Consider the following 57,671-nt stretch of genomic DNA (forward strand, 5'->3'; position numbering starts at 1 on the left):
ACCGATATGCTTACCGTTTTCCATTTTCAGATCAACAGACACTTAGCAGAACACTGAAATCATCGTCTATCTCTACACGATTTTGTCTTGATTCAGCTCTAGTTACTAAAATACTGGCAATAACGAAAAGAACTGGAGCCGTTCGCTTACTGCAAATAGGCTGGCTGAAGAATTCAATTGTTCGTGTTATGGGGCGGCTGCATTTGGGGGATGATGGGTTCGCTATTAAGGTTGAAGCACATGGAAGAAATTCAGAAGGTAAATTACTTCATGCGGATTTTTTATTACAAGGAAAGAATCAATCTATCATTACGGCAAAAGTAACAGCGGCAGTAGCAAAACATCTATATGATTCACCACCCCCAGGTGGAGTTTACCATATTGAGCAGATGACTGATATAGCGTATATACAGAAGGAATTAGGATCAGCCATTTCTCTCAAGACTGCGGTAAACTAGTATAATATTAATCATATAGAAAGGGGCGTCTTAGAATGAATAGAAAAGATTGGGAGCTGTTGAACGGTCATAAAGCGGGCGTGTTTTGGTTCACAGGATTATCAGGTTCAGGAAAAAGTACACTAGCACAACAAGCTGAAAAAGAATTGTTTAAGCAAGGCATCCGATGTGCTGTGATCGACGGCGACCAGCTAAGGAAAGGTTTGAATATTGATTTAGGCTTTTCAGAAGAGGATCGTAAAGAAAACATGCGTCGCGCAGCCGAAGTAGCATCTATGTTTTTGGAACTAGGCTTTATAGTGCTTGTCCCGATGATTTCACCTTCTTCAGCTGCTAGAGAAGCGATTAGATATCGTTTTCAGTCTGGCGAGTTTGCAGAGGTTTATGTGCAATGTTCATTAGAAACCTGCGAACAACGTGATCCTAAAGGGCTGTATAAGAAAGCTAGAAAAGGTGAAATTCGTGAGTTTACAGGTATTGATGCTATTTATGAAGCCCCTGAACATGCCGAATTGACAGTTAACACAGAGATTTACGATATGGAGAGCAGTGTGAATCTGCTAGTTGATTTTGTTACACATAATTACGCTAAAAAGATATAGAGGGAAGTTAACAGAAGCCTGGTCAAGTCGGGCTTCTTTTTTTGCATTCTCAAATGGAATTATATCGCAGAAAAGGGATCAAGGTGCTACAATATGAATGAATAAAATAATATTCATTCATATTGATGGATCTTATTCAAAATATGCATATATGGAGGGGTTCAAATGAAAAAAGTTACTGCATTTATTGGGAATCAACAAAAGCATGCGACCTTTGAAGCGGTTTGTGAATTTGGCAATAATTTAAAAGCATATGGTGATATTGAATTTGAGTATGTCTTTTTAAAAAATTATCGGCTTGAATATTGCCGGGGCTGCAAGATATGTTTCAATAAAGGTGAGGAATATTGTCCACTAAAGGATGATCGCGATGTATTGATGGAGAAAATGATCCATTCTGACGGAATTATTTTCGCCACGCCTAATTATGCATTTCATGTATCGGCACCGATGAAGAACCTCTTGGACCGGCTTGCTTTTGTATTTCATAGACCTCGATTCTTCGGGAAAACCTTCACGGCTATTGTCAATCAGGGGATCTTTGGAGGCAGCAAAATTGTGAAATACCTTAGTAATATGGGCGAGAATTTCGGATTTCAAGTTACAAAAGGCTGTGTCTTGACTACTTTGGAGCCAAGAACAGAAGTTGCGCAGAAAAAAATGACGAGAGAAATAAAGAAAGCCTCCAAAAGATTCTATAAGGACCTTATGTCGCCCAAGACTCCAGTTCCTTCTTTTCTCAGATTAATGCTGTTTCGAATGTCACGTACAAGTATAAAAACAATGCTTGATGATCATTCCAAGGATTATCGTTATTACAAAGAACAAGGCTGGTTTGAGTCGGGTTATTATTATCCTGTTTCATTGGGTCCTATAAAAAGGACAGCGGGTCTGATCTTTGACTTTATTGGGAAACGTATGGCGAAGAATTCGTAACCATAAAGACACTTCTCCGTATAAGATATGAACATGACCGACAATTAACCAAAAGAGAAGTTGAGGTAATCCACCTATGAATGTGAATGTAACCGATCATGCCGATTCAGCCTATTCGCTAGCTGAGCAGAGGGCGGCTCAGTATTTTGTTTCACTGCACATGCAGTTCAAAGAAAAAACTTATGTATCTACTCTCACTGAAGATATTCAATTATGGAAAAAACATCATATTCATCGCCGCTCATGGTTGTCATTTTTCTCTAGAGGGAAAAGGAAACCTGATTCGCAGGATTATCATAGGTATATAGGCTGGCTGAATCTTAACGGTAAATTGGATGATTATTTAGATCGCAGCGTGTCCTATTTATATATGAGGGATCTGGGCAAAGCCTTGGATTCTACTGATACACAAAACAGGATTCAGCGAATGGTTGCTGACATTAGATCTCAATTGATCCCAGACGATTCAACAACGATAAGAGATCAATCGGAATTTATGAGTTTGGCAGGAGTATATCGCTGGGCGCAGAAAGAAGGCGTCGAGACCGCCACCATCTGGGTGATCGACAAGCTAAAGAACGTATCAACCCATATTCCGCAGGAAATGAATGCCGAACAAGCGCAGCGTAAGTTAATTAAGATCATTATCGGGGTCATTCTGCATGTAATGGAGGAAATGGGGGAGAGTACCCCACCTTTGGAACGTTCTAAGAAGCTTAGTGAAGCCATTAGACTTGGTTATTCTTATGGGCTGACTTACCCTTTTATTGATGATCTTCTCGATTCCAGTGTCTTAACGGTTCAAGAAAAAGAGCAATTTTCCCTCATGATACGCGACGCTATCCTTACTAGATCTGTGCCTGAGCTTGGAGAATGGTCCGGAGAGAACATGGAATTCATTCGATACGTACATTCGGAGCTTAGTGAAGCTTTCGAATATATTAAAAGCTATCAACGTCCAGAAATGCAGAACATATTTTTCGAGCAATCCTTTGTGTTTTTTCAATCTCAGGAGCTGGACCGTGTTAAGGAACTTTCCAACGCTAATTACACCAATGAAGAGCTTTATATCCCCATTATCTTAAAATCCTCTTCTTCCCGTTTAATTGTCCGATCCGTTATTAGTGCACCTACAGATGATGGATTTGATCAACGCACTTTTTATTATGGTCTTTACAATCAACTGGCTGATGATTTTGCAGATATGTTTGACGATATGAAAGAGGGAGCGGTAACGCCGTATACCTATTTTCTGAAATACCGTGATCAACGTTCAGATTTGATAAACCCTTTTGAATTATACTGGACCGTCATCTCTCATCTAATCCATTCCGTATATCACTCCGATGCCAAAACCCGTGAAGTGATTCTAGATCGAGCAATTAACGGTTTGAAGCGTTGTAAAGAACGTCTGGGCACTGAAAAGTATAAAGAGATTATGGAGATCTTTGCTTCGGGTCAACCCGAATTTAATCGTCTCGTGCAGCAAATGGTGTTGAAAGCTGATGATGTGGATTTTTTTGACAAACTACTAAGAGATCAAATGCTTACGAATTTAAAAAACAACAAGCAGGAAAAGGTGGATTTTCACAATACGATTCAAAAGGTTCGTGGTGAAATCAACAATCAATTGCCAATTAATAAACCTGTTGGGACACCAGCTATGAAAGAAATGTTAATTGATGCAGCCAATTATAGTTTAGAGGGTGATGGCAAGCGAATACGACCTATTCTGACTTGGGTTATGGGGGTGAACGAATACGGATTAGACAGCGCGGCAATTGTGCCGCTTTTGAGGTCTTTGGAATATATGCATACTGCATCCTTAATTTTCGATGATCTGCCCTCTCAGGATAATGCCCCCACTCGAAGAGGCCGTTCAACTCTACATGAGGTGTATAATAGCGCAACGGCGGAATTGACAGGACTCTTTCTAATTCAGAAGTCGATTGAGGAACAGGCATCCCTTTCTACATTCGATGCTAAATCCGTAATTGCTTTAATGCAATATTCAGCTCAAAAGGCGGAAGATACCTGCATGGGGCAAGCGATGGATTTGAATTCTAAAGGGAAAGCATTGACGCTAGAGCAATTAAATATGATTTGTTTCTATAAGACGGGCATTGCGTTCGAAGCTTCACTAGTTATGCCAGCGATTCTCGCACAGATTAAGGAGACAGAAATTGAAGCTTTGAAGAAATTTGCTTATCATGCGGGGATTGCTTTTCAGATTAAAGATGATTTACTCGACTTGGAAGGGGATTTACAATTACTGGGTAAGCCCACAGGGCAGGATGTTGAGAATAACAATGCAACGTTTGTCTCCATTCTGGGTTCAGAAGGCGCTAGAAAAGAGATGTGGGAGCACTATTGTCTTGCCATGGAGGCGCTAAAAGAGATTCCCCGCAATATCAATTTTTTAAAACATCTATTGAATTATATGGTTAATCGTGATCGATAAATATGAAAATGGAGTGTTGGCATCTTTGCCAGCACTTTTTTATGAAAAAAATCAATCGTTTTTACGTTCAACTCCGTCTTACTTATAAGAACATCAGAACGATGACTTTATCCTAATACCGACACTGACAAAAAAAGAGGGGGTGTGGTGAGTGGTGGATAGGACGATGGACGAGGTCAGAATGGTTGATTTTGCCCGAATGGATGAGGAAGTTTTCTTTAAACGCCTGTATGTGGAGCATCGGAAAATGTACACCGTCGCTTATAGTTATCTACGGACAGAAGCGGACGCGTTAGAAGTTGTACAAGAGGCTTCATGTCGAGCCTGGATGAAACGTAAGAAGCTTAAAGATGAACAGTCATTTACACCTTGGTTGATTCGAATTACGATCAATTGCTGTATGGATGAACTACGACGAAAAAAACGAGTGATTCCTACGGAGAAGCTGGCAGAGGTTGCAACTCAGGAAATGAAAAGTAACGACCGGATTGATCTGGAACGTGCTCTGAACCGATTAAAGCCCAAATATCGGCATGTGGTACTTCTTAAATATTACAATGACATGACTACAATCGAAATCGCAAAAGTGCTAAAAAAACCTGAAGGTACAATCAAAACCTGGTTACGCGAGGGACTTAAACAGCTTCGTAATGTGCTGAAGTGATATGGGAGGTGAACGGAGTGACAGATAAAGAAGATCGTATTTTGCAGAAAAATGTTGATGAAATGAATCAGAATACTGAAACTTTACAGGAAATGAAAATTTATAACGCGATGCGAAAGGGAATTATGGAAGGAAAAAAACGTGAGAAACGCCGCGTTTATACCGCAGGTTTGGGAGTGATCGCAGCTGCAGCCGCAGCCCTTTTATTTACATACTCTTCAATCGGGTTACCGGCCAAGGAAGTGGCTGAACCTTCAGTTCAAACCGCCAGCCCTAAAAATACAGATGATTTTGCAGCTTATCGTTCATTTTCAAGGTTAGAACCAGCGCTTGCTAGTGCTCTGGAAGAGAATCTCGTGATGCCGGTGGGTCAGAGCGCGGAAAACAAGGGGTACCGAGTGGATGTAACTGGTGCAGTAACAGATGGAAGGAAGGTGTATATTCTATACAGTGTTCAGAACAATACAGACAAAGAAGTTATACATGCGAATTTTGCGCTTCAATATGAAGGCATACAGGAGTCGAATCTACATAAAGGTGCTGCACTAAGTATGCTTGCCAGCGATAACCGAATTCAACCAGGCCAGTCTAAGGATTTTATATACACTACTAGTCTTTCACCAACGGTTAAATATCCAAAGGAAGTAAACTATAATGTCATTCTCACTGAAACTTCAGATAAGGCGCTACAATCCAGTAGTAATAAGTACCGGACTAATCTGGATGTTGCTTTCGAACTTAATCCTGATATGCTCAAAGCACAGGAAAGAATTCTAAAAACGGATAAAACGCTGACAGTTGACGGGCAAAAGATTAAAGTGAATCTAGTGCAATATACACCGCTTAGTACCTATGTAGATTTGGAGTATGATCTGAACAATGATAAACAAATTTTCCAATTGATTAATCCAGTTCTGATTAGTACAAATGGGGGAGCTACCGAAAAATTATTTTACCCCGACATCATCAACTCTGACAATTCTGAAGTCTATTCGGACAACACCAAGTTTACACTGGTGTTCAGGAACAGCCAGAGCAGTCTAAACCGTCAGCCAGACACCGTTTCATTAAAAACCTTTGGTATCTCGGCAGTGGAAAAGAATAAAATGAAAATTGTTGTCGATCTCAATAAGCAGCAAATCATTGAAGCACCGGGAAGTGGCCTTGAGCTTGTTGTTCCAACGCAAGAGAATTATGCAGATGAAGGAGAGATCTTGTTGCGGCATACAATTACTGATGCCGAATATTTAAAATACTACACTAGACTTGCTGAGACTTTTACTGATGCGGAAGGAAATGTGCATAAAAGAGCAATCAAAACAACTTCGGCAGGAAACTTCGGTGGCTACATGACTTCAAAGGAGGGTACAGCCGTGGATGAAATGCGTTATACTTTTGGAAAGGGAGCGAAAGATTATCCTCAACCCCTAACGATTACGCTAGAGAAATATATTAATCCGATTATGGATACGCAAGCCGTAGAGTTATTTTCTAAGTAATAGATTAAGCTTAACGATTAATAATCTTGTATTTGTTGTAATCCTATAGGAGGTAGTTATGCGTAAATATAACACTGTAATCTTTGATGTGGATGGAACCTTAATTGATACAGAAATCGCTGTTCTGAGTTCTCTGCAAAAGATGTTAAAGGTGGATCATAACAGAGAGTATGAATTGTCAGAGCTCTATTTTGTGTTAGGTATTCCCGGTTCAGCTTCATTACCACAACTTGGGATCGAAGATATTCATGAGGGCAATGAGAGATGGAATGTTTTCATGAAAGATTTCTATGATACTATTAACATCTTTGACGGAATTGTAGATGTAATGAGTTCATTACAGTCAAAAGGGATCGTTCAAGGAATTGTGACTTCCAAGACAAGAGATGAGCTAAATGACGATTTCGTTCCATTTGGCTTAACTAAATATTTATCATATACCGTTATCGCAGAAGATACAGCAAAGCATAAGCCACATCCAGACCCCTTGCTAGAATTTATTAGAGTATCAAAAGCAAACCCTGAATCATCTATTTACATAGGGGACACGATCTATGATTATGAATGTGCAAGAGATGCTGGTGTCGATTTTGGATTAGCTTTATGGGGATGCAAGCAGCATGAGCATATTCCCGCGAAATATAAATTTGAAACTCCGCAGGATATTTTAAAGCTGCAATTGTAAAGTGAATAGGGTGAATATATAGCAGAGCGGCATTTTGCCCTCTGTTTTTTTAATGGAAAAACCTTCATTGTATGTTCTTAACATTGACTCTTCTCTATCTTATCGTTAATATTACCTCTGTGCTTCATTGCCCAAAAGCCTAAAAGCTTAAAAGCTTAAAAGTAAGGAAGCACCGCAATCTCCGAATTTTATCCCAATCACAATGTTAAGGAGCACTATCGTTATGGACCGTCAGCTTAGTTTTTCAAAAAGTATGATTATCATCGCTTTTATTTTCGCACTTCTTTTTGTATCTATTTTCCTATTAAAAGCAGAACCTCATATCCCTCTTCTCGCAACCACAGTTGGCACAGCAGTCTTATTGGGTTTATTTGGCGTGTCATGGAAAGATATTGAGGCAGCTATCATTAAAGGCATCCAAACAGCTATAATGCCCATTCTTATCCTCATGTTGATCGGAATATTGATCGCTGTATGGATGATGAGTGGTACGGTGCCTACACTTTTATTTTATGGTATGGATTATATTAATCCGAACTACTTTGCAGTAAGCGCGTTATATGTCACAATTGTCGTCTCTATGTTTACTGGAAGCTCATTCACCACCGTTAGCACGATCGGCGTAGCTTTGATGGGTATTGCTTTGACGACAGGGATTTCTCCCACACTTGCTGCTGGAGCGATCATTTGCGGAGCTTGTTTTGGTGATAAAATGTCACCCTTATCCGATACGACGAATTTTGCACCTGCAGTGGTAGGTATATCCTTGTTCACACATATTCGTAATATGATGTACACAACGATTCCAGCGCTTATTATAACTACTGTCTTTTTCTTGTTCGCACCAAAAGCCGATGCGATTGATTTATCGTCGATTCAAGGGATTAAGTTTGCTCTACAAGATGGATTTCATATCCACTGGTTAACGTTGATCTCACCACTTGCCGTTATTATTTGCTCAATCAAACGAATCCCAATCCTTCCTACACTGATAGTTGGTATTGTTACTGGTCTTCTAGTGACCGCTATTATTCAGCAGCAGGCAGAAATCGGTGTCTGGTTCAGTGTGATGCAGAATGGATACGAAAGTACTATTGCCAATGAAACCGTTGCTTCTATCGTTAACCGAGGTGGAATGCAATCAATGATGAGTTCCGTTTCACTTATCTTGATTGCTTTATCATTAGGCGGGCTAATACAACATTGTGGTGTCATAGAGGCTTTTTTTCGCAAAATCATTCAACCCCTCAAACGTAAAAGCAGTATCGTGCTTATGAGCGGCGCATCATCCATTGCGGTTAATGGGATGACTGGTGAACAGTATCTTTCTATTTTGTTGCCTGGTCAAATGTTCAAAGATGAATATAATCGCCGAGGCATTCCAGCAAAGACACTATCCCGTACGTTAGAGGATTGTGGAACCCTTGTTAATCCTTTAATTCCTTGGGGAGTTAGCGGTGCTTTTTTCGCTGCTACACTAGGTGTGCCGGTAATTGAATATATACCTTATGCCACCCTTCTGTGGTTAAGCCCATTCATCACGTTTGCGTATGCTTTGATCCCGCAGCTGCAAAAGAATACGCTAGGCTAACCTTCTCTGAAAGAATGTATTTATTGAACGGATATAAAGAATAATAAGAGTGATTTCTGATTTATATCTGGGGAATTCAGCGGGGGTATTGCTAGTGAGTCGCAATAAGTTGCAGGATAGAATCAGGTTAGCAAATGTCGAGACTAAACATGCAGAGCAATTTAATAATTTATTACGTTATGTATTTCAAGTGACGAATCGTGATTTACAAATCTTTGGTTGGGAAAATCGTGAAATCACCCAAGCGAAGCTGCCAGTTCTAAAGTATGCTGATGTGGTCGGTTGGTTTGATGGTGATAAATTGATTTCACAGTTAGCAGTATACCCATTTCAAGTAAATATTTTTGGGCGAATTTATGAGATGGGTGGCCTGACGGGTGTTGGAACCTATCCCGAATATGCTAATTTAGGTTTAATGAATAAGCTGATGTTGCATGCATTAACTAAAATGCGGGGCCGCAAGCAATCAATTTCTTATCTATTTCCGTATTCTATTCCGTATTATAGGCGGAAAGGCTGGGAGATCATTACCGATAAAATCTCATTTGAAGTTCCGGATACCCAGTTGCCGAAAACTAAAAAAGTTCCTGGGAACGTGGAGCGGGTAACTATTGAACATCCAGATATCAAGGAGATATATGATCAGTTCTCCATGCAGCATCATGGAGCTATGCTTCGAAATAAGTTGGCTTGGGAAGAATATTTACGCTGGGATCTGGATGAAATGACAGTGGGCATCTACTATAACAATGAAGATTTGCCCACAGGGTATTTGTTGTATTGGGTTGCTGAGGAGATCTTTTACATCAAAGAAATGGTATATATTAACGAAGAAGCTCGCGTGGGATTATGGAACTTTATAAGTGCACATTTTTCGATGATTACTCTTGTCAAAGGGGATATTTATAAAGGGGAGCCGCTTTTCTTCGTTTTAGATGATGGTGACATCAAGGAAACCATTGCTCCTTATTTTATGGCCCGGATAGTGGATGTGCAATTATTTATCGAACAGTATCCGTTTAAAAAACAGGATAAAGATGGTTGCCTTATCTTCACCTTGAGTGATCCGATGCTGGAATGGAACCGGGGTACATTTACACTTAATGTGGATAAAGATGGAACAGGTGTTTTGCACGCAGGAGGGACTAACCCTTCCTTGTTGATTGACATTCCTACTTTAACCACGATGTTAATGGGCTATAAGCGACCTACCTATTTGGCTAGGATCGGTCGGATCCAGGCAGATGAAGCTACAGTTCAATTCCTGGAAGGGTTAATCAGGCCAGAACATCCTTATTTCTCTGATTATTTTTAAAAAGCATACTCTAATGAGTGTGCTTTTTTGTACTTTTATAGTAGAATTGATTCTCGGCAACACTAAATGATATGGGGTGTAAGAATGGCGATTAATTTCACCAAACCAATGATCCAAAGGTTAGAACAAGAAATCATAGAGGTAGAGAGCAAGCTCAAAAACGTGAAGAACAAAAAAGAAAAATCCAAATTCAAAATTAATCAATTAGAACAGGATATGAAATTTAGCAAGTCTCACACAGATTTGAGCAGTAAAATGACGCGAATCAAAAAGCTTAACGATGAGATTAAGAACATGAATCGACTGCAAGCTGATCTTTCCAAAGAATTAACAGCAAAGAAAAACTCGTTAAAAAAACTCCAGGTAAATGCATCTATAGTGACCAGTGATCCTACTAAAGGATAATCGATCATTTAGACGCTAGAAAAGAATAACGTAAATAACGCTATAGCGTTCAGTTAACAGGTTAATTATAGGGAGCTACTACTATAATCAACCTGTTTTTTTGCTGTCTACTTATTCTTACAGCAGTGATTAGAATAAAAAATAAAAGAAAGGATTTAAAGTAAAATAATGGGAAGTTAAGCCGATATATTGGTGTGTGCTCCAAATACTTAAGTTTTTAAAGATGAAGTAGTACATAAAGACCTGAGGGGTCGAAAAAAGTAGTGCATTGGATGGTCTAAGTGTAAGAACTGGAGGTCATAAATGGCATTGGACAAAATGGTATTTAAAGAAGATGAAGTCGAACGCCTGCAGACAAAAATCAGACTGGTAAGCCAAGATACCAACCGGCTGTACTTGCAGCTGAGAGGTCAGACCAATAACTGGGGTGGTATTCCGCTAGGTTCAGATTTGATACGAGCTCAGACGCTTATCAATGAACTCACGGTAGAAGCTGAAAAGCTTGAAGATATTATTCGTCTTGCAGTAAAAGGTATTCAAAGTGCACAGGATGAGAACAAGAGGCAGGCTGATCAACTTTTTCAGCAATTTAGTACTCTTGGAGGGGTGTTCGGAAAACTTGGGGGAGGCAATGCAAGTGGGCAGTTTCCGATCCCAACGTATGCCCAAAAGATGGTCACGAATCTGATCACCTCGGTTGCCGCTTTAATGGGGCGGGATGAGTTGAATAGCGATCCTTTGGTGCAGAAACTCCAAACAACGGTTAAGAATTCCAGATTGGGAACGATCGACTCCATTACAGCCCATAGCAAGCTGAAGGATATCTACCAGGCACGGGATCAAATTGCAAAAGCGCAGACCGCATATAAAGTCTATCAAGCGTTTGGAAACAAGACTCAAATGGACGCAATGCATAACCTGGCGGAAGACGCACGCCAAAAGCTGAAATATCTAGGCATAGACGAAGTCCATTACCAAGCAGGTAAGGACCTAAGCGGTTATTTCAAGAAGCCAATGGTTATGGCGTGTGATTATGATCCGTCGATTACTACCAGCAGCGTAGCATTAGTTCAGAATGAATCGTATCTGCTGATGATCCGAATGGCGATGGAATCAGGAGAACAGGGAGCCTGGGCTAAGCGCCAACTCGTAGGGGAACGACTAAATATTCCACCGATGGAGCTGCCAGATGGGACACCGATTACCGCATATAACAATAAGAATGAGATAACACTCAACTATTTTAAAGCGCATGTATTAAAACCTAACGAAACCAATTCAATACTGGCGTATTATTCATGGTTGGAATCAACCTACGGAATGACCGAGTGGCGAAAAAAGTGGTACAAGCGGATGCGGTTACGCGGGCATTTGTAGGATCTCTTATCGAGGAAACCGTTATGGGTGTTGTGGATACAGTGACGTTTACATTCCATTTTGTCATAGACCCGGAGAAGACGACACAGGAAATGGCAGATACAGCATCTTATCTCATGCAACATCCAGAAGTATTGGCAGAAGCAGCGAAGAAGATGTATCATAACTTTAATGAGGGAACGCCGGAGGAAAAGGCTTCCATGCTGGGTGCAGCTGCTTCTGTATTGGTACCGGGGCTATCTGTGACTAAGGGTACAAAGGTAGGAAAAGTGGCCGATGGGGTACAAGATTTTACCACTAAAGCGATGGAAGGCGTGAAAGACCTTAATAAAGTCCTTCAGAATTCCGGTCACTTGGCTGAACTCCTGAAATTCAAGTCATTTTTAAGCACGCCAGAAGGTGTGCCTTTCAGTGTAGGAAAGATCCCCATGGATTCAAATTCACTGCCCAAAACATTTGTGCAGGAGCATTAAATAAATGAGATGAATGGGTTTGGGGATGTGAAAGGTGGTAAGATTGAGGGGACGGGTGAAGATGTACGAAAAACTGGTGCATACAACTCATCATATAACGGTCAGTCTGGTCAAGGTTTAGGTAAATTAGAAGGAAAAGAATTGAATGTGTCAGAAAAAGGTTTAAACATTGTCAAAGAGCATCTTTCACAAAATTTTGGGGATTTTCCTGAGAATTTAGCTATGATTAAAAGACTTGAAGATGCTTTAGCTAATAAGAAGAAAATATCAGGTGCAGATTCAAGTTTTTATATGCATGAGGTTTCAGAATCAACAATGATGAAAAAAGGAATTGATTATGATACTGCTCATGAGATGGCACTTCAAAAATATGATGTCTCTCGGTTTAGTGTGTATCATGCTGATATTATCAAATCAATGCCAGAAATATTTAATAAAAACTGGAGAAAGTTTTGGGGGTTAGATGAATGATTGCATTGGATAATTTAGGACAGTATCGTCGAGGGAGAATATGGATAAACGATTTGCCCGATAATAAATACAAGGTAATTGATAAATTAACGACTTCGGTTGAATTAAAACAAAGTATTCATATTAAACCTTCTAGTTTAGCCCTAGAACTTTTACTTTCTCGACGTGACATGAGTAACTATGCGTTCTTAGGTGTTAAATTTATCCCTAATAAAGAAAAAAGAGTAAATATTAGTGTTGATGTTAGTTTGGATGAAGATGAATTATTAAATGACCATATTGCAATGAAATCGGATAATGTTTTCGTTGGAATTCCAACTGAGTATGCTGAAGCCGTTTTAAGTACTGCAAAAAAAGTCATTGAAGAAGAGATATCTCAATTCTCTAGTGGCGATTTAGAATTTTATATTGGTGCTCACGGAGAGGTGGGCTCAAGCAAATTGTCATTCTCAAAAGTAACTGAGATAATTATAAAACTAATGATAGTCGAGCCTGACATTAAAAGTGTTAATCAAATAGAAGATTTGATTAGTAGTTATCTGCAGTCTTGACGTGGAGTTGGGGGACTTTAAAATGGTTTGTGTAAATTTATTATATTGTATATTTACTTGGAGGCTATCCAGTGACGAATGAACCCATCATTCAACCAATAACACATATAACCCATGTAATACCCGTATAAAGATTTCTCCATTTCGGTTGTACGCACATAAGATGCTTTAATTTTATAACCTAAATAACGCTATTCCGTTACATCGAACAGGTCGATTATGGTCAGATACCACCATGATTGACCTGTTTTTTGTTATGTTCGCTTTCTTGCGCTTTATTCAAATTTACTCGCAACTGTAGATTACCCTGTGGTGATAGTGAGAGAGAGGAAGACGGAATCGCACCTTTCAAGATAGATAGCACGACAACTATAGTAAAGGTGAAATGCAAAGAATAGGACTTTGTCCGTAACTTAACGAACACATGTAACGATGATTACGATGCAGGAAAGAAGTATGGTGACGACCAGTCAACATTAACAGGTAAGGTAACTAATTTGTTCTTCGATCACGTTTTGTGCGATGGATGCTTTTTAACGACAAAAGGCTCAAACTACCATAGACAGTCTCGAGGGATAACGATTTCCTGCTCTACTCACTGACTAACGTTTTCCGACTCCTTCCGTTGAGACTATTTGGTGTGAGCTTCGCCCTGAATTCATGCTTGCCATAGCCTAAATGACTTCTAACATCTCCTGAATCGTTTCTTTAAATAGATCCTTTAAGGCATTCTGCTCATTATTTGCAGAAACCAAATTACTCTCCTTGATAAACTCCCGCACTTGTTGTTTTGTCAAAGTCACATGTGTTTCCCCAACCCTTCTATTATTTTCATTTTAAGTTCTACGAAGAATTTCTAACAATATTAATTGAATAATATAAAGCATCAGATACAAGAATTAATCATATGCGTTCTGTAAAACAGGTTGATTATAGGGAGCTACTACTATAATCAACCTGTTTTTTTGTTGTCTACTTATTCTTACAGCAGTGATTAGAATTAAAAATTAAAAGAAAGGATTTAAAGTAAAATAATGGGAAGTTACGCCGATATATAGGTTAGGTGTGCGCTCCAAATACTTAAGTTTTTAAATATGAAGTAGTACATAAAGACCTGAGGGGTCGAAAAAAGTAGTGCATTGGATGGTCTAAGTGTAAGAACTGGAGGTCATAAATGGCATTGGACAAAATGGTATTTAAAGAAGATGAAGTCGAACGCCTGCAGACAAAAATCAGACTGGTAAGCCAAGATACCAATAAGCTGTACTTGCAGCTGAGAGGTCAGACCAATAACTGGGGTGGTATTCCGCTAGGTTCAGATTTGATACGAGCTCAGACGCTTATCAATGAACTGACGGTAGAAGCTGAAAAGCTTGAAGATATTATTCGTCTTGCACTAAAAGGTGTTCAAGGCGCACAGGATGAGAACAAGAGGCAGGCTAATCAACTTTTTCAGCAGTTTAGCACTCTTGGAGGGATGTTCGGAAAACTTGGGGGAGGCAGTGCAAGTGGGCAGTTTCCGATCCCAACGTATGCCCAGAAGATGGTCACGAAACTGATCACCTCGGTTGCTGCTTTAATGGGACGGGATGAGTTGAATAGCGATCCTTTGGTGCAGAAACTCCAAACAACGGTTAAGAATTCCGGGCCGGGAACGGTCGACTCTATTGCAGCCCATAGCAAGCTGAAGGATATCTACCAGGCACGGGATCAAATTGCAAAAGCGCAGACCGCATATAAAGTCTATCAAGCGTTTGGAAACAAGACTCAAATGGACGCAATGCATAACCTGGCGGAAGACGCACGCCAAAAGCTGAAATATCTAGGCATAGACGAAGTCCATTACCAAGCAGGTAAGGACCTAAGTGGGTATTTCAAGAAACCAGCGGTTAAGGCGTGTGATTATGATCCGTCAATTACTACCAGCAGCGTAGCATTAGTTCAGAATGAATCGTATCTGCTGATGCTCCGAATGGCGATGGAATCAGGAGAACAGGGAGCCTGGGCTAAGCGCCAACTCGTAGGGGAACGACTAAATATTCCACCGATGGAGCTGCCAGATGGGACACCGATTACCGCATATAACAATAAGAATGAGATAACACTCAACTATTTTAAAGCGCATGTATTAAAACCTAACGAAACCAATTCAATACTGGCGTATTATTCATGGTTGGAATCAACCTACGGAATGACCGAGTGGCGAAAAAAGTGGTACAAGCGGATGCGGTTACGCGCGCATTTATGGGATCACTTATCGAGGAAACCGTTATGGGTGTTGTGGATACAGTAACGTTTACATTCCATTTTGTCATTGACCCGGAGAAGACGACACAGGAAATGGCAGATACAGCATCTTATATCATGCAACATCCAGAAGTATTGGCAGAAGCAGCGAAGAAGATGTATCATAACTTTAATGAGGGAACGCCGGAGGAAAAGGCTTCCATGCTGGGTGCAGCTGCTTCTGTATTGGTACCGGGGCTATCTGTGACTAAGGGTACAAAGGTAGGAAAAGTGGCCGATGGGGTACAAGATTTTGCTACTAAAGCGATGGAAGGCGTGAAGGACCTTAATAAAGTCCTCCAGAATTCCGGTCACTTGGCTGAACTCCCGAAATTCAAGTCATTTTTAAGCACGCCAGAAGGTGTGCCTTTCAGTGTAGGAAAGATCCCCATGGATTCAAATTCACTGCCCAAAACATTTGTGCAGGAGCATTATATAAATGAGATGAATGGGTTTGGGGATGTGAAAGGTGGCAAGATTGAGGGGACGGGTGAAGTTCCTAAGATTAAAAGTGCTAAAGAGGTTGAGATTGTAAACCAAAGAGGAGAATCACTTGGTGAATTTGATGAAATTGATCTGGTGAAAAAGATTTTTTACGAGGACAAGTCTGCTCAAGGTCTTGACAGAGTTAATCCTAAAACGGGCTTACCTGCACAAACTCCACAGCAATTTGCTGACAAGCAAATACTGACAAAAACTCGAAATCGAATTAATGAACTTCAAAATGCAACTTCTACACGGGCAACAAAGAATGGATCGACAGAAATACCAGATCTCGATAGTATTAAGAATATTCGAGAATTTGTTTTCAGATTAGATGGAAATACACCTGAATTGAAACAGGCAGTTGAAAACAGTTTGAATCAGCTTAGAAAAGAATTTCCTGATTATAAATTCAGTGCTGTTTTTGGAGGTGAATAACAGATGGCAATTAGTGTAATGATCCTTGATCCACAAAACGATTTTGAAAAACACTTCTTTCTTCCAGTTGCTACGGAATCCTTTTTCAAAGAATGTTGGATACCTGCCATCCAATCCTTAGGATTAAGATGGGTAGATCTTTTTTCAACAGGAGTTGATGTAGAAGAGGAAGATTTGCCAAGTATTCTTGCTGAACTTGATCAATTAAAAGAGTGGGCGGATCAGAATCTAGAAGAAGAACAGAAAACCAAATTATTTGAAAGAGTAGAAGGAATCAAGGAAAAGTTACCCAATGCATTTCAACGTAAAGACGCAGTTGTATTTATAGGATAGTTTTGATGTCACAATCCTATGTTCTCTTTAATACTTAGTAAATATTGTGGGGGCTACCCAGTGCCGAATGAACTCATCATTCACGCAAGAACACATCTCACCCAAGTAATACCCGTATAATGATTTCTCGATTTCGGTTGTACGCACATCAAATGCTTTAATTTTATAACCTAAACAACGCTATTCCGTTACATTGGACAGGTCGATTATGGTCAGATACTACCATGATTGGCTTGTTTTTTTGTTGTCTTCGTTTTCTTTCGGTTTTTTCAAATTTACTCGCAACTGTAGAATACGCCGCCCCGATAGAGAGAAAAAAAGGCAAAGCATCATTTGGAACAGTTAGCCCGACTATTAATATTGTCAGAACTTATCTGCAAATTGTTCGCAACAATCTGGCTACTTGCCGCGTGGTAAGATTAGGGATCAAGGTTTGAAAGAAAGAGAGACAGGAATAGATTTGGAACAACAAGGTAAACTAGGGAAAATAGTACGTGACCCACAAGGAAATGGTGGAGCGGAATTTATTGATACAACAAATAACATTAAATGGAACGTTAAAAGTTTCCTATCTTACCCAAATGGTCATACATCACCTAAAAAAGGTGCATTTACAGTAAATAATGCGATGAAAGCGATTAATAAAGAACTGGATAAAAACTACAATATAATTGTGGATAAAAGAGACATGATTCTTGAACATGTCGAGCAGTTAAAAGAAGCAATAGAGAAATCTGGAATATCAGATAGGATTATTTGGTATCCATAGCTGGAGGTTAGGTATGACAACTGAAAACAAAGATATTATGATTCGATTAGAATCACATCGTATTTGGATTGAAACTATTGGAGAACAAGGTGAGAAACTAGGTATAGACGAAATTGATTTGCGTAATGTGGAATTATCACATTATCCATTAGACCAAGCAAATATTACTGCTTGTAATTTTGATGGTATGAACTTAAATCGTAAAGATTTCTCTTTATCTTTACTTAGTTCATCAACTTTTATATCTACAAGTTTAGAGGGGGCAGACTTTTGTAAATCTAATGTCTCATATGCGGACTTTACAAATGCTAAGGTTAAAGGAGCTAGATTTGCTGATTGTGAATGTATTGAGACAGTGTTTATTAAAGCTGATTTATCAGATGCTAATTTAGTTGCTGGACTTTTTGATGAAACGGATTTTCGGAATGCAATATTATTTAATGCGGATGTACGGTTAGCTACGTTTGAAGGAGCATTGCTAAAAGGAGCTATATTAACTGGAGTTCGGGGGCTTAAAGAGGCTTTTATTAAAAGCATCAATATTGGGTCTCCTGAACAACCGAATATTCTAGTAGGTGAAGAAGCTAAAAAATGGTTAAACGATAACATTTTGAGTTATGAGTAAATTTCAAAACAATGTTAGATAAGTTAATTTTTACGGAATAATACAACCAACAAAGCAAAAACTTAACCATTCAAACACTTGATAAACTTTTAAAGCTCGTTCCCGCTTGTACCATAAGTAGAAATGAGTTTTTGTCAATTATAGGAACCAAAAAAGCTGGGATAATAAAAAAGTTTAGAATGTTTATCACATCTTGAAAACAGAATAAAAGATTAGAGTTAGTTTACTTGATCATTCTTATTACGAAGAAAAATTGCAAAAATAGAGTGTTTCATCCGAAGTTAAACCAATTTATACCCTAACTAATGGGAAGCCTCAAGTCGAATAGGTCGATTAAGGTTAAACCGCGTAGCTGGCGGTTTTTATTTTCTTACCAGCTCATCTGTTTCTCCCCTTAACAAGGAAATCTCATGCTTATAGGGTGCGTTTACATATTTCTTTTCACCGATGGAGGGAGTCTCTAGGAGTTTGGGAATGGTTGATAGTTGAGGATGGTGGACCACATATCGAAGCGCCTGAAGGCCGATATATCCGTGTCCTATATTTTCGTGCCTGTCTTTATGTGAGCCCATAATATTCTTTGAATCATTGACGTGAATTACCTTTAGTCGCTCTATTCCGATCAATCGATCAAATTTATCCAATATGCCATCAAAATCTTCTTTTACGTTATAACCGGCATCATGGATATGGCAAGTATCCAAACAAATTGATAGGCGCTCATTATGGGTCACTCCATCAATAATAGCTGCAAGTTCTTCAAAAGAGACTCCACATTCACTACCTTTTCCAGCCATAGTTTCTAATGAAACCTGAACATTTCGTTTATCTGTTAGCACTTCGTTTAAGCCTTCCACGATCCGAGAGATTCCAGCTTGAGAGCCAGCACCAACATGGGAGCCAGGATGTAGGACGATTTGGGTTGAACCCAAAGCTTCTGTTCTTATGATTTCTGATTGAAGAAACTCTATACTATGCTCAAAGACCTGTGTCGAAAGTGTATTTCCTAAGTTAACAATAAATGGAGCGTGTACAATAATATTAGAAATACCGTTATCTCTCATATGAGCATGTCCTGCTTCAATATTCAAAGCTTCAATGGGTTTGCGGCGTGTATTTTGTGGGGCTCCGGTATAAAAAAGGAAGGTGGTCGCTCCATAAGAGGCTGCCTCTTCACTAGCTCGAAGGAGCATTTTTGTTCCGGTCATAGACACATGAGAGCCTAGGAGTAAAGACATCGGGGTTGACACTTCCTTTCCTCTGAAAAGAGAGCCATATTTAGTCACTATATATCCTATATGTCTATTATTATTTGTGAATTACCCGGATTATATGTATTGGTATTACAAGAAAGTAGGATGTTTTTTAGGGAAGATCAAGGTTGTCTCATCTGATTTATTATTTATGAGAGACAACCTTAGCGACCCGGAATTTAGCGCTAATTAGCGGCGGAAATAGTCTCACCTTGAATTGGTTTTAAATTTTTCTCCCATTTAACTCTGATTGCCCGGGAAGTGAATAGATCAGCTCCATCTGAGATTTGGAAGTGTAGATGGGCCTCGCTCGTATTACCAGAATTACCTATTAAGCCAATAACTTCACCTTTTTCGACTTTATCCCCCGGTTTTACAGTAACTGACCCTTGTTTGAGATGCGCCAAATGACTATATTCCCCGCCATGATCAATGACAACGATATTTCCGGTAGCTTGATTCGGATTCATGACCCCAACTGGCTCATTGTCTTTAATGTCATTCACGACCGATACAACGGTGCCGTCCGCTGGAGCGAGAATGTTTTTGCCAAAGGCATAATAGCTTTCATTTTTTAGTGGATCTCCTGTATAGGAATAGTTATCTTTGGTTTGTATAAAATCGTAAGCGTACCGCTGGATTTCTAACTCATAATGATAATTCACAAGCACATTTTCACCACCCCAAAATACATACCAATCTCCCTCAAACGGCAGTGCGTATTCATGTTTGCTTAGTACATTGTCGGTTTCAGGAGAAGGAGTAAGCTCTTGAACTTGAATTAATGTAATCGTCCCATCCGGATCAAACATCCCGACAAGCCCCTTATTGCCAGCATCACTAACCCATGTGCGTCGATCAAATCCATTAAGCTGCATGGTCGATGCCTTTTCCAATGTATGGATACCCTTAGTGAATTCTTTTCCTGTCTCTGTTAATTCTGCTTCACTTATTTCATCTTTTAAAGGCTGATTAAAGCGGGCATACAACTCCTTGTACTTCCCGTCCAGTAGAATCTTTGATAGTTCATCTGGAGCAAATCCGCTCAGAATGGCAGCTGTGGCCGGGCTTGTTGTCTGCTCCGCCTTTTCAGTAGTCGGCACATCTGCATTCTCTCCTCCACAGGCAGCCATTAATAAAGACAATGACCCTACAGCCAATGCAGTTCTTGTATTCAAAATAACTTTATGAATGATTTTTTTAGGTTTTTTGTTCATATATATCGCCTCCCAGTATTACGATTGTAGCAGTCTATCCTTAGCTCTTCTGAAATTCTATATTAACACTTACATAATTTACTAGCTATTTAATGAATACGAATTAAGCTTCCGTTAAGATTAGTAAGATTGCTAGCCAAAAAAATCATGCTATGATGTTAAAAACGTCTATTGTGAAAGGGAAAATTTATATGAATGAGGCTTCAATTTTATTGGTTGATGATGAGGTATCGCTTTTAGACATTATGGAGACAGTGCTGCGTAAGGAAGGCTACGCCAATATAGATACAGTGCAAACAGGTGAGGAAGCAGTAAGTGCCTGTGAATCCAAAAAATATGATTTAATTGTGCTGGATGTAATGCTGCCCGGACGAAGTGGTATCGAAATCTGCCCTTTTATCCGTCAGACGACGGATGCCCCTATTCTTTTTCTGACTGCTCGAACGTCTGATTTCGATAAATTAACGGGATTTGCTATAGGCGGAGATGATTATATTACCAAGCCCTTTAACCCGCTTGAAGTGGTGGCTCGTATAAGAGCACAACTGCGGAGATATTTTGCTTCTGCTAACCAACAGGCTACTGGCAAGAGTGTAGAAATAGTCCCCAATAAATCTGCAAATGTATATGATTACGGAAGGTTTAAGCTAGATGAGACAGCGGGAGAACTCCTGGTAGAGGGTCAGTCTGTTGCTTGTCCGGCACTTGTATTTCAACTGCTGGTCTTCTTATGCAAACATCCTAATCAGATTTTCAGCAAAAGTGAGTTATATGAGAAAGTATGGGGCGATGAAGCACTGAGCGATGATAATACGGTCATGGTTCATATTCATCGAATTAGAGAACGTATCGAAGCAGACCCGTCCGATCCAAAATTTATTGTTAACGTTAGGGGTCTTGGTTATAAGCTGGTGAAGGTAGACCGCCAGGAGTTGTCCATGCCATGAATATCAAACGTCGGTTAACGTTAAGGTTCGTTCTACAGCTAGCAATTACGGGAATGGTTGTTCTCGCTATTGCAGCAGTAACGTTTACTTGGATGCTGTTGCGTTTTCTCGATATCAGTATTACGCGTGATTTTGCTAATGTTGGCTTAGAGCAACTGGTTGAATCCTCCAAAATCGATGAGAAGGGCATTCAATTTTCCCCGAGCTTGCTGGAGCAAGTGAAGAAGAATAAGGGCTGGCTGCAAAATATCGATGAAAATGGAAAAGTTGAAAGTGCCTACAACACTCCAAAAGATGTCCCAATTCAATATGGACCGGGTGAAGTAGTCGCCTATTGGACAGGGACTCAGCCTTTTCCGTATACTCTGGCTGTATGGATTCAAGAGAAAAATGGGAGACAATTCACACTTCTTTATGGCGCGCCAAATATACTAGATCCTCTGTTAAAAAAAATGAGCGATGGTACATTTGATGCAGTAGATGGAGATCTGGTTCTGCCTGATTCGATTGAAAGAGAAATTAAATCATCACAGGCTTTTGTTCAACTCATCGATTCATCGGGTACGGAGCTGCTCTCCTATAATAGGCCAAAGATGATTCCCACCAAGTACTCAGTGCCAGAGCTAGCACTACGCACTCTCTACAGTGAACGTTACGGCTATCATGTCCGATCTTCTTTTGATAAACAAACGGGCCAAACATGGATCGTTGGACAACCGAACGTAAAGGGTGCAGATACAGGACAAAAGGTATGGGTACCTGAAGAGGTTAAAATTGTCATTAAAGGCTCATTAGCAATGCTCGCGGCTTTATTGCTTGCATTTATATTGCTATCTTTATGGCAAGCTCATAGGTTTGGAGCGCCAATGCTGCATATGCTTGTATGGCTCGATTCTATTGGAAATGCCATATATACAGAGCCTTTGGACCGTAAAGGAAATCGTCGTAGTCGAACACACGTAGGTAAATGGAGGCGGAGATACCGGGTTTTTTCTGATGTAATGGTCTCCATAGAGAAATTATCTGCTAATTTGCAGAGAGATCAGGCGTTGCGGCAACAAACAGAGAATTTGAGGGAAGAATGGATCGCAGGTGTTACACATGATTTAAAAACTCCTTTATCTTCTATAACTGGTTATGCTCATTTACTGGCGGAGCCTTCGTATGATTGGTCGAAAGAGGAAGTTCGCAAGTTTACAAGGACGATGCTGGATAAATCAGCCCATATGGACATGCTGATCAGTGATCTTGCCATGACCTATCGGCTAAAAACAGGGATCAAGCCACCAGAGCTGATGGAAGTGGAATTGAACTCTTGGTTACATCAAACCCTTGATCAAGCTGCTGCAAATCCCGAATACGGGAAGCAGCGAATTATATTTGTGCCGGCACCAAACGAAGTAAGGGCCCGATTGTATACTCCATGGCTAGAGCGGGTTGTGAACAATTTGACTGCGAATGCTTTACTTCATAACCCCTCGGATACGATTTTAACGGTTTCGCTTACTATGAATGATTTGGACAGTGGATTTACTATTCAATTCTCCGATGATGGCGATGGAATGGATGAAGTCACACTTAACCGATTATTTGAACGTTATTATCGAGGAACGGACACGGTATCTAGCTCCAACGGATCCGGCCTTGGCATGGCGATCTCCAAGGGATTAATCGAATGTATGGAGGGCAGAATTGCTGTTGAGAGTAGCCCTGGACAAGGGACCATTATTAAGTTGAGTTGGAGCTAATCATAGAACCAGCGTTTTTCCTAACGGAAATGACGGTGGTTTTTTTGTTCTGAATATAATTTTTTAATTCTCCTGTTTATTATCCAGCCAGAGTTGGGATCATAAATAAGTTGACATCCAAACTGATTGTAACTACAATAGTTACAGGTAGTGGTTAAAATAAATTTATCATCCTAATTTGAGGAGGAAGTAAAAATGAAAATAGCAATAACAGGAGCAACAGGTCAATTCGGATCATTGGTGATAGAAGCTTTACTTAAAACTGTACCTGCAGGTGATCTTGTAGTTAGTGTGCGGAACCCAGAAAAAGCAAGTGATCTTCAGGCACGTGGAGTGGAAGTCCGTCATGGTGATTTTGATCAACCTGAGACGCTGGAATCAGCATTTGCCAGTGTGGATCGATTATTAATTGTATCTGCAGATGGTGATAATGAAACCCGGATTCGTCAACATAAAGCAGCTGTTGCTGCTGCGGAAAAAGCAGGCGTCGGCTTCATTGCCTACACAAGTGTAGGACAAGCAGACAAGAGTGAACTATTTCTTGCTGAAGTTCACCGCATCACCGAAGAAGCTATTCGCGCAACAGGCATTCCTTACAGCTTCCTCCGTAATAACTGGTATTTGGAGAATGAGATCGGCTCCATTCAAGGTGCTCTAGCAGGTGCCCCATGGGTGACTTCAGCAGGGAATGGTAAAGTTGGCTGGGCTACACGCGGAGATTATGCAGAAGCTGCAGCAAATGTTCTGACAGGTGACGGACATGAGAACACAGTGTATGAATTGTCTGGCAACCCTTTAACACAAGAGGAATTGACTGAGATCATAGGCAGTGTAATCGGTAAAGAAATCAAAGTAATCCAGGTTGACGACGAGGCTTATGCCAAGACCATGTCGGAGGTGGGTGTCCCAGAAGCTGCGCTTCCAATAGTTGTAGCTATACAACGTGGGATTCGTGAAGGTTGGCTTAATATTGAAAGTAGCGATTTAGAGAAACTGCTGAAACGTTCAGCTACTCCTCTTGCGGATGTCATTCGTGTTATGGTCGGTAATTTACAAGCATAATAATATAAAAGATAAAAGGCTTCCTCGAGGTTGAAAAACCAGTGAGGAGGCCTTTTTTTCTGTGTTGATAGAGGATGAATCAAATACATAACTTTTCACTATTTTGCCTTGTTCATAATTGTGTTAGTTTAGTCTAACTAGTTATACTAAAAGAAATGGAAGATACTTTGAGTGAGTACATAATCTGGCGAATAAGCGAAGGAGATGATTACAAATGAAAAGAAATATCTTGGTGGTATCGGGAGCGGCGGTTGTTGCATTAGGTGCGTATTTGTTATTGGGAGGTATCGATAAGGATACGCCTTCAGCACAAGATACAACCGACATTAAGCAATTAGTGCAAGAATATAGTTCAAGCAGTCTGGAAAACCTGTCCGCGTCTATCACTTCTGAGCAACTTATTGTAACCGATAGTAACAATAAAGAGAAAACTTACGACTTGCCTAAAGATGAGTTTTTTGTTTCTATAGCTCCATATGTGGAGAATACGCATCCTTGCGCAACACATAGCTTGACTGGCTGCCAAGGTGAATTAACGGATGATGAGTTTAAAGTATATATCGAAGACAGCGAAGGCAATGTGATTGTGGATCAAGAAATGAAATCGCTATCTAACGGATTTATTGATCTTTGGTTGCCCCGGGACAAACAATATAACGTAACCATTGAGCAGGACGGAAAAACAGCAAAATCTGAGCTTTCCACTTTTAAGAGTGATAATACATGTGTTACAACTATGCAATTGGCAGAAAGTATCTAAAAAGTTGCAGGGAGAAGACTTGGAAAGCGAATGCTCAGAAGGATGTTTCTTAAGCGATGTCGAATTCGTTATTCATAATCCAATTTGATCTTTCTTCTGATGTATTCTGTATTGGACTTTCGCCAAATGTCCATCGTATCGGACTCCATTGCAGCTATTTTAGATTTTCGCTGCATTTTTCAAGCTTATCGGACTGCATAGCTCTTATTGGCTTGTAATGGCACAGAATTGGAGTGTATTTAGGGAAATAACTGCATCTGGGTCCGATAACCTGGTGAAATGCTATAAATCTACGAAATAAGTGCACCTCGGTCCGATCTAGCGGAGAGTTAGAAAGTGTTTGGGAAAAGAAATCAAAAGTATCACACGAATGATCAAAAGAAATTGCTTTACAGAAGAGAGGAGAGAGATGAATGGTTAAAGAGCTGATCATTGGGGATGTTTTGCAAGAGCTGGCTGGTACACGTCGGATACTGGAGAAGCTGCCTCAAGAGAATATGACATGGAAACCACACTCTAAGTCAATGAGCCTGGGTGGGCTGGCCACACACCTCGTTAACCTTCTGAGCTGGCAATCTGCAATTCTACTTTACTCGGAGTTTGATTTGGCATCTGTGGCATATCGACGAGAAGCACTGGAGAGTCCCGACGCGGTTCTACAAGAGTTCGACCTGAAAGCTCGTGAGATTGAGGAATTAATTACTGCAAGCAATGTGGAGATGCTCGGCGCGGAGTGGACCTTGCGGAACGGGGAGCAGATCATCCGTCGTCAGACACGGGCAGCTGCGCTTCGTACCATCGGATTGAATCATATGGTTCACCACCGGGCGCAGCTTGGAGTTTATCTGCGGCTGCTTGACGTGCCGGTACCTGGTCTTTACGGACCCTCGGCTGATGATTTAGAATTAGCAAACGGTGAAGGTTGATAAGTGAGGAAGCCCTGCACTGCCAAGTAAGTTCAACATATAGCTCTTACCTGATATATTGGAGTATTAAGTTACCTCCAAACATACGGTAATGGGCTTATTTACTTTTTTCTAGTATTACACTAAATAAAACTCACGGAGGATCGGAAAGTTTGGGTTGACACTTTAGCTAATTTGGAGATATTATAGATTCATTAAGTCTATGATGTGGCAAATATTTTTTGGTTTAATAACAGACAAAAAGAGTCTTTAATATCTGCATATAGGAGATGATTCATATGATTTACGATTGCATTATTGTTGGTGGTGGACCCGCAGGCTTGAACGCAGCCCTTGTTCTTGGTAGGGCAAGAAGAAAAGTAGCTTTAATTGATAATAATCAGCCAAGGAATGCTGTTACCCATGCATCACATGGTTTTATTACAAGAGACGGGGTTACACCAGCCGAGTTTCGTCGCATTGCGTATGAAGAGGTACTACGTTATCCATCTGTTAAGCATATCCAGACTGAGATTATTTCGATTAACAAAATTGATTCTGGATTTGCGGTACATGATTCGTTTGGTCGTCACATTGAAGCTCGCAGATTGATTTTGGCGACCGGGTTAAAAGAGGTCCTTCCTGAGATAGAGGGCTTACGACCATTATACGGAAAAAGTCTGTTTAATTGCCCGTATTGTGACGGCTGGGAACTACGAGATCAACCCCTTGTCGTTGTTTGCGAAAATCCACATGTTTTTCATATGGCTAAAATGCTGCTCAATTGGAGTAAAGATTTGGTTATCTGCACGAACGGCAAGACATTCCTTTCAGATGAACAGAAAAAAAGTCTTGAGGCTAAGGGAGTTGTAGTCAATGAACAAACAGTTTCCTCTTTTATGGGTCATGACGGGCAACTTCAGGCGGTTCGTTTTGCAGATGGTACTGAGATCTTAAGAACGGGAGGGTTTATTTCTCCGAATTTGATCCAAACGGCATCAATGGTAGATCATTTGACTGTAGAGCGGAATGATTCTGGTGGGTTTAGCACGGATGGGTCGGGGAGAACCTCGATTCCAGGATTATATTCGGCTGGAGATGTTTCTTATTTTATGCCTTCTCAGTTAGTGTTTGCCGCGGCTGACGGGAGTCGGACAGCTATGAGTGTAAATATGGATCTTACAGAAGAAGAATTTGAACTTTTTTAACGAATTATGGGTAGGAAGTTGAAAATAATAAGTATGCATGATAACATAATTACAAATTAATGATCGGAGTTGAAAAGTATAGTGTAGTAATTATTCTTGCGTCCCATGATGAATAAAACAACAACAATGGTTTATTTCGTTTGTTTTATTCTTTGTATGCAAGAAAGTTACTACTTCTTTTCACTCGAAAATATATCCATATCTAACTCCATTTGGGGCTGGATTTGCTGTATTTATTTGAGTCACAAGAAAGTAACTTTCTTGTGGCTTTTATTTTGTTAAAATACAGGAGGATTATTTTATGTCATTAATAAATGTCACAAATCTAACCTTTGCCTATGAAGGCAGCTACGATAACATATTTGAGAACGTAAACTTTCAAATCGATACCGATTGGAAATTAGGTTTTACAGGGAGAAATGGTCGAGGAAAGACTACATTTCTTAGCTTATTGCTTGGAAAGCATGAATACAGCGGTAATATTTCTGCTCATGTCAGCTTTGAATATTTCCCCTTTCAGGTGAATAACAAGGAGCTTAACACCATAGATGTGATCAGCGAGATTTTTCCGGATTATATTCATTGGAAGTTAATGCGTGAGCTTTCTTTGCTAAAGGTTTCTGAGGATGTGTTATATCGTCCCTTTGATTCATTGTCTAACGGAGAGCAAACGAAAGTGCTGTTAGCCACATTATTCATTAAGGAAAATAGCTTCCTGTTGATTGATGAACCTACAAATCATTTGGATATGACGGCAAGAAAGCTTGTCAGTGATTACCTCAATACGAAAAGTGGATATATTCTGGTCTCTCACGACAGATCCTTTCTTGATAATTGTGTGGACCACATCTTGTCAATTAACAAAACCAATATAGAGATTCAAAAGGGCAATTTTTCTAGCTGGTGGGAGAATAAAGTCAGACAAGATAACTTTGAGATAGCGGAAGACGAAAAACTTAGAAGAGATATCAAACGCTTGTCAGCCTCATCTAAACGAACAGGTAACTGGTCACATGAGGTGGAAAAAACTAAAAATGGAACTAGAAATTCTGGATCTAAGTTAGATAAAGGTTATGTTGGACACAAGGCCGCTAAAATGATGAAACGCTCTAAAGCCATCGAGCAGAGACAGCAATCTGCCATCAACGAAAAGTCTAAGCTTCTTAAAAACATCGAAAATTCTGAGAACTTAGAGATTACGCAGCTTGCTTATCATAAACGTCATCTTGCGGAGCTGGACAATGTTTCGGTTTTTTACGGAGAGAAAAGGGTATGTTCAGAAGTAAGCATTACCATTGAGCAGGGGGAGAGAATTGCACTCTCGGGTAAAAATGGTTCCGGAAAATCAAGTGTCATCAAATTGATCTGCGGTGAGGATATAGATTATACCGGCACCTTCACTAAGGATAGCCAGCTTATCATTTCCTACGTATCACAAGACACTTCAGATCTACGGGGCGATTTAACAGATTATGCTAGAGAGAATGGGATAGATGAAAGTCTTTTTAAATCTATTCTGCGAAAGCTTGATTTCTCCAGAATTCAATTTGATAAGGATATATCCACTTACAGTGGCGGCCAAAAGAAAAAAGTCCTGATCGCCAAAAGTCTTAGTGAAAAAGCTCATTTGTATATTTGGGATGAACCGCTTAATTTTATTGATGTTATTTCACGTATGCAAATTGAGGAGCTATTGCTTGAATATACACCAACACTCGTTTTTGTGGAGCATGATCGCGAATTTTGCCATAATGTTGCCACGAAGATCATTGAACTTAGCTGATATTTTTAACATCGATTGAAAATTTCCAACTCTAACAGACCAATATTATTATATTAATAAAGATAATTATTATATATATTACAGTTATCCAATGTACTATAATGGTATAGTTAAACTTTATGATATGTAATTGATGCCTAAAGAAACAACCTATAGAATTGAACAACAGGAGGAAACAAGTTGAGTACACAGAGTGTGGGAATTCCATTAGAAGGTTTTGCAGAATTTAGCCGGACGGTAGCAGCAGAAGGTGCGGTACTGTTGAAGAATGATCATCAGGTGCTTCCGCTTGGTGAAAGTGATAATGTTGCTGTTTTTGGCAGAACTCAAGTGAATTATTATCGCAGTGGTACTGGTTCGGGCGGTAGTGTTCATGTTACTTATACGACCAACCTGCTGGGCGGTCTTCGCAGTAAAAAGAACCTTACGGTCAACGAAGATTTGGCAGCATTATATGAGAAGTGGATTGAGCAAAATCCATTTGATAATGGTGGCGGCGTTTGGGCTGCAGAGCCATGGAACCAGAAGGAAATGCTTTTATCCGACGAATTGGTAGCTGAGGCTAGAAGTAAATCGAACAAAGCAATCATTGTAATCGGACGTACAGCAGGAGAAGATCAGGATAATGTCGATGGTTCAGGAAGCTACCAACTAACAGCTGATGAAAAAGCGATGCTGAAGCAGGTAACTACATATTTTGAGCAAACGATTGTTGTACTGAACGTCTCTAATATTATTGATATGAGCTGGCTGAACGATGAAAGCTATAAAAATCCGATTTCGTCTGTCATCTACTCTTGGCAGGGGGGAATGGAAGGTGGTAATGCAATTGCGGACGTGCTGGCTGGAGAAGTAACTCCAAGCGGAAAATTAACAGACACGATCGCATATTCCATCAACGATTACCCGTCAACACACAACTACGGTAATGAATTTACAAACCTTTATCAGGAAGATATCTATGTTGGTTATCGTTATTTCGAGACATTTTGCCCAGAAAAGGTTCAATATGAATTTGGTTATGGAATATCGTATACCACGTTTAAGCTCGAGCCAGAAGAAGCTAAACTTATTTACAAAGCTGGCGAACTTAATGTTGAAGTCGGCGTAACCGTAACTAATACAGGAACTACCTTTGCAGGAAAAGAGGTTGTTCAGGTCTATTATGAAGCTCCACAAGGAAAATTGGGACAGCCTGCTAAAGCTTTGGCAGCCTTCGCAAAAACAGAAGTCCTTCAGCCAGGCGAAGCTCAACGTCTTACCGTGAGTTTCCCTGTTCATTCAATGGCTTCCTATGATGATGCTGGTGTGTCAGGGCATGCTTCCGCTTATGTGCTAGAAGAAGGCACGTACCGCATATTTGTGGGAACGAGTGTTAAAAAAGTGGAGGAAGTCAAGGTTGAAGGGAATAGCGGCTATGTCGTGGAAACTCTTCAAGTTGTGGAACAGTTACAAGAAGCTCTTGCACCCACGCAAAGCTTTACAAGAATGCAACCTGGCGTTCAAAAATCAGACGGTTCATATGAACTTGTTTATGCAGAGGTTCCAACACGCAAGATTTCGTTAGCAGAACGGATCGAGAGCAATCTACCAACAACGATCTCCCAGACAGGCAATCAAGGGCATAAATTAAGAGATGTATTTGAACAAAAAGTTAGTATGGAAGCTTTTATTGCCCAGCTTAGTGACGATGATTTGGCTGCCATTGTACGGGGTGAAGGTATGAGCAGCCCATTGGTTACACCGGGTACAGCTTCTGCATTTGGAGGAGTAAGTGATAGTCTATATAACTTTGGAATCCCTGTTGCATGTACGGCAGATGGTCCTTCAGGAATTCGTATGGATAGTGGAGCAAAAGCGACTCAGGTTGCGATCGGAACGCTTCTTGCAGCTACTTGGAATGCCGAATTAGTCGAAGAGCTGTATGTGTTAGAAGGACAAGAGTTGGTACGAAACAACATAGACACCTTGCTTGGACCAGGTCTAAATATTCGTCGCAGCCCGCTTAATGGCCGCAACTTTGAGTATTTTTCTGAAGATCCTTTGATCTCTGGGGTGTTTGCGGCTGCATGTACACGTGGGATTATGAAAGGTGGCTCTAATGCCACGCTGAAGCATTTTGCCTGCAATAATCAGGAGAAACATCGCAGTAAAGTGGACGCTGTTGTGTCGGAACGTGCGCTTCGCGAGATTTATTTGAAAGGTTTTGAAATTGCAGTGAAGCAGGGTGGAGCGAATTCAATTATGACCTCCTATAACCCTGTTAATGGACATTGGGCCGCTTCAAATTACGATTTGAACACTACAATTCTCCGCGGAGAATGGGGCTTCAAAGGTATTGTCATGACAGACTGGTGGGCCATCATGAATGATGTCGTTAATGGTGGAGCTGCAGACCGGAAATTTACAAATTGGATGGTCCGTGCACAAAATGACCTGTACATGGTTGTAGCTAACTATGGCGCCGAAATTAATGGATGGAATGACAACACCATTGAATCCTTGGAAAATGGATCTTTGACTAGAGGAGAGCTGCAACGTTCTGCAATGAATATTTGTGAGTTCATCATACATGCTCCAGTATTCTCGAGAAAACAACAAATTGTTGAAACAGTTGAGTCCTTTAAGGCTAATCCTTCACTTACTGCAGAACAAGTACAATCCTTATCTCAAAATCCACAGGTTAAGCCAGCCGTTGAAGGATCGACTTTCTTTGAAGTTGGCCAAGCTGGACAATATCGGATCCTCGTGCATATCATGTCAACAGAGCCTGAGCTGGCTCAAAGTGCATGCAATGTTAATTTGAATGATCAATTGATGACAACCATTCAAACCAACGGGACAGAAGGTCAATGGATTAGACAAAAGCTTGTGAAAGTAGAACTCGAAGCAGGTCTTTATGAAATGAAACTGGAATTCATTAAACCAGGTTTACAGATCGACTGGATCGAATTTAATAAAGTTGACTAAGTAGCTCTAAATATAAGTTAAAGGAAAAACCCTGCGCTAATGCAAATCCTCCAATAAGGATGTTTACGATAAACATAATTGTTTAGGCACACAGCCGAACGATTACTGTTGAATTGTAAATAATCTATATTGGAGGATTTACTTTTTGGTGAAGTTTAAATTTGAATACATAGAAAGCCGTATGTCCACAATTTTGCAGTAAAACCTGATCTTAATATCGGTATTAAAATCAAGCCAAATCATCCCGAAGCGCGTCAATGATATTTTCTTTTTTTATCTTGCTAATGGCATACAACATTGTAATAAACACGATAAAGATTACGCCAAACACGCTAATTGCCATACTGCCCCACGGGAATACAAAATTAAAGTTATCTATCCTTTCTACGGCCACTAACCCTTCATAAATCAGCCACGAGATGATTCCCGCTATTGGAATTCCGAACAGCAACGTCCTCATCCCATAAAAGAAACACTCAAAACTCATCATCTTATTGAAATCGCGGTCGGACATCCCCAACGAGCGGAGCATGGCAAGTTCCCGCCTGCGCAGTCTGATATTTGTGGAAATAGTATTGAATACATTTGCAACCGCAATCAGGGAAATCATAATAACAAAAACATAGGTGAACACATCAATAACAAATATTAAACTGCGGTATTGTTCAACTATTGTATGGACATTGTAAAGGGTATAAGCAGACATCATTCCCGTGTCCTGAATGATCGCTTCCATTTCAGCCACCGATTGCGAGGGATTATTTGAAAGAAAGGCCAGGCCCATTTCCGCATGGGTATCCGGGCTTTTAAAGTTCTCTTTAAATGAATAGGGAGCTACCACCATAAAAACGTATGGCCGCTGCTCTAAAGATTGCCTTGGAGGCGGATCCACCGGGTACGTATCGACAAACGTAATGTTTATGCTTTGCCCCTGTTCCATCATTTGCTTGTCATTTGTTTGGGGGGCGACACTAAATGTCATGGAGTGATTTGCAAACATATTAAACACTTCGCTTGGCCTTTCATTATTATCAATCCGCTTTTTGGCAACGGCAATCATCTTCGCGTCCTGCCCGGTATATTCATCTGCAGACAAACCCAATTCTTTGATAAAACTCAGATATTTGCTGTCCTCAATAAACTGGATGTCCATGGGTAGTTGAACCGTTTCGTCCGGCGTAGTATACCCCGCGTATTCCCGGTAACGGTCTGAAAAATCGCTTGCCTTAATTACGGATGTATACACATAAACGGTTTGGTACGAGCTTTCATAAACCCCGTCAGAGGTTTTAAGTTTGTTGTAAAGCGGGATCATTTCGCTGTCGTCCGTCACCTGAGTGGTAAAAAGAATGTCATAGTCCATGTCCATTATCAACTGTTCTGAAAGTCGTTTTAGAGTTGTTCCAAAAGCACTTCCCGATACAAACAGCACGACGCTTAAAGTGAGCGATAACACAATGCTGCGATAACGTTTTTTGTTTCTTTTAAAGTTTTTTAACGCAAGTGTACCCTCCAAACCGTAAATACGCTGTGCAAATTTTGATGTTTTTACCGCTTTCGATTCGGTTTTGACCTCGTTGGTCTGACGAATATTCTCCATCACGGGAGTATTTGCAGCTTTTCTGGCCGGGATATAGGCTGAAATCAAAATGGTAACTAAACTGACTGCTGTAGCTGCGACAATTGCGGGGACAGACAACGATAGGGTTAAAGGCACGGTGCTGTGGAAAGTTTTCCCGAAATTCTCGGCAACCATAGGAATTACAAGTCCGATACTGCCTATGCCGACCATAATGCCAATAGGTATGCCGACTGCACCAATGCAAAGTCCCTCAAATAGCACAGAATTTCGCAGTTGCCTTGCCGTTGCACCCACTGATGCGAGAATCCCGAACTGGCGTGTGCGTTCGTTCAGCGAGATGTTGAACGAGTTATAAATCAGAAAAATCGAGCCTATCATTATTATGGCAACCAAAATGCCGCCAACTGAGTACAGAAGCGTGTTGAACAGTTTATTGTCCGAAGCGCCCATGAAGCGCAGTACATCATCGTTAAAGACATAAGCTCCTGCTCCGACTGTACTGCTTGCGTAAGCCGTTACACCGTGCGGATTTTTCAGTGTGACAAATATACTGAAGTTGTCCGCTTGGTCTTTAGGATCTGCTTTCGTTATCAAGGTGTATCCCGGTGCGGAATGTTCCTCAAAACTGGGTCTTTCGCAGATACCTACAACCTTGTAGGTTCTCTCTGATTTTGGAACAAGGGTTTCTTTGTCCTCTCCCGATTCACCCCCGGTCTGATAAGGGTCGTGTTGGCCGAGATTCTTGTTTCCATTCAATCGGCTTCCAACAGAAAGTGAAAGTGTGTCGCCCAACTTAAATCTAACACCGCCCTTTGCAGTAACGTGAGACGGGACGAGAATCTCCTTGCTATTTTCAGGAAGCCTGCCGGAAATCAGGCTTGTGGGTAAGGTATCAAAGGCTTCCTCACTGAATCCGGCGATGAAAAGATAGGGCTTTTCAGGGCTTTTCCCGCCTTCAAGCGTTGCATAACCGATATTTTCAAATGCTGCGCTGTTTGCAACTTTACTGTCATGGGTTCTCTCTTGCACGAAAGAGGAATCAACATCCAAAAACTCAACGTGCCAACCGCCGTATTTCGCAATAGAACCGTTTACCAGATAATTTAACAGGGAAGTGCCAAAGGTAGCGACAGCCGTAATCATGGCGGCGGACAGAACAACTCCGATCACCGTGACAATCGTTCGGGAACGGCTTTTTTTCATACTTTGCAGTGTGACTCTGTTAAAAATATTCATGGCCGAACCACCTGTTCATCCCGCGTTACTTTGCCGTCTGTTATACCGATAATACGGTCTGCTTGCAGGGCAATATTTTCGTCATGGGTGACGAGGATCAGGGTCTGCCCATATTTTTTATTGCTTTCTTTGAGCAGCTTGATGATTTCATGTCCATTTCGGCTATCTAAGCTGCCCGTGGGTTCGTCGGCAAGCATGACCGCCGGGGCATTCATCAAAGCGCGTCCTATGGAAACACGCTGTTGCTGACCACCTGAAAGCTGATTGGGTAAATGCGTTTTTCGATCTTGCAACCCAAGCATTTCGAGCAGGTCATTTAGCCTTTCCTCGTTGACCTTGCGCTTGTCCATAAGGATAGGCAAGGTGATGTTTTCTACTACATTCAGAGTGGGAATGAGGTTGTGAAATTGGTAAATCAGTCCAACTTGCCGTCTGCGGAAGATGGCGAGTTTTTCATTGCTTTGGCTATATACATCTTGCCCGTTCAAATATACCTTTCCGCTTGTCGGTACGTCTACGCCCCCGACGCTGTGAAGCAATGTAGATTTGCCCGAGCCGGACGAACCGATGATTGCGGTGAATCCTCCCTTTTCAATTGTAAGTGAAACATGGTCAAGCGCAGTAACTTGATTATTTCCCTTACCGTAGACTTTGCATAAATTTTCAATTTTTAAAAACTCCATTATGTGAGTCTCCTTTCTGATGGGTTACCCATATAATAGAACCTTCAACTTACATCTCTGTGACTTTCAGGTGAGAGATCTGTCACTTTGAGAAACGAATGGTAAAGATTGCGCCGCCTTGCGGGTGGTTTTTTGCGGTAATCGTTCCTCCTTGCCGCGTTATAATCATCTTGCAGAGAGCCAATCCAATCCCGTATCCTGTAGCGTTTGGGTTTTTCCCGCGATAAAACCTGTCAAACAAGCAGTGCAAATCTTCTTTCTGAAAACCCGCACCGCTGTCGTGGATGGCAATCTCGGTAAATAACCGGTTATCCGTACAATCAATCTCAATCCTCCCGTGCTCGCCTGCACTTTCTATACAATTTTTGAGGATGTTTTGAATTGCTTGCGAAATCCAACCTGGATCGCCTTGAATAAGTACTACTTTCGGCACGTCTATTTGCAAATCAATATAGCGCAGTTCTATTGGGATTAGGAACGGGCGAAGGGCGGAGCGTATCAAGCTATCTACATCTATCTGCTCGTTTTGGAATACCACAATGCCCGCGTCCAAGCGAGATAATTTTAGTAGAGAAGTAATCAGCCAATCCATCCGCACAAGCAATTCTTCTGTTTCTCGTATAAATGCTTTCCGTTCGTTTTCATTAGGGCTATTCTCTAACAAAGACAGAATGAGGTTGGCTGATGTGAGTGGGGTTCGGAGTTGGTGGGCTATGTCGGCCAGCGAATCGGCAAGATGTTCTTTTTCTTTTTTCAGCGCATCGTTTTGCTCCCGAATGCGCAGTAGCATTTTTGTTATCTCGCTGTGCAGAATAGAAAGCTCGCCCTCGTCCGACTCTTCAATGTACAGAAGGTCAGCATTATGAAGCACAAGGTCGATTTGATGTGAAATCCGTGCAATGCTTATGTATCGGGCTTTGGTAAACACGAAAAACGCTATGCAAAAAGCGGCGGTAGAGGTAGTGGTAAGGATTCCCGCCGCCATATTGATTGCAAATCCCAGCGTCACAGCGGAGGTGGCAATTAAGGAGAACAAAATGACAAAATGTCGAAACTCTCTATTCCGAAGCATACTCGTTCCCCAATCTATATCCCGTCCCACGAACAGTCAGAATAATTTGCGGACTTGCTGGATCGTTCTCTATCTTCTCCCGCAAACGTTTGATGTACACGGTCAGTGTATTGTCATTGACAAACTCGCCTGCAGCGTCCCACAATTCGTCAAGCAGCCTGCCTCTCGTGATAATACTTTTCGAATTGCTAATAAACATCAGCAACAAACGGTATTCTAATGCTGAAAGAAAGACTTCGCTACCGTTTTTCTCCACAATGCCACTTGCCATATCGACATGAAGCCCGTGAATTTTAAAATCAGATATGGAACGCCCACTTTTTCGCAAGGCGGCTCCAATTCGTGCAATCAATTCACGCGGACGAAAAGGCTTAGTGATATAGTCTTCCGCGCCCATGTTCAGCCCGGTAACAACACTTGACTCATCGCCAGAAGCCGTCAGAAAGATTATGGGAATATCTTGCGTTTTTTTGATTTCCGTGCAAACCGCAAAGCCATTTCCATCAGGCAAAGAAATATCAATCAACGCCAAGTCAAATTTATTTCCGGCAAGCGCGGTAAGGGCTTCACTCCGCGTAGGGACATGAGAGACTGTAAATCCCTCTGAGCGGAGCAGAAGCACAAGGTTTTTAGCGATTGTCTTATCGTCCTCAACCAAAAATATCTGGTTCATTTATTTGCACCGTCCTTTACTTTACTGCAACTATATCGTCCGTTAGCCGGGTTTTTAGCGTCAATTGGAACAAGGCAAGTATTTCCCATTTTTTCGCTGATTCCTTTGTCGTTATATAATCTATGCATAACACCTCCTTAGATCTATTATATTTCTTTTGACAGAAACATACAGTCCGAGGTATAAACAAAAAATAAAGGGTGTGTAAACTTATATTAAAGGCAGAAATATGAACGCTAAAATGTAATAGGGTTAAATAGTATGAAGCTAAATGTAACAGGAAGAAATCTCTCGAAAGAAAAGAGTCTGCAAATTAAGGATGAATTTCAAAAGCAATGTCTGATAAAAGGTTTAAAACAAGAAAAAAGCCGTAGGACTTGATAATCCTACGGCAAATCTCAAAAGCCGAAAACATCCTTATTGAACCGTGACAAATGCGCAGGGGATTTGTTCTGTAATAAAGCTATCCATCTAGTTTAAAGTTGAAAATACCTTACTCTGCTTGGAACTGGAACCACTTAAAATCAAACTGGCTCCCCGGTAGAAATATAAAGGTGACGGTTTGCGGACCGGTTATGCGCTCCAATACAAATTCTCTTTCGCAATAATCACTTGACTGTGTAAACTCCACAAGCTGTCTCTTTTCACCCTCTGGTCCGCTAAATAGAATATGCAGAGTATTTTTATCGATAGGCGAATGCCCGCATAAGGTTAGTTTAGTGCTTCCAGTATGACCGAAGTCCATATCTTTAAAGATGAGAGAGACGTTGTTACCAATATTTTTGATTTGTCCATCTGCCAGAGTAAAGGAATCCCCATAAATCTGATTGTATTCTAGAACGTTAAGTTGTTCGTACGCTTTTAAAGGCTTGTTAAACTGAAAGCCCTTGAGATGAATCTTTTTATGAAGAACAAAACAAAGGGTGGTGACACCTTTTATTCGCTCATGTAATGGGTAGGTCTCCTCTTGATATACATTCCATATGGATGGTTTTTGATAGGTTACCTGTGTCAGCAGAGCTGCGTTTGGAGCATCCGGTGTACCTTTCCATATATCAATCGTATATTTATCGTTATCTAGCGCGAAGATAGGAAGGGTAAGTTCAGTAGCTCCATAATCACCGAAATCGATGTTGTCAAAACAGATCCAGCTTTCTCCTTCTCTTGCAGTAGCCACTCCGCGTTCATTCCCATTTGTTAAGTTCCGGCTCGTATTGCTATGATAACCAGCGGAAACAAACTCATAAGGATTCAAAAAGGCAGCTCCCATATCTCGAATATGGAATTCCATAAGCGAATACAGGCGCACTTGATCTGCACCGTTTTTCGTTGCACACCGTACATAGACGTCTCCGTCTCCCAAAGCCGAAATTACTGCTTCATGCCCATTTGCCTCAAGAACGGCTATATTAGCGTCAATACCGGCAGCATTCGTAACTCGCCATTCAATTTCCTGATAGGTTGCGTTCTCTGGATGAATTTGCACACGAACCGGAAGTGAACGGGTGTCCTTCGTTAGTTGATTTCCTTGCGGGCATATGATTTCCAGCTTGCGAACGGGAATTTCATCTGATAAATAGTTTTGGGATAACTCCCTCACATCCGATAGTGATTGTGATGAGTGTTGATAAAGTACAAGCTCTTCGTCCTTAGAATGATCTAGCTCTCGTGCTTCCGAAGTCAGTGTAAGCTCAGCAGACTGTAAGCCATGGGAAGATGCACGTACAACGATTGTACCTGACTCCAATGAAGAGGCAATGACCGCAAGCAATTTGCCGCTGAACATCCGGCGACTTGTTCCTTTATATGAATCGTAGTCAGTGCTGTCACCATTATCCAAACCAACAAGACGCCCCGGTCCTTCTACAGAGATTTGAATACGATTATTGGCGTTCTCCACGGGACGTCCTTCTTGATCGAGGGTCGAGATCTCCACAAATACCAAGTCCGATCCGTCAGCAGTCATCTGAGTTTTATCAGGATTCATGACCACAGTGGCCGAATCTCCGAAAGAAGTTACCGTATCATCAGCGATCTGTACTCCGTGTTCATCATAAGCGACTGCTCGGAGAGTACCTTTGCTATAGGGGAGCTGCCATTCCCCAAGCAGCTTTTTACCATGTTTATGGTCAATGTTAACCGTGCCCATGGATTGATCATTAAAGAACAATTCGATTTGTGGTGCGTTGGAGCATACTCGCACATCAATAAGCTGCCCTTCAGAGAAATCCCAGTACGGAAAAATATGAATCATCGGGGCGACCTTGTAATCCGTCCATTCTGCTTGATAAATATAATAGGAATCCTTTTTGAATCCTGCGGTATCCAGTTGACCGAAATACGAGTTTTTAGTGAAGTACGGAGTCGGCTCCCCAATATAGTCAAATCCAGTCCAAATAAATTGTCCAGGTGAGTAGGTCGCATCACGATCTGCGATGATGCAAGCTTCTGTGTTTTTGGCACCCCAGCTAGTAGAACTGTTCCCTAAGGCTGAGCATTGTTCATCATCGTCAGACAATACAGACTGAGCATAAGGGAAGTGGTAGATGCCTCTGCTCTGTACAGTAGACGAAGTTTCACTACCATAAATAATCCAGTCGGGATGTTCCTCATGATGCTGGTCATAGTATTTTTCGGCATAGTTATACCCTGCGAACTTCACTAGATCTGCGCATTTCTGTGCATTCTCCCATGGCATATAGTTGGAACCGATAGTAACCACTGCATTTCCTTTAGGGTCATGAACCTGCACCAGATCACGTAATTCTATGGTTAACTCTTGGCCGCGTTCATCGGCATGGGTGTCGTATATTTCATTTCCGATACTCCACATGAGCATGGAGGGGCGATTTCTATCCCGGCGTACCCAGCTGGCAATATCTTGTTTCCACCAATCCGGATAAAATCTGGCGTAGTCAAAAGGAGTTTTACTGCGTTCCCACATATCGAATGCTTCGGAAACTATGAGCACGCCCATCTCATCCGCTAGTTCCATCAGTTCAACGGCTGGCATATTGTGGGCCGTACGAATAGCGTTTACGCCCATCTCCTGCAGGAGGATAATCTGTCTTTTTAGAGCTGCCTTATTCACCGCAGCCCCCAAACATCCCAAATCATGATGTTGGCATACGCCATGAATCTTCACCTTTCGGCCATTCAAAAAGAAACCTTGTTGGCTGTCAAACTCCATCGTTCGGAATCCGAAGGTTTGGATTTCTTCTTCTATTACCTGATCATTCTCCAGCAGTTCAGTTTTTAGGGAATAGCAGTAAGGCTGGTTAATATCCCAGAGCATTGGATTGTTGACGGATAAGAGGGCAGAGCTGGATACAGCAGACCCGACTTGTACTGGACTTTCATTTTCTGCATGAGAGATACAGATACCTGAAGCGTCCAGTATACTGTGACGAATTATGTAGTGCTTTGCGCTTTGCAATAGATCATTGCACAAGACTTCGGTATCTACCTCAACATTCCAGGAATCCTCTTTTTTGTGAGTAGAGATATAAATACCATCAGGCACAATATGTGTCCCTGGATACGTCTTCAGCCATACACTGCGATAGATGCCCGCACCGGAATACCAGCGTGAATTAGGAGACTCATGAACCACTTGAACATAGATTTCGTTGATACCTTCAATAATGTATGGCGTGATATCTATTTCAAACGTCGAGTATCCATTTTTCCAGACGCCTGCGATATGGCCGTTCACATAGAGAGTGGAGTCCATGTATACGCCTTCAAAACGAAGCGAGACAAGACTATTTGGCACTTTCTCATCTATAATTATGCTTTTACGGTACCAGCCTTCTCCGCTTTCATATAGATTATGTGTATCAAAAATTAGCCAGTCATGGGGTAAGGTTACGTCCATCCACTCCGAATCAGCTGCTATCACCGATTCTAAAGTGGACTTAAGCGGCTGTTTGCTGAATAACCAGTCATTATTTAATCTTGTTTTCTGACTCATGAATGAAGTTCTCCTTTATCTTTGGAAAATTTAGAAGTGGTTATTAACGATGTGAATGATTTCCGTAAAGCCTTTTGTATTCTTTTTTATCATATCAAAGATTTTGCAAAAAGACATTCACGAAGAAGAGTAAAAAAACTGTTATAACAACGCTATTGAAATCGCATTCAAAATGATAACATGCCATTGGTAAATTATCTATTTATTTCTTAATATATCTTTTATTGCGGAGGATGAAATTTATACAAAAACAGTACTAATGAACAATACAGAGAAGTATCTCTGGTCTATGAAAGATGTTATTGCTACAGAAGCTAATGAAAGTGAGGAAAATGCCTGGTATACCGGCTTAGATGTGTCGGGCTTATTGCTGATTAAATACTTTACAAATACTTGTCTGCATGTACTTGCGTTTGTTCGAATAAGTTAGAAAGAAGGACAGGACAAACCATAGGTGGAGATGCGTATAAATGGGGATGCGTAAACAAAGTTTTATTCGTGGCACGTTCATATTAACCGTGTCGTCATTTTTCACAAAAGGGCTTGGTTTTTTGAACGGAGTCTTGCTGGCACGTTTTTTGGGAGCAGAGGGAGTAGGGCTGCTTATGATTGCTCATCCACTGCTTCCCTTATTTATTACGCTAACAGAGCTGGGGCTTCCTGTTGCGATTTCAAAGCTTGTATCGGAAGCTGAGGTTAAGCAGGATGAAGCGCGAGTAAAGCGGATTCTCACAGTATCCTTAAGCATTACGGGTACGTTGAGTATTATATTAACTTTAGTGGCTCTATTTGGCTCCAAATGGATCGCATCGATTTTTTTGGCCGATCAGCGGGCGTATTATGCTATGGTTGCTATTACGCCGATCATTCCAATTATTGCGATGTCTGCTGTACTGAAAGGTTATTTTCGTGGAAAACAGAACATGAACCCACTTGCCTTTTCCGATATTATTGAGAATCTGGCGCAAATCATTGTCATTATCGGTGTGGTCAACGTTTTGTTGCCCTACGGTATTGCCTATGCGGCTGCTGGTGCAATGGCTGCCTCCGTTGTTGGGGAAGGTTTTGGTTTGCTCTATTTATTCGCTGTTTTCAAATGGGCAAATCGAGGTAAGATCAAAACCTCTCCACCACCTACGTCAAGAATTTCAATTAAAGGAGACAGTACGTTGAGAGATTTGCTGCGCATCGGCTTACCGATGACAGGCAGCGGTTTTATTCATTCTCTCTATCATGCCTTTCTACCACTGCTGATTACGAAAAGTCTAGTACTGTTTGGTGTGGGTGTTGAGATGGCGACCAAGCAATTCGGACTTCTGGCGGGTTATGCTCTTCCCATGTTGTTTCTCCCCAGCTTCTTCACACAATCGTTGTCGACTGCATTAATTCCGGCGATCAGCGAAGCAAGTGTGAGCAACAATAGCAAGCTTATGCATAGTCGGATGGATATGGCTATGCGATCCGCGCTTATAGTAGGTTTCCCATGTACAATCATCCTGTACTTATGGGCTGTACCCTTAACAACCATGATCTATCATTCGCCAGAAGCGGGCGAGCTGTTAAAGTTAATTGCACCCTTATTTTTTCTTTATTATTTCGGAGCGCCACTGCAAGCAATTTTGCTTGGTTTGGGGAAAGCATCAACCGTTATGTGGAATCATATTCTTACGAATATTTTTGAAGTGATTGCGATCTTTGTTCTAGGTTCTAATATTGGAATCGAAGGGGTGGCCATGGGATTCGGACTGGGGCTCTTGCTGCTGACACTGTTGAATTTTTTATCTGTGGCAGGAACGATCGGATTTTATTTTGACTTTCGTATTGTATTCAAGGTGGGAGCAGGAGGAATTGTCATGGCGCTTAGCGGGTTGGCGGCTCACGGAATTCTGGAGCGATTGGACCTGGGGCAGATTATTCAACTGTTCGGAGCGTTGCTTGTTTCGTTAATCACCTATGCAGCAACATTGCAGGTAACCCATGCGTGGGAAAGGGCACCGAAACCACCAACGATTACACCTGTTTCTTGAAAGGAGATATTTCGGTAGCATGCTTCAAAAAGTAAATTGAGTAATGATGCAACCCTCTGTGTACCCGTATGGGGGCGGATGAAGGTAATGGATGGGGAGCAGCGAGATGTTTAACTGTATTTTGTGCAGCTATAATCGTTCAAAACAGTTACACATTGAAAATAGCTGTATTTCTTACATCTATTCTCACGAGTTTAAGCCTATTAGGTGATTTCTCTTGATTTTAATTGTATAGAATGCAGTTAAAGTCGGAGTTATTCCCTAGCAATATGGATTAAGTGTATAAAATACAGTTATCTCATTAGATTGCGTTAAAATCTTGCGCTACAAATATACGGAGTGGGGATATCAGAAGTTACAGTCATAATTTGCTCAGGCAAACCGCCAGTGATCCAAAATATCAGGCAGCGATCCTTGATTATCGGAGATTGCGCCTGATTGACTATGTGTGAACTACGCTCAATTGACTCCATGCAAAAATGGAGTCTATCTCATAAGTAATCTAAGTGATTTCTATAGGGCTGCTTCTAATAGCAAATTGGATTGATTAGGTAACATTTTGCGCACACGTATTTGCTATCGGACACAGCTGAGCTTAAGAGCAGATTTAGCTTACATTTGGAATTTTATCGGACCCCATCGCAGTTATTACCATGAAAAAAACCAAAAATGGCTCTCTTTTTGAGGAATAGTTGCACTGGAGTCCGTAACCTAACTAAAAATCCTAAAAACAAGCAAATAGCGTCTTCTGAGTCCGAAAAGCTCTAAACTTGATCAAGACTGGGTGATTTAGAGGTAGGTACAACGGACAAAAGCATTCAACCCCCGGTTCATAACACCAGAGCAATGATTCTTCAATAACGGATGGTCGCTGCTCTGGTGTTTTTAACTTATAGAAAAAGCAGACGGTCTTTATGGAAAGAAAACATGTAGTATAGTTTGAACAGATGAATACGTATTGGAGCAAGTTATTGTAGAGGGTAGGAGAGCTGATATAATGGAGATGTAGACTATTAAGTAAGAACTGATAAGGAGAGTTTGTCAAAAAGGACGGCATAGGGCGCGATTCAAGCTTTTACGAGACAGTTAAAAAGTGGAGCAGGACAACGCTAGTTATTACCGAGTATTACTGAGTATTACCGAGTATTACTGAGTATTACAGAGTATTACAGAGTATTACCGAGTATTATCCTTGACCGTATTTTTTTCTGTAATGAGTCAGTGTGAGTAGTGGCCAGATATACTGATAACTATGATAATTGGAATAAAAATTACCGGGGAGACCAGCGCCAGTGGGATAAGAAGTTTTCCAATCCTCTTCATGAATAGACGTGATTAGTCTTTGAATTCCTTTTTCCACCGCAGCTGTTGGCTCTGGCTGAACGGCGATAATCGCATCGAGTGCCCAGGCGGTTTGTGAAGGTGTGCTTTCTCCTAAAGGAACATATTGTAGTAGCCGGTCGCTGTGACAAGACTCCCCCCAACCGCCGTCCGAGTTCTGAATGCTTAGAAGCCACTTCACTCCTTTTTGCAATGTATCATGATTTATAGGGAGCCCAACAGCCTGCAGGCCTGTTAATGATGCCCAAGTGCCATAAATATAACAAACACCCCATCTTCCGTACCACGAACCATCCTTCTCCTGATGTTGAATCAGCCATTTTGTACCCCTTTTAATGAACTCGTGTTGTGTATTTAAACCAGCGAAGTTTCCGAGAAACTCCAAAGTTCGTCCGGTAAGATCTGCTTCCGAAGGATCAATGGCTGCAGATTTAGCACCATCGATAGCGAGCCATGTGAGCATTTCTTTATTGGTGTTTTTTTCGAATGCCGGCCAGCCGCCGTCGTTATTTTGCATCGATAGGACCCAATTCAGTCCGCGATTCCATGATTCCAGATATGAAGGGTGAATGGTTGATAAGCTTCGGATGGCTCGCAAGGCTGCCGTTGTATCATCTACGTCCGGATTGATTGTATTAGACTCAGAGAATCCCCATCCACCGGGAACTATATCCGGATTATGGATGCTCCAATCAGCAGTTTTATGATGCTGTTTTTCCAGAAGATAAGAAGCAGCGTGTTTTATTCCTTTGTGATCAACTGGAATTTGTGCCTCTTGTAAAGCATAGGAGATTAACGCTGTATCCCATATTGTAGATGGAGAGTTTTGAATTGTAGTATTATGATTTGATTGGCATTGCAGCGCGGTGAGACCTCGAATGGCCTGTGTAATTATCGGATGCTGCCGATCATAATCGAGAGCAAGCAGGGCAAAAACCATAAGAATTGTACTGCTGGCATAGCTGTAAAAGGTACCGTCGGATTCGATTCGCTGGAGCATATATTGCTCCGCTTTGTTTTTGGCAGCTTCATGTATGTAGTGTGGACTCCCGAGTAATCTGCTCAAACCCATTTGAATAACATCCTGCATCTCCTGATATCCACGGGTAGGCGATTCATCTCTATCCAATCGTGTCTCCATAAGATCTGACAGATCAGGAGCATGGGTTGTAGTGATCGAAAATCGCCGATCGGCCATAATGAGCATAGGAGTGAGGTGTACCCTAGAGTAGCCAGAGAATTCGAAATAGTTAATTGGGAAGTAAGACGGAAACAAAAGCACCTCCAGTGGAATCGAAGAAATTGCTAAAGGCCACTTGCTTTGACCCGTTGCGGCGAGAATGACTCTAGTTAAGATACTTGTGACCTTGCCTAAACCACCTTTAGACAGTATATAACGCTTAGCCCGAAGTATTGGCTCGTCTGTTATCTTACTGTATCCAGAATAGAGCAGGGCATAATAAGCTTCGACTGATGTGGATAAGTTCCCAGCTTCTTCGTCCTTATATAACTGCCAGCAACCCTCTCGCTGTTGTGCATCAAGAATGCGATCATGTAGCTGCCGAATGAGCGTTTCATTCTGTAGGTTCAACACCCTAAAGAGAATGATCATATAAGCATCGATCACAATCCCGTTCTCAAAACAAAAATGCCATGAGCCGTCATCCTTCTGCTGTTGTAGCAAGAACGTTGACAAACGTTCGATTTCTTCATCTACTTTACTTAGTATATCCGTCATGTTTTGGGTTCCTCCGAAGGGCATCATTTTTAACATTATATGAAGTCGGAGAACAGGACATGAAAAAGAGCTGCTTAGTCGCTTTTACGCAACTTTGCAGCCCTTTTTACATTCCCTCTTAGAATTATTAAACGGTTAATTTTCAATCACAATACGATTTAGCTTGAGATTAACCGGAGCTGCAATGGTGTCACCTACAGGGCATTTGCTCTCCAGAAATTGTACGAACTGTTCGACCTTCTCAGCAGGGGATGGAGTCTTTATGTAGAATGTATACCGAATATCGGAATAGCCAGGACGTACTTCAGAGCGGTTGAAGAATCCGTCGAGATCCAAGTCACCTTCCACATCTACTCTGAAATCTTCAAGCTCCACCTCAAATTTAGAGGCGTAGACCCGAGCTACAATGGATTGGCAGGCACCCAAAGAAGCGAGCAAAGCTTCAACAGGATTCATTCCTGTATCCGTGCCCCCTAGACTTGTCGGTTCATCGATGACCAGCTCGAATTGTCTTGCATTAGTAACGACCTTTACGCCGTCTTGCAAATGAGCAGTTGCTTTGAAAGTTTGAACATTTGGCATGTGTTTACACTCCTTCTTGTGGACAAACTAAGGATGATTTAATGTTTCTTATTTTTTTGTAATTCATAGTATGTTTCTAGGAATTGTATAGATTATAGTTCTATTCTGTATACCCGTCAATACATGATTAAAATTATAGTTAGGAGGCAGCTAGAGTGTCGACCGAAATTGAGGGCTATTTGGACTATCCTATGGTTGCAATTCCAGGGGGAGAAATAGAATTAAGAGACGATCGGATAAAGCGTAGTTGGAAAGCACAATTCAAACCGTTTCTTCTTGCACCCTATCCTGTAACTATGGATCTATCCAATGCTATAATTAATAACTCATCTCAGGGAGATCTAAAGCCGTTTGTGAATATAAAGGTGAAGATGGTATACACATTACTTGGATAAGGAGTCAGACGGCTTCCATCTTACCCGGTCTTATTAATGGGCTATGGTTTTGTAAGTGGAATTAGAGGAGGGAATAATTATGCGCGAAGGGCACATAGATAAGCACGGTTATAACGAGCATCGAGAATACGGAGAGCATGAAGAAATGAATATAAATGGAGTCAAGTAGGGTTCGGAGCATCCTCACAAAAGCGCTCAGACCTTTCGTCGTGCTAGGGCTATCGCATTTTTGGACAAGCTAATGATTAATCGTTCGGCGTTGCAGCAGCAGCTAAACGAGTCAGAGATTGAATCGGCAAAATAAGTCATTAGTGGTGAACTAAAAGCTACGGAAGCGATCATCGATGAGTTCATACATATGTTTCAGATTCATGAGATAACTTCTGATAATAGAGAAGAGAGAAGATAGAACCTAAGCCACTCAGCTATATAGAGGTGTTCATTCCCTAAGTTTTGATATGAATGAAAAAAAGACTTCTGAAGAAATCAGAGGTCTTCTTTATGTGTAGCTAATAAAGAAAAATGTCTAATGTAAAGAGAATACATCATTAAGTAAAACGCTTTCATGTTCACTCGATAAATTGATTTATATAATTAGTCCTGTAAGCAATATAAAAATGGGGGGCGAAAAAGAATGAAAAAAGTCAACAAAAAAAGGATTAGCCTAACTCTAACAGTGTTGATGGCTATGTCCATACTTATCACTGCTTGTGGTGGGAACAACGGGAATAACGTGAATTCTGAGGCTAATGCAAACGCAGGCAAAACGGGAAAAACCCCTGCGGCGGAAGAGAAGCTCAAGATTACTATGTGGTCCCAATTCGCGGATCCAAATTCTAAAGACGGCGGGTTTGTTGGTTTTTATAAAGCACTTGAAGCAACCCAGGCTAAATTTCCTAATGTTGAAATCGAGCATGTGGGTGTTGGGGGCGAGTCTTATAAAACAAAAGTGAAAGCGGCTTCAGCCGCCAATGAGCTGCCCGACATTTTTTACACCTGGGGTGGCGGATTCTCTGAGCCATTTATAGCGGGGAACCGGATTTTGTCCATTGATGATCTCGCAAAAGATGGAACGCTGGACCAAATTGTACCAGGTACGACAGACAATTTCATCTTCGACAGCAAGCTTTACGGTCTGCCGATCAATATAGCTACTGCTCAAATGTACGTCAATAAAGAACTATTTGAGCAAGCAGGAGCGAAAATTCCGGAAACATGGGATGAGCTTGTTGCTGCGATTGAAGCACTAAAAGCAAAAGGCATTCAGCCGATTGCACTTGGGGCTAAAGACAGATGGCCAGCAATGCAATGGAACGCGATTCTAGCCATCCGGATGGCAGGCGTGGATGCTGTAAATGCCGCTTTAACGAAAACAGGATCATTCGACACAGCTGAATTCACAGAAGCTGCTGCGAAATACAAACAATTGATTGATGCGGACTCCTTCGGAAAACATTTTGTTGGAACTTCTTATGATGACGCGACAAATATGTTCCTATCAGGCAAAGCAGCTATGATGTTCATGGGCGCTTGGGTCAACGGACAGATTGAAGATGATAACTCTCTGGTCAAAGGTAAAGTGGTACCGATTAAATTTCCAACCATTCCAGGGGGGAAAGGAAATGCTGACGAGTGGTTCGGAGGTTCGGGTGAAACATTCGTGCTCAATGCCGATCTGAAAAACAAGGAAAGAATATGGGAAGTATACAAGTTCTTTATTGAGACCATGTCTAAAGAAGTATTTCTGGCTGGTTCAGGCTCCTCAGCATGGAAAGTTGATGTAGGTGACACTTCTCAAATGAATCCACTGGCTCTGCAAATTGGTGAATTGTCCTCTTCAGCAACTGGTTTCTCCTACTGGTGGGATCAAATGCTGAATGGTAATGACACTGAATCTATGTTTGGTTCGCTGATGAAATTCGTCGCCGGAAAAACAACACCTGAAGACTACACGAAAGAACTACAGAGCAAGGTCAATCAAGGACAATAATCTGCGTCAGGCGGCGAGAATTGTTCGCCGCCTGATCGATTTAAGGTGGAGTGAAGCATGCATCAAGTATTCGGAAACAAAAAGGCTATCGCCGTATTTGTTGTTCCTGCTTTGATTTTATACATTCTTGTTGGTTTTTTCCCGATCCTTCAGTCTATGTATTACAGTCTGCTGGACTGGGATGGGATACAACCGGCTAAATTTATTGGTTTAGCTTCTTATAAGGATTTATTTTTTACAGATACGTACGGCATGGATTTTAATCATTCGATACTTAATACGTTGTATCTGGCAGTTCTTTCTGTTTTCATGCAACTTCCGATAGCTCTGGTGCTCGCTCTGGTTCTTGCCAGAGGGGTGTGGGGTGAAAAGCTGTATCGTACTTTGTATTTCATTCCAGTCTTGGTATCCTCCTCTGTCATCGGGGTTATGTTTCTGAAAATCTATCAGCCTGAATATGGCTTGCTGAATACGATACTCAATCAACTAGGCTTGTCCTCCTGGACACATGATTGGTTAACGGAAAGCGGAACTGCACTAATAAGTGTTATGATTCCAATCGTTTGGCAATATATCGGCTACCATATGCTTCTAATGTACGCTGCCATCAAAGGGATTCCTGAAGATTTGTACGAAGCTGCAAAAATTGACGGAGCATCAAGTATAAGAACCGCCTTCTCTATCACTATTCCACTTATTTCACCGATCCTGAAGGTATGTGTCATATTTGCTGTTTTGGGATCATTGAAGTTTTTCGATTTAGTCTTCATTATGACCAATGGCTACCCAACACCGGAAACTAGTGTTCCAAGTACATTGATGTATTCGTCGATTTTTAATCGCAATATGTATGGGTACGGCAGCGCGATGGCCGTGTTTATGGTTGTGGAATGTCTCTTTTTCTACTTAGTTCTACAAAAACTGATCAGAACCTACGATGATAAGGAGGAGAGCTAATGACAACAACACATAACCGCCGCTGGCCAAAGGTTGTTTTGCAGATTGCATTTCTAATCTTCGCAGTTATTCAACTGTATCCGCTCGTGTGGCTTGTATTTTCCTCCTTTAAAACAAACATAGAAATTACAGGCTCAAATGTGATGGGCTTGCCTAATGAGTGGCGGTGGGCGAACTACGACTACGCACTTTTTAAGGCGAATATCGCACGTAACTTTTTGAACAGCCTTATGTATACAACGGTAACTGTCATTATTTCTGCTCTGTTATCGGCAATGGTTTCTTTTGCTGTCGCAAGAATGAAGTGGAAGCTTAATAATGTGGTGCTTACTTTCTTCATGCTGGGATTGATGATCCCCGTTCATGCTACGCTGCTACCTGTCTTTCAGATGTTAAAAATGACAAGCTTGCTGAATACGCCTTGGGCCTTAATCATTCCTTATACCGTTAGTGCACTTCCTACTACAATCTTTATCATGATTGGTTTCTTTAGAGCGCTGCCAGGGGAGTTGGAAGAAGCCAGCGTTGTAGACGGCTGCAATATTTATCAGGTTTTTTTCCGTATTATGCTTCCGCTTGTAAAGCCGGCTATCGTAACCACTTCCATCTTTACTTTTTTATCCGCTTGGAACGAACTGATGTTTGCCAATACATTCATTAATGATCCTGACTTAGCAACAATTACCGTCGCCATCAATTCGTTTAAAAGTGCCTATGCCACAGAATTTGGACCTATGTTCGCAGGAATGGTTGTGGCTACACTACCCATGATCATTATCTACTTGTTCCTAAGTAATCAAGTCCAAAAAAGCATTATTGCCGGGGCAGTTAAGGGTTAAAGCAATGGGATAAGAATCTTTCGAAAAATGCTATACTAGTGTCGTATTGAAGAAGCTATAAATAAAAGTCCGTATTCGCTTAATGTCGGCCAGGAGGTTACCGATGAGGTTTGCACGTATCCGATCACAAATCGTTTTTTACTACTTGGCCTTATTAGTGGTTTCCATGATTGCAAGCGGTATTATGTACCAACGAATCAATGAGAAATTCACCGAGGAAAAGGTAGGTGAGGTATCGCTTCAAACCTTAAACGCCATGAATTCCGGAATCGAATCACTTCTTGACAGCACGAATAATTATTCCAAGATGATCGTGTCGAACAATACGGTTCAGGAAATTTTGGGCAGTGATCTGGCGGGTAACGACATCGGAATTTTAACTTACAAGCTAGAGGTGGCTCTGTCAGATTTTATGCTCGCAGAGCCCTCTATCTCTTCTGTCTATCTATTCGATAATGCAGGACGTAAGTTTGCGATTGATTTGCAGTCTGCAAAACCGATCAGAACAGATGGGATCGAGTCAGCGGAATGGTACTCCGAGGCGGTCGCCTTAGACGGAAAAGCAATTTGGAGGAAAAATGCCGGAGGTATCTTCAATTTTGAGACGAAGGAACCCCAGCAGGATCCACAATATATTTCTCTGATTCGCATCGTAAACGACATGAACACTTCTAAGAAAATAGGAGTATTAGTCGTGAACATTACAGTTCAGGAGCTAAAAAAAAGCTATGAACGTTCGATCAACGATAATAAACCTGATTTAATGATCGAAACTGGATATGAGACACTCCTTGATTTTACACGGCCTGAATTATCGACTTATACAAACTCTTCTATGCTTGATGTGCCGCTCGGCAGTAGCAAAATCGTAAAGATCAAAGATCATAATTATCTGATCTCTTCTCTGGTTTCAATGGATCGTGGTTGGAGGTTTACTAGCGCTCAGCCTTTGGGGGAATGGGAAAGCCCCTATCGTCAATTTAATCTGATGCTGTTAATGATTATGTTGTTTAATTTCATTTCTATATTTTTAGGTTCCGTCTGGATTTCTAGATTCATTACTACACCTATTTTACATATGCTGCGATCCATGAAAAAAGTGGAGATTGGAGAGTTCAGTTTGGTTCGGTACGAGGCGAGAACGGATGAGCTGAACCAGTTGAAAGATAGGTATAACAATATGATTATGACCATTGAGCAAGCGCTTAAGCGGGAGAAAGAAGAACAGAAATTGATTCGGAAACTCGAATTGGATATTTTGCAGCAGCAAATTAAACCACATTTTTTATATAACACGTTAGAATCAGCTGGCTATTTAACTTTGTCAGGAAATAATAATGAGGCGTACCAGATTATTTCTGAGCTTGCAGCCTTCTATCGTCAGAGTCTTAGTAAGGGCAGTGATGTAGTAACGTTAAGAGAAGAAGTAGAGATCACTAAAAGTTATCTGAGTATACAAAATATTCGCTATCCAGAAATTTTCATCAGTGAAATTGAGGTGCCGGAAGAAGCTGAGTATGTTCGGATACCCAAATTGACGCTTCAGCCGCTTGTAGAAAATGCGCTTTATCATGGTATTCGCCCTTTAGGGGAGTGTGGTAAGATTCGCATCCTTGCCCGTATTCAGGGGAATCGACTGAAGCTAGTCGTGGAAGATGATGGTGTGGGGATGAATGAAGACAAACGTCGGGAAATGCAAGCTGAGCCCTATGGGCAAAATGAGTCCAGTTTTGGGTTGCGCGGTACTTTGATGCGTTTGAAGCTGTACTATGGGGCGGACATGAATTGTAGTTTGGTCAGTGCACCGGGAGAAGGAACTCGGATTGAATTGGAACTACCGCTTGAGGAGGGGAACAGTCATGGAGCTTGAACTGCTCAGAGCCATTATTGTGGATGATGAAATTAATGCGAGAAAAATTGTTCCCATCATTATAGATTGGCAAGCAGTTGGTTACAGATTCGTAGGTGAGGCCTCGAATGGAAGCGAAGCGTTAGATCTGATCGAAACCATGAAACCGGATGTAGTATTTACAGATATCAGTATGCCTTTTATGGATGGACTGGAATTAAGCCGGTTGATAAAAGAAAGGTATCCGCTAGTCAAAATTGTGATCATCACTGCACATCCCGAATTCGAATATGCAAAAAGAAGCCTGGACATTGGAGTGCAAAATTTTATCTTGAAGCCGCTCCAAGCCGAGGAGGTACGAAGAGTTGCGGTAGATCTTCATGGAAAAATCCGGGAAGAGACAGAGCGGTGGAACGAATATCAGGAGCTGAACCGACAGTTAAATGAAAACGCCGTTCAACTAAAAGAAAAATTTCTAAATGATTTGCTATCAGGCCTCTGGGACCCCGATCAGTTGGATAGCCGATTCCATTACTTTTTTCCTGAATCAGCGAACAGCTTGTTTTCAATCATGCTTATTGAACTTCAAATTCCCTTAGAAGAAGGGGAGGAACAACGAATCCTACAGTCTTTGCGTTGTAAGAGGTTTATTGATTACGCGCTTGAAGAGTATGAGGGAATCGAAGTTTTTTTTGATAACAGTCAACGGATTGTCCTTCTTAATAGAAAAGATAATCAGAATCTTACGAAGATTGGAGAGTGGCTGGCCCAATCGCTCCATGAAAAGCTAGGATGTAAAGCTTACATTGGCGTAGGTAGTACCTGTACGGATTTCAATAGGATCAAAGAATCCTATAAAGAGGCGCTGGAGGCAGTTAGATATGGTAAGTTAAAGGGCAGTAACGCTATCTATTTTTTTAATGATGAAATTCATTTCGGGGGCCGATCCTGGGAAGTTAAGACGATTGAAATTGAGGAAATTTTGTTTTTTGTAAAAGCTGGTGTCTTAGACAAGGCTGTGCAATCCATTGAGAAAATGTTTCAGGATTTGGAGAAGTCCGAGGCTTTTTCTGTGGAACGAGCTAGGCTGGTTTCCGCCCAATTTGTCTCCACATTAATCAATTCACTCGCTGAAATGGGAGTTATACTAGATAATAATCTTTCTTTCGATATTTCGCCATATAAAAGGATTTTTGAGCTCGATAGCCTGCCAGACATGCAACAGACATTACTTGAACTCACAGAGAAGGTAACCTCTCAAGTAACCCGGGCACGAAGCAAAAAAACTAATAATATTATCCATGAAGTTAAAGATTTTATTCAACAGGAGATGCACATTCCGGAGATGTCTTTATCCTATGTATCGAATAAATTCCACATGAATTCCAGTTACTTTAGCCGGATCTTTAAGCAGGACACAGGGATTAGCTTTACGGATTATCTACTCAAGTGCAGAATGGAAAAAGCGGTGAAGCTTCTGAATGAAACGGATTGGAAAGCTTATCAAATTGCTGAAAAGGTCGGCATTAAAGATCCATTTTACTTCAGTAACTGTTTTAAAAAAGTAATGGGAGTATCCGTTCAGGAGTATAAGAAAAATAGCTTTTCCCTATAAATCACTCCGTTGAATTTGATAATTTTCCTCTTTAAGCCCGCACTTTATGCGGGTTTTTTATTGTTTTTTTAGATATAAAGTAAGCAATAATGATGTTACAAAATGGAAAAATGATCTTGACAGAAATGGTTTCTATCGTATACATTTGTATACATGAAGAGCGCGTATACAAATGTATACACCGCAAAAGGAGGAAATAAAATGCGTGAAGGACATGTCGGCAAACGTGGCGGTCATAGGGAGCATGGAGAGCACAGAGATCGTGAGGGACGTGGCGAACACAGAGATCGTGGCTTTATGAAACATGGGATGACGGAATCAATGGATCCACATCCTAAAAGTGCTCAAACTTTTCGCCGTGGCAGAGCCATCGCTTTTTTAGATAAGCTTATGGTTAACCGGGCTACATTACAGCGGCAGTTAAATCAGCCTGAGCTTGAATCGATTAAACAAGTGGTTAGCGGTGAATTAAAAGCAACGGAAGCGATCATTGAAGAGTTTAAACAAATCTTTCAGATTCATGAGATCGCTCCAGAAGATACAACGTCAAATGTTAATAAAGAGGAGAGTAAAGAAAAAGATGAAAATAACTGAGCTCATTAAAACCCGTAGAAGTACAAAACAATTCAAACAGACTCCAATTCGTGAAGAGGAGTTACATTCATGGCTGGAGGCTGCAAGTTACGCTCCTAATCATCGTATGACCGAACCTTGGGAGCTTCTTTTCATCGGACCCAATACTAGAGCGAAATTAAAGCATAAGACGGATTTTGGCAACGCACCTGTTGTTTTTGCAGTTCTGTCTAAGCCTGCCGCAACTGCGTTTGAACGCGATGAGAATGTTATGGCTGCTGCTTGTTTCGTACAAAATTTCTTATTAGCTGCACATGAAGCAGGTGTAGGTACGTATTGGGCTTCGCTGGGGGCTTTGCCCCATAATCGTGAGATTCTTAGTGTTCAAGAAAATTACGATGTTATTGGGATATTTGGAATGGGGTATCCGGAGGAAGTGCCGAATGCGAAACCCAGAACACCGATTAGTTCTAAAATCACGTATTTATCTTAAACAATTGAAGGTGGCGGAATGTGGAAGCTTAAGCATTATTTGAGGCCATATTGGGTGTGGTGTGTGTTGGCACCATTGCTGATGCTGGTCGAAGTGACTATGGATTTACTGCAGCCCACGCTCATGGCGAGCATTGTGGATAAGGGTGTCATGACAAAAGATTTGTCTCATATTTTCTCGACCGGACTGATCATGCTTGGTGTAGCGTTTATCGGTCTAATTGGTGGGGTGGGCTGCACTATTTTTTCGAGTATTGCTTCTCAAAACTTCGGAAATGATTTGCGGATTAGCTTGTTTGAACATATTCAGAAATTTTCTAATAAGAACCTGGATCAATTGAAGACGGGCTCACTGATTACACGATTAACAAATGATGTGGTACAGCTGCAAACCTTTGTGCAAATGATTTTGCGGAGTATTCGATCTCCCTTGCTATTAGTCGGAAGCTTGGTGATGGCGATTCGGATTAGTCCTATGCTGACCCTCATCCTAGCCGTTGCCGTGCCACTCTTGAGTTTAATATTGTATGGGTTAATCCGACTTTCTTTTCCTTTGTTTCAGAAAATGCAGGTCAAATTAGACGGTGTGAACACAGTGTTGCAGGAAAATTTATCAGGCATTCGTGTAGTCAAAGCATTCGTCCGCGCTAACCATGAACAGAAACGCTTTAATACAGCTAACAAGGATTATACAGAAATTGCGATAAAAGCGGTACGGTTAATGTCATTAAATATGCCGCTAATGATGCTTGTACTAAATGCCAGTATTGTTGCTGTACTATGGTTTGGGGGAGTGCAAAGCTGGAACGGTGGGCTGCCAGTTGGTCAGCTGATCGCTTTTATTAACTATATAACCCAATTGTTGATGTCAATGCTGATGTTAAGCAATATGTTGACCTTCTTCTCACGAGCCAAGGTTTCTGCCGATCGGGAGAATGAAGTATTTTCCACCATTAGTGAGATTACAGAAGTTGCCAACGCTAAAAAAGATGCCATACACAACGGTCGGATCGTATTTGACAATGTATCTTTTGCTTATGATCCTTCGGATGAAAATCTAGTGTTAGACGATATTAATTTCACTGCGGAGCCAGGAGAAACAGTGGCCATTCTTGGTGCCACCGGTACTGGTAAATCATCATTGGTCAGCCTCATTCCCCGGTTTTACGAAGTGTCCTCTGGATCCATTACAATTGATGGCTCCGACACTCGTATGATTGCTCTGGAAGATTTGCGTAGCAGAATCGGATATGTTATGCAGCAGGCTATTCTGTTCAGCGGTACTATCCGCGATAATATCCGATATGGCAGACCGGATGCCACAGATGAGGAAGTGGAAGAAGCAGCAATAGCCGCTGAAGCTCACAATTTCATTTTAGAACTTCCACAGGGTTACGATACAGAGCTCGGCCAGCGTGGCATTAACCTGTCCGGTGGGCAAAAGCAGCGGCTTTCGATTGCACGGGCACTTTTAATTCAGCCAACAATCCTCATTATGGATGACAGCACTAGTGCGCTCGATGCAGCGACAGAGTCACGAATCCGGCAGATGTTAAAAACACGGCTGCGCAGCAGCACGAATATTTTGATAGCTCAGCGTGTCACCTCTGTAATTGATGCTGATCGTATTCTGGTATTAGAAAACGGCCGAATTGCTGTACAAGGTACACATGATGGGCTTATGAACAGCAGTGAAATATACAGAGATATTTGGAGATCACAGATGAAGGGAGAGGAGGTGCCTTATGTCAAAGCTTAATAATGGCATGAACACCACTC

47 protein-coding genes and 1 pseudogene (2 of these 48 running past the window's edge) are annotated in these 57,671 nt (G+C 41.3%); 38 read left to right on the top strand and 10 right to left on the bottom strand.

What is annotated here, in order from left to right; genetic code table 11:
• The 14 genes from MHH89_RS05775 to MHH89_RS05840 all read left to right on the top strand — a co-directional run.
• Positions 1–458, top strand: the end of a protein-coding gene (locus MHH89_RS05775; protein WP_076125756.1) for a saccharopine dehydrogenase family protein. 622 nt of this gene lie to the left of the window's left edge; only the last 458 of its 1,080 coding nucleotides appear in the window; its start codon lies off the left edge, out of view; it ends in the stop codon at positions 456–458.
• A gap of 35 nt (positions 459–493) precedes the next feature.
• Entirely contained in the window at positions 494–1,060 is a 567-nt protein-coding gene (gene cysC / locus MHH89_RS05780; protein WP_076190406.1) for an adenylyl-sulfate kinase, read from the top strand.
• A 165-nt stretch (positions 1,061–1,225) separates the two neighbouring features.
• Entirely contained in the window at positions 1,226–1,996 is a 771-nt protein-coding gene (locus tag MHH89_RS05785; protein ID WP_076280673.1) for a flavodoxin family protein, read from the top strand.
• A gap of 76 nt (positions 1,997–2,072) precedes the next feature.
• Entirely contained in the window at positions 2,073–4,457 is a 2,385-nt protein-coding gene (locus tag MHH89_RS05790) for a polyprenyl synthetase family protein (protein WP_341086538.1), read from the top strand.
• Positions 4,458–4,623: 166 nt separating this feature from the next.
• Entirely contained in the window at positions 4,624–5,121 is a 498-nt protein-coding gene (locus MHH89_RS05795) for an RNA polymerase sigma factor (protein ID WP_076125874.1), read from the top strand.
• A gap of 17 nt (positions 5,122–5,138) precedes the next feature.
• On the top strand, positions 5,139–6,620 hold the full coding sequence (locus MHH89_RS05800; RefSeq protein ID WP_076280671.1) for a DUF4179 domain-containing protein: 1,482 nt from the start codon (positions 5,139–5,141) through the stop codon (positions 6,618–6,620).
• A 58-nt stretch (positions 6,621–6,678) separates the two neighbouring features.
• Positions 6,679–7,305 carry an HAD family hydrolase gene (locus MHH89_RS05805; RefSeq protein WP_076217545.1) on the top strand — a complete coding sequence of 209 codons (627 nt, stop codon included), beginning with the start codon at positions 6,679–6,681 and terminating at the stop codon, positions 7,303–7,305.
• 223 nt (positions 7,306–7,528) lie between these two features.
• Positions 7,529–8,896 carry a Na+/H+ antiporter NhaC gene (nhaC, locus tag MHH89_RS05810; protein ID WP_076217546.1) on the top strand — a complete coding sequence of 456 codons (1,368 nt, stop codon included), beginning with the start codon at positions 7,529–7,531 and terminating at the stop codon, positions 8,894–8,896.
• Positions 8,897–8,990: 94 nt separating this feature from the next.
• On the top strand, positions 8,991–10,211 hold the full coding sequence (locus MHH89_RS05815; protein WP_076309392.1) for a GNAT family N-acetyltransferase: 1,221 nt from the start codon (positions 8,991–8,993) through the stop codon (positions 10,209–10,211).
• An 84-nt stretch (positions 10,212–10,295) separates the two neighbouring features.
• Positions 10,296–10,616 carry a hypothetical protein gene (locus MHH89_RS05820; RefSeq protein ID WP_076134909.1) on the top strand — a complete coding sequence of 107 codons (321 nt, stop codon included), beginning with the start codon at positions 10,296–10,298 and terminating at the stop codon, positions 10,614–10,616.
• A gap of 303 nt (positions 10,617–10,919) precedes the next feature.
• Positions 10,920–11,993, top strand: coding sequence for a hypothetical protein (locus tag MHH89_RS05825; protein WP_341086543.1), 1,074 nt, complete (start codon positions 10,920–10,922; stop codon positions 11,991–11,993).
• Positions 11,945–12,466, top strand: coding sequence for a hypothetical protein (locus MHH89_RS05830; protein WP_341086545.1), 522 nt, complete (start codon positions 11,945–11,947; stop codon positions 12,464–12,466). Before MHH89_RS05825 ends, MHH89_RS05830 begins: the two co-directional genes overlap by 49 nt.
• A gap of 9 nt (positions 12,467–12,475) precedes the next feature.
• Entirely contained in the window at positions 12,476–12,937 is a 462-nt protein-coding gene (locus MHH89_RS05835; RefSeq protein WP_341086546.1) for a hypothetical protein, read from the top strand.
• Positions 12,934–13,488, top strand: coding sequence for a hypothetical protein (locus MHH89_RS05840; RefSeq protein WP_341086548.1), 555 nt, complete (start codon positions 12,934–12,936; stop codon positions 13,486–13,488). The genes MHH89_RS05835 and MHH89_RS05840 overlap by 4 nt, the downstream gene beginning before the upstream one ends.
• A 674-nt stretch (positions 13,489–14,162) precedes the next feature.
• On the opposite strand, the gene MHH89_RS05845 is transcribed toward MHH89_RS05840, so the two are convergent.
• Positions 14,163–14,291 (bottom strand): hypothetical protein, encoded by a 129-nt coding sequence (locus MHH89_RS05845; protein ID WP_256716452.1) that lies wholly within the window; start codon positions 14,289–14,291, stop codon positions 14,163–14,165.
• Positions 14,292–14,662: 371 nt separating this feature from the next.
• Here MHH89_RS05845 and MHH89_RS05850 point away from each other — a divergent pair, with 371 nt between their 5' ends.
• The 5 genes from MHH89_RS05850 to MHH89_RS05870 all read left to right on the top strand — a co-directional run bounded on the left by MHH89_RS05850 (position 14,663) and on the right by MHH89_RS05870 (position 18,422).
• Positions 14,663–15,781 (top strand): hypothetical protein, encoded by a 1,119-nt coding sequence (locus MHH89_RS05850; RefSeq protein ID WP_341086550.1) that lies wholly within the window; start codon positions 14,663–14,665, stop codon positions 15,779–15,781.
• 47 nt (positions 15,782–15,828) lie between these two features.
• Positions 15,829–16,695 (top strand): hypothetical protein, encoded by an 867-nt coding sequence (locus MHH89_RS05855; RefSeq protein WP_341086552.1) that lies wholly within the window; start codon positions 15,829–15,831, stop codon positions 16,693–16,695.
• Positions 16,696–16,698: 3 nt separating this feature from the next.
• Positions 16,699–17,028 carry a hypothetical protein gene (locus MHH89_RS05860; RefSeq protein ID WP_076220658.1) on the top strand — a complete coding sequence of 110 codons (330 nt, stop codon included), beginning with the start codon at positions 16,699–16,701 and terminating at the stop codon, positions 17,026–17,028.
• Between the two features lie 433 nt (positions 17,029–17,461).
• Positions 17,462–17,797, top strand: coding sequence for a hypothetical protein (locus tag MHH89_RS05865; RefSeq protein WP_076307777.1), 336 nt, complete (start codon positions 17,462–17,464; stop codon positions 17,795–17,797).
• A 13-nt stretch (positions 17,798–17,810) separates the two neighbouring features.
• On the top strand, positions 17,811–18,422 hold the full coding sequence (locus MHH89_RS05870; RefSeq protein WP_312150615.1) for a pentapeptide repeat-containing protein: 612 nt from the start codon (positions 17,811–17,813) through the stop codon (positions 18,420–18,422).
• Positions 18,423–18,784: 362 nt separating this feature from the next.
• On the opposite strand, the gene MHH89_RS05875 is transcribed toward MHH89_RS05870, so the two are convergent.
• Complete coding sequence (locus tag MHH89_RS05875; protein WP_341086555.1) at positions 18,785–19,660, bottom strand: deoxyribonuclease IV; 876 nt, start codon at positions 19,658–19,660, stop codon at positions 18,785–18,787.
• Positions 19,661–19,860: 200 nt separating this feature from the next.
• The gene (locus MHH89_RS05880; RefSeq protein WP_076303783.1) at positions 19,861–20,892 is read right to left on the bottom strand and encodes a M23 family metallopeptidase; all 1,032 of its coding nucleotides are present in this window, start codon (positions 20,890–20,892) and stop codon (positions 19,861–19,863) included.
• 191 nt (positions 20,893–21,083) lie between these two features.
• Between MHH89_RS05880 and MHH89_RS05885 the strand changes: the two genes are divergently transcribed.
• The 8 genes from MHH89_RS05885 to MHH89_RS05920 all read left to right on the top strand — a co-directional run bounded on the left by MHH89_RS05885 (position 21,084) and on the right by MHH89_RS05920 (position 32,275).
• Positions 21,084–21,839, top strand: a complete 756-nt coding sequence (locus MHH89_RS05885) for a response regulator transcription factor (protein WP_076217551.1) — start codon at positions 21,084–21,086, stop codon at positions 21,837–21,839.
• Positions 21,836–23,587, top strand: coding sequence for a sensor histidine kinase (locus MHH89_RS05890; protein ID WP_076217552.1), 1,752 nt, complete (start codon positions 21,836–21,838; stop codon positions 23,585–23,587). Before MHH89_RS05885 ends, MHH89_RS05890 begins: the two co-directional genes overlap by 4 nt.
• A 195-nt stretch (positions 23,588–23,782) precedes the next feature.
• The gene (locus MHH89_RS05895) at positions 23,783–24,649 is read left to right on the top strand and encodes an SDR family oxidoreductase (RefSeq protein WP_076303782.1); all 867 of its coding nucleotides are present in this window, start codon (positions 23,783–23,785) and stop codon (positions 24,647–24,649) included.
• Between the two features lie 214 nt (positions 24,650–24,863).
• Positions 24,864–25,409 (top strand): CueP family metal-binding protein, encoded by a 546-nt coding sequence (locus MHH89_RS05900; RefSeq protein ID WP_076278438.1) that lies wholly within the window; start codon positions 24,864–24,866, stop codon positions 25,407–25,409.
• A 413-nt stretch (positions 25,410–25,822) separates the two neighbouring features.
• Positions 25,823–26,335 carry a DinB family protein gene (locus MHH89_RS05905; RefSeq protein ID WP_076125721.1) on the top strand — a complete coding sequence of 171 codons (513 nt, stop codon included), beginning with the start codon at positions 25,823–25,825 and terminating at the stop codon, positions 26,333–26,335.
• Between the two features lie 278 nt (positions 26,336–26,613).
• Positions 26,614–27,522 (top strand): NAD(P)/FAD-dependent oxidoreductase, encoded by a 909-nt coding sequence (locus tag MHH89_RS05910; RefSeq protein ID WP_341086557.1) that lies wholly within the window; start codon positions 26,614–26,616, stop codon positions 27,520–27,522.
• Between the two features lie 301 nt (positions 27,523–27,823).
• On the top strand, positions 27,824–29,305 hold the full coding sequence (locus MHH89_RS05915) for an Lsa family ABC-F type ribosomal protection protein (protein WP_341086558.1): 1,482 nt from the start codon (positions 27,824–27,826) through the stop codon (positions 29,303–29,305).
• Between the two features lie 180 nt (positions 29,306–29,485).
• Positions 29,486–32,275, top strand: coding sequence for a glycoside hydrolase family 3 C-terminal domain-containing protein (locus tag MHH89_RS05920; RefSeq protein WP_341086560.1), 2,790 nt, complete (start codon positions 29,486–29,488; stop codon positions 32,273–32,275).
• Between the two features lie 229 nt (positions 32,276–32,504).
• Here MHH89_RS05920 and MHH89_RS05925 read toward each other — a convergent pair whose 3' ends face one another.
• The 5 genes from MHH89_RS05925 to MHH89_RS05945 all read right to left on the bottom strand — a co-directional run bounded on the left by MHH89_RS05925 (position 32,505) and on the right by MHH89_RS05945 (position 41,494).
• A complete protein-coding gene (locus MHH89_RS05925) occupies positions 32,505–35,093 on the bottom strand; it encodes an ABC transporter permease (RefSeq protein ID WP_341086562.1) in 2,589 nt (862 codons plus the stop codon).
• Positions 35,090–35,776 carry an ABC transporter ATP-binding protein gene (locus MHH89_RS05930; RefSeq protein ID WP_076125710.1) on the bottom strand — a complete coding sequence of 229 codons (687 nt, stop codon included), beginning with the start codon at positions 35,774–35,776 and terminating at the stop codon, positions 35,090–35,092. The genes MHH89_RS05925 and MHH89_RS05930 overlap by 4 nt, the downstream gene beginning before the upstream one ends.
• 82 nt (positions 35,777–35,858) lie before the next feature.
• Positions 35,859–36,848 carry a sensor histidine kinase gene (locus MHH89_RS05935; protein ID WP_076309398.1) on the bottom strand — a complete coding sequence of 330 codons (990 nt, stop codon included), beginning with the start codon at positions 36,846–36,848 and terminating at the stop codon, positions 35,859–35,861.
• Positions 36,835–37,521, bottom strand: coding sequence for a response regulator transcription factor (locus MHH89_RS05940; protein WP_076309399.1), 687 nt, complete (start codon positions 37,519–37,521; stop codon positions 36,835–36,837). Before MHH89_RS05940 ends, MHH89_RS05935 begins: the two co-directional genes overlap by 14 nt.
• A gap of 493 nt (positions 37,522–38,014) precedes the next feature.
• The gene (locus MHH89_RS05945) at positions 38,015–41,494 is read right to left on the bottom strand and encodes a sugar-binding domain-containing protein (RefSeq protein WP_341086566.1); all 3,480 of its coding nucleotides are present in this window, start codon (positions 41,492–41,494) and stop codon (positions 38,015–38,017) included.
• A gap of 470 nt (positions 41,495–41,964) precedes the next feature.
• Here MHH89_RS05945 and spoVB point away from each other — a divergent pair, with 470 nt between their 5' ends.
• The gene (gene spoVB / locus MHH89_RS05950; protein WP_341086568.1) at positions 41,965–43,521 is read left to right on the top strand and encodes a stage V sporulation protein B; all 1,557 of its coding nucleotides are present in this window, start codon (positions 41,965–41,967) and stop codon (positions 43,519–43,521) included.
• A gap of 1,186 nt (positions 43,522–44,707) precedes the next feature.
• Here spoVB and shc read toward each other — a convergent pair.
• Entirely contained in the window at positions 44,708–46,600 is a 1,893-nt protein-coding gene (shc, locus tag MHH89_RS05955) for a squalene--hopene cyclase (RefSeq protein WP_341086570.1), read from the bottom strand.
• Positions 46,601–46,735: 135 nt separating this feature from the next.
• A complete protein-coding gene (locus MHH89_RS05960; protein ID WP_076125698.1) occupies positions 46,736–47,182 on the bottom strand; it encodes an OsmC family protein in 447 nt (148 codons plus the stop codon).
• 191 nt (positions 47,183–47,373) lie between these two features.
• Here MHH89_RS05960 and MHH89_RS05965 point away from each other — a divergent pair.
• The 10 genes and pseudogenes from MHH89_RS05965 to MHH89_RS06010 all read left to right on the top strand — a co-directional run.
• A pseudogene (locus MHH89_RS05965) lies at positions 47,374–47,541 on the top strand (formylglycine-generating enzyme family protein); the annotation flags it as partial.
• A gap of 670 nt (positions 47,542–48,211) precedes the next feature.
• On the top strand, positions 48,212–49,567 hold the full coding sequence (locus MHH89_RS05970) for an ABC transporter substrate-binding protein (RefSeq protein WP_076278447.1): 1,356 nt from the start codon (positions 48,212–48,214) through the stop codon (positions 49,565–49,567).
• 57 nt (positions 49,568–49,624) lie between these two features.
• Positions 49,625–50,524 (top strand): carbohydrate ABC transporter permease, encoded by a 900-nt coding sequence (locus MHH89_RS05975; protein ID WP_038570951.1) that lies wholly within the window; start codon positions 49,625–49,627, stop codon positions 50,522–50,524.
• A complete protein-coding gene (locus MHH89_RS05980; RefSeq protein ID WP_076125690.1) occupies positions 50,524–51,363 on the top strand; it encodes a carbohydrate ABC transporter permease in 840 nt (279 codons plus the stop codon). The genes MHH89_RS05975 and MHH89_RS05980 overlap by 1 nt, the downstream gene beginning before the upstream one ends.
• A 103-nt stretch (positions 51,364–51,466) precedes the next feature.
• Positions 51,467–53,233, top strand: a complete 1,767-nt coding sequence (locus MHH89_RS05985) for a cache domain-containing sensor histidine kinase (protein ID WP_076125688.1) — start codon at positions 51,467–51,469, stop codon at positions 53,231–53,233.
• On the top strand, positions 53,223–54,827 hold the full coding sequence (locus MHH89_RS05990; protein ID WP_076280654.1) for a response regulator: 1,605 nt from the start codon (positions 53,223–53,225) through the stop codon (positions 54,825–54,827). Before MHH89_RS05985 ends, MHH89_RS05990 begins: the two co-directional genes overlap by 11 nt.
• A gap of 201 nt (positions 54,828–55,028) precedes the next feature.
• Positions 55,029–55,421: a hypothetical protein gene (locus MHH89_RS05995; RefSeq protein ID WP_076217567.1), complete on the top strand. Its 393-nt coding sequence runs from the start codon at positions 55,029–55,031 to the stop codon at positions 55,419–55,421.
• The gene (locus MHH89_RS06000) at positions 55,408–55,893 is read left to right on the top strand and encodes a nitroreductase family protein (protein WP_076184571.1); all 486 of its coding nucleotides are present in this window, start codon (positions 55,408–55,410) and stop codon (positions 55,891–55,893) included. Before MHH89_RS05995 ends, MHH89_RS06000 begins: the two co-directional genes overlap by 14 nt.
• A gap of 18 nt (positions 55,894–55,911) precedes the next feature.
• The gene (locus MHH89_RS06005) at positions 55,912–57,651 is read left to right on the top strand and encodes an ABC transporter ATP-binding protein (RefSeq protein ID WP_341086575.1); all 1,740 of its coding nucleotides are present in this window, start codon (positions 55,912–55,914) and stop codon (positions 57,649–57,651) included.
• Positions 57,638–57,671: the 5' portion of an ABC transporter ATP-binding protein gene (locus tag MHH89_RS06010; RefSeq protein ID WP_341086578.1), read on the top strand. Its footprint extends 1,826 nt past the window's final position; the window shows 34 of its 1,860 coding nt (coding positions 1–34); the start codon lies at positions 57,638–57,640; its stop codon lies beyond the right edge, outside the window. The genes MHH89_RS06005 and MHH89_RS06010 overlap by 14 nt, the downstream gene beginning before the upstream one ends.

Source organism: Paenibacillus sp. FSL H7-0323, assembly GCF_038002725.1.
Lineage (GTDB): Bacteria > Bacillota > Bacilli > Paenibacillales > Paenibacillaceae > Paenibacillus_AQ > Paenibacillus_AQ odorifer.

Coding starts and splice junctions, on each gene's coding strand:
- nhaC (WP_076217546.1), top strand. CDS start 7,529: ATGGACCGTCAGCTTAGTTTTTCAAAAAGTATGATTATCATCGCTTTT.
- MHH89_RS05885 (WP_076217551.1), top strand. CDS start 21,084: ATGAATGAGGCTTCAATTTTATTGGTTGATGATGAGGTATCGCTTTTA.
- MHH89_RS05980 (WP_076125690.1), top strand. CDS start 50,524: ATGACAACAACACATAACCGCCGCTGGCCAAAGGTTGTTTTGCAGATT.
- MHH89_RS05925 (WP_341086562.1), bottom strand. CDS start 35,093: ATGAATATTTTTAACAGAGTCACACTGCAAAGTATGAAAAAAAGCCGT.
- MHH89_RS05910 (WP_341086557.1), top strand. CDS start 26,614: ATGATTTACGATTGCATTATTGTTGGTGGTGGACCCGCAGGCTTGAAC.
- MHH89_RS05995 (WP_076217567.1), top strand. CDS start 55,029: ATGCGTGAAGGACATGTCGGCAAACGTGGCGGTCATAGGGAGCATGGA.
- MHH89_RS05900 (WP_076278438.1), top strand. CDS start 24,864: ATGAAAAGAAATATCTTGGTGGTATCGGGAGCGGCGGTTGTTGCATTA.
- shc (WP_341086570.1), bottom strand. CDS start 46,600: ATGACGGATATACTAAGTAAAGTAGATGAAGAAATCGAACGTTTGTCA.
- MHH89_RS05820 (WP_076134909.1), top strand. CDS start 10,296: ATGGCGATTAATTTCACCAAACCAATGATCCAAAGGTTAGAACAAGAA.
- MHH89_RS05930 (WP_076125710.1), bottom strand. CDS start 35,776: ATGGAGTTTTTAAAAATTGAAAATTTATGCAAAGTCTACGGTAAGGGA.
- MHH89_RS05880 (WP_076303783.1), bottom strand. CDS start 20,892: ATGAACAAAAAACCTAAAAAAATCATTCATAAAGTTATTTTGAATACA.
- MHH89_RS05960 (WP_076125698.1), bottom strand. CDS start 47,182: ATGCCAAATGTTCAAACTTTCAAAGCAACTGCTCATTTGCAAGACGGC.
- MHH89_RS06005 (WP_341086575.1), top strand. CDS start 55,912: ATGTGGAAGCTTAAGCATTATTTGAGGCCATATTGGGTGTGGTGTGTG.
- spoVB (WP_341086568.1), top strand. CDS start 41,965: ATGGGGATGCGTAAACAAAGTTTTATTCGTGGCACGTTCATATTAACC.
- MHH89_RS05940 (WP_076309399.1), bottom strand. CDS start 37,521: ATGAACCAGATATTTTTGGTTGAGGACGATAAGACAATCGCTAAAAAC.
- MHH89_RS05935 (WP_076309398.1), bottom strand. CDS start 36,848: ATGCTTCGGAATAGAGAGTTTCGACATTTTGTCATTTTGTTCTCCTTA.
- MHH89_RS05805 (WP_076217545.1), top strand. CDS start 6,679: ATGCGTAAATATAACACTGTAATCTTTGATGTGGATGGAACCTTAATT.
- MHH89_RS05970 (WP_076278447.1), top strand. CDS start 48,212: ATGAAAAAAGTCAACAAAAAAAGGATTAGCCTAACTCTAACAGTGTTG.
- MHH89_RS05915 (WP_341086558.1), top strand. CDS start 27,824: ATGTCATTAATAAATGTCACAAATCTAACCTTTGCCTATGAAGGCAGC.
- MHH89_RS05875 (WP_341086555.1), bottom strand. CDS start 19,660: ATGTCTTTACTCCTAGGCTCTCATGTGTCTATGACCGGAACAAAAATG.
- MHH89_RS05985 (WP_076125688.1), top strand. CDS start 51,467: ATGAGGTTTGCACGTATCCGATCACAAATCGTTTTTTACTACTTGGCC.
- MHH89_RS05825 (WP_341086543.1), top strand. CDS start 10,920: ATGGCATTGGACAAAATGGTATTTAAAGAAGATGAAGTCGAACGCCTG.
- MHH89_RS05945 (WP_341086566.1), bottom strand. CDS start 41,494: ATGAGTCAGAAAACAAGATTAAATAATGACTGGTTATTCAGCAAACAG.
- MHH89_RS05905 (WP_076125721.1), top strand. CDS start 25,823: ATGGTTAAAGAGCTGATCATTGGGGATGTTTTGCAAGAGCTGGCTGGT.
- MHH89_RS05840 (WP_341086548.1), top strand. CDS start 12,934: ATGATTGCATTGGATAATTTAGGACAGTATCGTCGAGGGAGAATATGG.
- MHH89_RS05785 (WP_076280673.1), top strand. CDS start 1,226: ATGAAAAAAGTTACTGCATTTATTGGGAATCAACAAAAGCATGCGACC.
- MHH89_RS05990 (WP_076280654.1), top strand. CDS start 53,223: ATGGAGCTTGAACTGCTCAGAGCCATTATTGTGGATGATGAAATTAAT.
- MHH89_RS05895 (WP_076303782.1), top strand. CDS start 23,783: ATGAAAATAGCAATAACAGGAGCAACAGGTCAATTCGGATCATTGGTG.
- MHH89_RS05860 (WP_076220658.1), top strand. CDS start 16,699: ATGGCAATTAGTGTAATGATCCTTGATCCACAAAACGATTTTGAAAAA.
- MHH89_RS05870 (WP_312150615.1), top strand. CDS start 17,811: ATGACAACTGAAAACAAAGATATTATGATTCGATTAGAATCACATCGT.
- MHH89_RS06000 (WP_076184571.1), top strand. CDS start 55,408: ATGAAAATAACTGAGCTCATTAAAACCCGTAGAAGTACAAAACAATTC.
- MHH89_RS05850 (WP_341086550.1), top strand. CDS start 14,663: ATGGCATTGGACAAAATGGTATTTAAAGAAGATGAAGTCGAACGCCTG.
- MHH89_RS05975 (WP_038570951.1), top strand. CDS start 49,625: ATGCATCAAGTATTCGGAAACAAAAAGGCTATCGCCGTATTTGTTGTT.
- MHH89_RS05795 (WP_076125874.1), top strand. CDS start 4,624: ATGGACGAGGTCAGAATGGTTGATTTTGCCCGAATGGATGAGGAAGTT.
- MHH89_RS05790 (WP_341086538.1), top strand. CDS start 2,073: ATGAATGTGAATGTAACCGATCATGCCGATTCAGCCTATTCGCTAGCT.
- MHH89_RS05855 (WP_341086552.1), top strand. CDS start 15,829: ATGGCAGATACAGCATCTTATATCATGCAACATCCAGAAGTATTGGCA.
- MHH89_RS05835 (WP_341086546.1), top strand. CDS start 12,476: ATGAATGGGTTTGGGGATGTGAAAGGTGGTAAGATTGAGGGGACGGGT.
- cysC (WP_076190406.1), top strand. CDS start 494: ATGAATAGAAAAGATTGGGAGCTGTTGAACGGTCATAAAGCGGGCGTG.
- MHH89_RS05890 (WP_076217552.1), top strand. CDS start 21,836: ATGAATATCAAACGTCGGTTAACGTTAAGGTTCGTTCTACAGCTAGCA.